Raw genomic sequence first — 56,624 nt, 5'->3', positions numbered from 1 at the left:
CCTCGCGCCCCTCCCCGGAACGTCACGACAGGACTACCCTGCGCAGGGACAACGGCGTCCCGCTCGAGGAGTGTCGTCATGCCCCGCGCCACCGCGACCACCACCGCAGCCACCCTGCTCGCCGGCGCGCTCGCCCTGGCGCCCAGCGCAGCCGCCGCACCCCCGCGCGCCGTCACCGTGCCCTGCGGGGCGGTCCTCACCACCAGCGTGCGCCTGGCCGCCGACGTGGTCTGCCCCGAGGGGGACGGCGTCGTCCTGGCCGCCGACGGGATCGAGCTGAACCTCAACGGCCACGCCCTCACCGGCCCCGGGACCGGCGCGGGGACGGTGGGCGTGCGGGTGCTGGCGCGGGACGTCGTGGTGCGCAACGGCACCGTGGCCGGCTGGTCCGTCGGCGTGCTCGCCGGGACCGACCCGTACGACGACGTGGACGACGAGCCGGAGGACGGCGAGCAGCCCGTCCGCGCGGTCGTCCGGCAGGGCCGGCTGGAGGGCAACGGCGTCGGCGCCGCCGCGCGGCTGGGCGGCGTCCTGGTCGTGCTGGACACCTGGTTCACCGGCAACCGGCTCGCCGGGTCCGCCAGCACCGGCGGCGACCTGTTCGTGGGCGGCTCCACCGCCGACCGCAACGAGAGCGGCTTCCGCTCCGCCGAGGTGGACGGCGACGGGCTGGTGCTGCGCGACACCACCGTGCGCCGCAGCCGGGGCGCCGGCGTGAGCTGCGACCAGGGCGGCCAGGCGTCCCTGAAACGCACCACCCTGCAGCGCAACGGGACCGGCGTGGACGCCTTCCAGTGCAGCGTGCGGATCGCGGACTCCGCGTTCACCTGGAACGGACGGCACGTCACGGCCTCCCTGGTCGAGTGGGACGTCGTCGCGTTCCGGTGCACGACCTTCACCGCGGACGGCGGCCCGCTCGGCGTCCCGCTGCGGCCGTGCCACCGGCCTCCCGGCGGTGACACCTCCCCCGGGACCCGCGTCACGGGGACGTTCGACGCCCTGTAGGCGTCCTGACCCCGGTGTCCGGGCCCACCGCGGCGGGCACCGGACACCTTCCTGGAGAGTCACTCAAGGGCTACTGTGCGTAGGGCAACGGCGTCCGGCCCGAGGAGGCCCCATGTACCGCCGCACCACCCTGACCACGGCCTGCGCCGCGCTCGTCACCGGGCTGCTGGCCGCGCCCGCGGTGGCTGCACCGCCGCGGGCCACCACCGTCGAGTGCGGTGCCGTCCTCACCAGCAGCGTTCGCCTGGCCGCCGACGTCGTCTGCCCCGACGGGGACGGTGTCGTCCTGGCCGCCGACGGGATCGAGCTGAACCTCAACGGCCACGCCCTCGTCGGCCCCGGGGACTCCTCGGGGGTGGGGGTGCTGGTGCGCGCGGAGGACGTCACGATCCGCAACGGGACGATCAGCGGCTGGTCGAGCGGCGTGCGCGCCGGCACCGACCCCACCGACCCCTTCGGAGGGGACTCGGAGGGGCCCGTCAGCGCGGTGGTGCGCCAGGCGCGCGTGGAGGGCAACGGCTTCGGCGTGGAGGTGCGCCAGGACGGCGACGTGCGGGTGCGCGACACCTGGCTCGTCGACAACGGGACCGGCGGCTACGTCGTCAGCTACGGCAGGCTCCTCGTCGAGGACTCCACCGCGTCCGGCAACGGCACCGGTTTCTTCTCCTTCGAGGTGGACCGGGACGGGTTGGTGCTGCGCGGCACGACCGTGCGCGACGGCGGCGCCGGGGTCGTCTGCAGCACCGACGGCAACGCCGTCCTGGAGCGCACCACGCTGCGGCGCAACGAGGTCGGGCTCGCAGCCTTCCTCTGCAGCGCGGAGGTGAGCGGTTCCGCGTTCGTGTGGAGCGGTGAGCACGTCCGGGCGTACCTGGTGGACTGGGACACCGTCGAGGTCACCTGCACCACGTTCACGCACGACGGCGGCCCGCTCGACTTCCCCGTCGAACCGTGCGCCACCGGGGGCGCCGGGGTCTCGGGCACCCTGGGGCCCTGGTGGGTCCCGCTCTCCGAGTGAGCGCGGCCGCGGTGATCCGGTACCCGCCGTCCCGGCCGCCCGCCGCCCCCTGCGCGGGGGTCCCGGGCAGCGCCGCGGGGGCGTAGTGCGCGCCGAGGCCCCCGGCCCGGGGGACGACCTGCTGGAGTTCGCCCGCCACCACCACCTGGTGCCGCCGGGCGCCGACGCGGGGGTGGTGCTGCACGACGCCGCGGGCGAGGTGGTCTCGGCCGACGCGGCGGCCCAGCGGATCCTGGGCCTGGACCTGCGTCAGCTGCGCGAGCGCGGCCCGGCCGACCCGCGGTGGGCGTGCGTGGACGAGGACGGCCGCCCCGTCCAGCCGCGGGAGCTGCCGGCGCTGCGGGGCCTCGCCTCCGGCGAGCCGGTGCGGGTGGTCCTGGGGCAGCACCGGCCCACGCCGGACGGGCTGGGCGAACGCGCCTGGCTGGACGTGCGCTGCGAGCCGTTGTTCGGCCCCGACGGCGGGGCGCCGCACTCGCTGATCTCCACGGTGCAGGAGGTGCGGGGCGAGCGGGCCGTCCGCCTGCGGCTGGCCGACGCCACCCGGCTGTACCGGACCCTGGCCGAACGGGCGGCGGACGTCGTCACGCTGCTGGACCCCGAGGCGGTGGTCAGCTGGACCTCCCCCTCGACGCGCGCGGTGCTGGGCCGGCACCCCCAGGACCTCGTGGGCACCTGCCTGCTGGACCTGCTGCACCCGGACGACCGGCCCCGCGCCGAGCAGGACCTGGTCGACCTGCTGCGGGAGGGCTCCTCCGCCCGGACGCTGCGCCGCTTCACCCACGCGCACGGTCACCCGGTCCACCTGGACACCTCCGCCACCGTCGTCCCCGACGAGCAGGGGCGCCCGGCGCAGCTGGTGGCGATCCTGCGCGACGTGTCCGCGCAGGTGCTCGCGGAGGAGGAGCGGGACCGGGCGGTGCACCGCTTCGAGGTGGCGATGCGCTCGGCGGGCATCGGCATGGCGATCGCGGACGCCAGCGGGCGGTGGCTGGAGGTGAACCGGGCGATGGCGGACCTGCTGGGCCGCAGCGTCGAGGAGGTGCTGGCCGTGGACTTCCGGGCGGTGACCGCCGAGGCGGACCGGGCGGCGGACGAACTGGCGTACCGGCGCGCGCTGAGCGGTGAGATCGACCGCGACGACGCGGAGAAGCGCTACCGGCGCCCCGACGGCACGCTCGTGTGGGCGAAGCGCACCATGGTGCTGGTGCGCGACGCGCAGGGCCGTCCGGAGCACTTCCTCGTCCAGGTGCAGGACATCACCGACCAGAAGCGGGCGCGCGAGCAGCTCGCCACGCTGGCGGTGACGGACAACCTGACGGGGCTGCCGAACCGGTTGCTGCTCACCGACCGCCTCACCCACGCCCTGGCGCGCGCCCGGCGCGAGGGCACCAGCGTGGGGGTGCTGTTCTGCGACCTGGACCTGTTCAAGCAGGTCAACGACACCCTGGGGCACGACGCCGGCGACGAGCTGCTGCGGCAGGTCGCGGACCGCCTGCGGCACACGGTGCGCGGTGAGGACACGGCGGTGCGCCTGGGCGGGGACGAGTTCGTCGTGGTGTGCGAGGACGTCACCGGCGCCGAGCAGGTGCACCGGTTCGCCGACCGCGTCCGCGCGGTGCTGCAGGAGCCGTACCTCATCGAGGACCACGAGCTGCAGATCTCCGTCAGCATCGGCCTGGCCGTGGGCAGCGGGCCCAGCGCGGAGGTGCTGCTGCAGCGGGCGGACGCCGCGATGTACCGGGCGAAGCACTCGGGACGCCCCGGCGAGGAGGTCACCGACGACGAGGGCGCGGTGCGGGACCACGTCGCCCTGGAGCGGGAGCTGCGGCACGCCCTGGAGACGGACGAGCTGCTGCTGCACTACCAGCCGGTGGTCTCGCTGACGTCGGGCGTCCTGCACAAGCGGGAGGCGCTGCTGCGCTGGACGCACCCGCAGCACGGGTTGCTGCTGCCGGACGTGTTCCTGCCCCTGGCCGAGCGCGGCCGCCTCGTCACGGCGCTGGGCACGTGGGTGCTGCACCGCGCCTGCCGGGACGCGGTGCGGTGGCCGGAGGACGTCACCGTGGCCGTGAACGTCTCCGCGCGGCAGATGGCGCGCGCCGACTTCCCCGACGAGGTGGGTCGGGCGCTGGACGGGTCGGGGTTGCCCGCCGACCGCCTCTGCCTGGAGATCACGGAGTCGTCGGTGCTGCAGGCGTCGGAGACGACCCTGGCCTCGGCGCGCCGGCTGATGGACCTGGGGGTGGCGCTGTCCCTGGACGACTTCGGCACCGGGCAGTCGAGCATCTCCTCCCTGCACAAGCTGACCCTGCAGGGGCTGAAGATCGACCGGTCCTTCATCGCGGACCTGCCGGCCTGCCCGCGGGTGGAGGCGCTGGTGGACGGGCTGATCCAGCTGGGGCGGGGCATGGGGCTGGAGGTGGTGGCCGAGGGCGTGGAGACGTCGGAGCAGGCGGCGTGGCTGACCGCGCACGGCTGCCCGCTGGGTCAGGGGTTCCTCTTCGGGCGGCCCGCGACCACCCCGGGCTGAGCGGGGCCCCGTCCGTTCGGGCGGCGTCGCGCTCCCGCCCGGTCGGTTTCCGCCCAGTGAACAGTTGCCATGACGGAAAGCACCCGCTATGGTTTCCGTCATGGAAAGCACTGGAGGTACCCCCAGCCCCGCCGAGGCCCGCGAGGCGCTGGCCGGCATCGAGGACGCGCAGCGGGCGGTGCGGGACACGCCCTGGCCCACGTGGATCTACCCCGTGAACGCCCTCCTGCTGGGCGCCATGGCGCTCACGTTCCTGGTCGAGGAGGACCGCACGACCCTCTTCCTCGCCACCGCCTTCACGATCGTCGGGGTGAACATGACGGCCGGGTACCGGATGGGAGCCCCGTGGACCGTCCCCACGAGCCGCGGGTTCCTCGCGGCCGTCGCCGCCGCGGGCGCGTGCGTCCTCGCCGCCCTGTTCGTCTCGGACGCCACCGAGCGGGCGTGGCCGGTCGTCGCCCTCGCGGCCGCCGCCACCACCTGCTACCTCGTCGCCGGCGTGGTGCACCGCCGCTCCACCGGGCGCCCGCAGTGAGCGCGGAACTGGACCCCGTCATCCACCCCGCGCACCGCCTGCGCATCTGCGCGATGCTCGTCGCCGGCACCACCCTGGAGCTGTCGGTGGTCAAGGACCACCTCGACCTCAGCCCCTCCGCCCTCAGCAAGCAGGTCGCCGCCCTCGTCGACGCCGGGTACGTGAAGCAGGAACGCCTCGGCAGCGACTCCCGCCGCGTGTGGTTGTCGATGACCCGCCAGGGGGCGAAGGCGTACCGGAACCACGTCGCCGCGCTGCAGGAGATCGTCGCCGCGACGGCGGCGGACCCGGTGGACGCGCACGGCTGACGCCGCACCGGGCCGGTGCTCAGCTCGTCACGCCAGCGACCGCTCCGCCACGAGGGGCCTGATCCCCGCCCTGCCCAGCGGACGACAGAAGCCCACCTGACAGCGGGGTGAGGTGGCGGGCCCGCAGGCGCAGGGGGACCGTGGGCGGGTGAGCTCCCCGACGCCTCCCGACGTCCCGTCCTCCCCGTCCCCGGTCCGCAGCGGCACGGTCGACTCCTACGACGTGGTGGTCGTCGGCGGTGGCCCGGCCGGGGTCTCGGCCGCGGTCCGCGCCGCCGAGCTCGGCGCCCGGACGGCCCTGCTGGAGGGGTCCCGCACCGGGGGGACCTGCGTGAACACCGGTTGCGTGCCCACGCGGGTGCTGGCCAAGACGGCCCGGCTCGTCCGCGAGGTGCGCACGGCCGCGGAGTACGGCATCGCGGTGCCGCAGCAGAGCGTGGACTGGCCCGCGACGGTCGCCCGCGTGCGCGCCACGGTCGAGCGGGTGCAGGCCGCGAAGGGCGACGTTCAGCGGCTGGCTGACCTGGGCGTGGACCTGGTCCTCGAGGGGTTCGCCCGCTTCGTCGACCCGCACACGCTCGAACTCGCCGGCACCGGGCGGCGGGTGCGCGGCGAGAGCGTCGTGCTGTGCGTCGGCGGGCGCTCCCGGCGGCTGCCGCTGCCCGGGGCGGAACTCGCGACGTACCCCGAGACCGTGCTGGACCTGCCCGCCCTGCCCCGGCGCCTCGCCGTCGTGGGCGCGGGCAACACCGGCTCGCAGCTGGTGACCGTCTTCCGCGCCCTGGGCAGCGAGGTGCAGCTGCTGGACCTCGCCCCGCGGATCCTGCCGACGGCCGACGCCGACGTCTCGCGCGCCGTGCACCGGGCGTTCGAGGAGCAGGGCGTCCGGGTGGCGACGGGCATCGACACGGTGCACTCCCTGTCCCGGCGCGCCGACGGGGCGATCGACCTGGCGTGGTCGCAGGGTGGTACGCGGTGCGAGGAGGCGTTCGACGCGGTCGTGATGAGCGTCGGCTGGCCCGCGGCGCTGGACGGGTTGGGGTTGGAGGCCGCCGGGATCGAGGTCCACCGCTCCGCCGTCGCGGTCGACGAGCACCTGCGCACGTCCGCTCCCCACGTGTTCGCCGCGGGCGACGCCAACGGGCGGTCGATGCTCGTGCAGGCCGCCCACGCCGAGGCGGAGGCCGCCGCCACCAACGCCGTCCTGGGCGCGACCCGCCGCACCCCCCACCTGCTGCTGCCGTCGGGGGGTTTCACGGACCCGGACTACGCGGGCGTGGGGCTCACCGAGGACGAGGCGCGGGCGCGGGACCCGCAGTGCCTCGTGGCGACCGTGCCGTTCGCGGAGATGGAGCGCGCCGTCATCGACGACCGCACGCGAGGTTTCCTCAAGCTGATCGCCGACCGGCGTCGCGACGTCCTGCTGGGCGCCCACGCCGTGGGAGAGGAAGCCGTCGAGATCGTGCAGGCCGTCACGACGGCGATGGCCGCGGGCGTCGACGTCGCGACCCTGGCGAGCGTCGAGTTCGCCTACCCCACCTACAGCGCCGTCATCGGTGAGGCCGCCCGCCGGCTGATGCGGACGGCCGTCGCCTGACGCGCGGGCCGCGCAGTCGACCGCGGCCGGTGGGGCGAGGGTGGTGAGCAGCAGGGGGTGGCGAGGACGCCAGGGGCCCATCAGACGGCTGCGAGGATCCTGCAGACTGCGCACGGAGGGGACCGGCGGCAGCGCATTGCGGCGAATGTGATCCAGATCACTACCCCGTCGTGGCCGGGGTTGTCGATCCTGGCTGCCCACCGCGTCGTGGATGCAGCGGGCCCGGGAGGGGCCCCCGACGAGAGGAACGACGATGCCGCAGTACCTGCTCCTCATCCACGAGGAGGAGTCCACCTACGCCGCCATGGGCCCCGACGAGATGGCACAGGTCATGGCCGCCCACGAGGAGTTCACCGTCCGCAACGCCGCGGCGATCCTGGGCGGCGAGGCCCTGGAGTCCACCGCCACCGCGACGACCGTGCGCGGTGACGGCGACGGCGGGTACACCGTCACCGACGGCCCCTTCGCGGAGACGAAGGAGGCCCTGGGCGGGTACTACGTCGTCGAGGCCGCCGACCTCGACGAGGCCGTCTCCCTGGCGCGGCAGGTCCCGGTGGCCCCCGGCGCCGGCTGCGTGGAGGTCCGCCCCGTCATGACGTTCGGCTGAGCCGGCGGTGGGCACGGTGGTGAGCGGCGGGGTGACCGGCGGGGCCGCCGTGCCCGTGGCGGTCGCCGCCGCCGTCGCCGAGGCGCACCGCCGCGAGTGGGCCCGCGTGCTCGCCGCGGCGGTGCGCGTCACCCGCGACCTCGACCTCGCCGAGGAGTGCGTGCAGGACTCGTACACCGCCGCCCTCACCGCGTGGACGGCCACCGGGATCCCCACCCGCCCCGGCGCCTGGCTCACCACCGCCGCGACCCGCCGCGGCCTCGACCTGCAGCGCCGTGCCGCCACGGCCCGGCGGGCGCTGCCGATGCTGCTGCCCGAGCAGGTGGAGCCAGTGCCCGGACAGCGCGACGGCGAGGAGTTCCCCGACGACCGGCTCCGGCTGGTGTTCACCTGCTGCCACCCCGCGCTCGCCCCCGACACCCGGGTGGCGCTCACCCTGCGGCTGGTGTGCGGGCTGAGCACCGCGGAGGTGGCGCGGGCGTTCCTCGTGGCCGAGCCCACGATGGCCGCGCGCATCACCCGCGGCAAGAAGAAGATCGCCGCCGCGGGCATCCCGTACCGGGTCCCGTCGGCCGCGGAACTGCCCGAGCGGGTGGGTGCGGTCCTCACCGTCGTGCACCTGCTGTTCACCACCGGGCACGCCGCCCCCGCCGGCGACGACCTCGTGCGCCGCGACCTCGTCGAACGCGCCCTGGACCTCGCGCGGGTGCTGCGGGAACTGCTGCCCGGCGACCCCGGTGTGGCGGGGCTGCTCGCGCTGGTCCTGCTCACCGACGCCCGCCGCGAGACCCGCACCGGCGACGACGGCAGGCTGCTGCTGCTGTCCGAGCAGGACCGCTCCCGGTGGGACCGCTCCGCCGTCACCGAGGGCGTCGCGCTGGTCCGGGAGGCGTTGCGGCACAGGCCACCGGGACGGTTCGCACTGATGGCCGCCATCGCCGCCGTGCACGCCGAGTCGCCGTCGTGGGCGGACACCGACTGGCGCGAGGTCGTGGGCCTGTACGACCTGCTCGTGCGGGTGTGGCCCTCACCCGTGGTGGCGCTCAACCGGGCCGTTGCGGTGGGTTTCGCCGACGGCCCGGAGGCGGGGCTCGCGGCGCTGGAACCTCTCGCCGCCGAACCTCGGCTCGCCGGGTACGGCTACCTCGCCGCCGCCCGGGCCGACCTGCTGCGGCGCCTGGGCCGCACCCGTGAGGCCCGCGACGCCTACACCGAGGCGCTGCTGCTGACGGGGAACTCCGTAGAGCGGGAGTTCCTCACCGGCAGGCTGGCCGACCTCGGCGGCTGACGGGATCCCGCAGCCCAGGCAGGGCGGACGCGACGCGAGCTCGACGAGACCTTCCCGCAACTGCGGGACGGCGCCCACGCGCATCCACCCGTGGTCCACCCGCTGGAACACGTCGAGCAACGCCGGCCACGCCGCCTCCAGGGCTCCGCCGGCCGCCCCGGCCTACCCGCCGTTCCCGTGCTGCTTCGACGACGACCGCGTGCTCCGCGGTGGGCTCGAGGACGGTGGCGAGACGGACCGGCTGGTCACCGCCGACCTGCTCGATGCAGCGCACCGGGGCGAGCACGGGCTTCCGCAGCGGTGACGGCCATGCCCCCTCCCCCATGGCAGTCACCCCGGTCGGTCCCGCACACGACGAAGGCCCGACACCGCTTCTCGCGGTGCCGGGCCTCTCGTACTGGTCGGGGTGACAGGATTTGAACCTGCGGCCTCTTCGTCCCGAAGCTTTGTGGAGGTCCGCAACACTCCGCCATCCCCTTGCTCCCCGCTCCGGGAAGGGGCGTAGTCGTTCCAGCTTGTCTGGACCCGTTGTCACGCAGATTGACACTCACTGCCGCTACGACAAAGGCTTCGCCTGGGCTCCGACGTACTCCGCTGACATAGCGTGTCGGCTGCGTAGACGGACGGGTTTGCATGTCCCGCGCACCCTGCGCCCGCGCCGACCCACCCGCCATGGCGCCACTCGTATACCTTCGACAGGGGCTTCGAACACCTGTACGATCCCTAGTCAAGGTAGTGCCATCGGACGTGGCGCAGCTTCCTCAAACGAGACCTCATATGTGGTAGCGTTTGAGGAAGTCGATGATGGGAGCCTCCTCGTGAGCACAGCCAACGCCGAATTGAACCTGCCGCGCACGCGCGTGTTCTCCGGCGAGGACGCAGATCGCGAGCTTGCTAGCAGAGACTTGCGAGCCGGCCTCTTCCTGTCGGCCCTGCAAGAAGGAAACGACCGTCGCGCCGCATGCACGGCCATGCACCCAAAGACCTACCCCGGCCAGAAGATGTGGGCTGAAACCCTGGCAGCCCTTCGCGCTCTTTGCATCGGCGAATCCCGAGGCTGGGAGATCGGCAGCACTGGAAACTACGAGACTGTCTTCAGTCCCAAACAGCGGATTGCCATTGCTGTCGTAGGGAGCGACCCCTTTACTGGAGTAAAAGGGTTCCGCGACCCTTGCGTCACAAGAGCCCGTGGACCGAAGACAACCAAGCGAGTCATCCAGAACCGTCAGGGCCAGTTGCTGTTCGACTTGCCCAGCATCGCGGATACGGAGGACATCACTGACGAGAACTGCGACACTTGGTTTTTTCTTTCCAATGCTCGGGAGGGAAAGTTGTACTCAGAACTGTCCCTCCCGGTGGGCGGCGAGACCGCTCGCATCAATCAATGGGCTATGCGTATTCTCTTCACGCCCCTGACGCTTGATCATGCAGTGACCCCGGTAGCCCCCGACTTCCAGGAGTCTGAGGTTCCCGAAATCAAGGTGGGACGACGCGGTAACAGTGACTGACTTCAACCCAGACTCGCTCACTCTGGCACGCGAACGCCGCGGGATGACGAAAGAAGGATTGGCGAGTGCTTGCGGGGTTTCGCGTCGCGCTGTGACCGATTGGGAAGCGGGTCGCGTTGACAACCCCCCTCTCGAAAGAATTTCGCAGGTCCTTGACTTCCCGATCGACTTCTTTCTTGGCGAGGGATTGCCCGAGCTTTCCGAGCGGTCAGTTAGCTTTCGTGCACTTTCCAGCCTTGGAGCCCGCCAGACACGGCGCGTCTTGTCGAGCGCAAGACTGGCACAAACCTTTTCATCTTGGATGGACAGAGAATACGACACACCCCACCCTGACCTACCCGCCATCAGCGATCTTGTACCTCATTTCTCCGTAGATGACCCAGACCCAACCGCGTCGGCGACCGCACTTCGTCGTCTTTGGAATCTGAGTGATCGTCCAATTGCAGACATGCTGGCTCTAGTAGAGAGCCACGGAGCACGGGTCTTCTCTCTACAGCCAGGTGATCACGAGGTCGACGCCTTCTCTTTCTGGGGGGAAGGACGTCCGTATATCTTCCTGAATCCAGATAAGAGCGCGGAGCGGCTGCGCTTCGACTTGGCACATGAGCTTGGTCATCTGTGCATGCACCAAGATATAAGCACTGCCGGTCAGAAGATTTTCGAGGTGCAGGCCAATCAGTTCGCTAGCGACCTATTAATGCCCGCAACAGGAGTGCAGGCGAGTATTCGCGGTCAACTCTCCCTTGCGGATGTGATGACCCTCAAGAAACTATGGAAGGTTTCGGCTGCCGCAATGGTCAAGCGCCTGCATCAGCTGCGTTACATCTCCGACTGGCAGTACCGGTCATGGTTCATAGAACTGACCAAGCGTGGGTATCGAACCAGTGAGCCTCATGGGATTGCGCATGAGCAGTCGAGCCTATTGAAGCAGGTGCTGGCTATGGCAAGAGAGGATGGCTGGCGATTGAATAAGATCTGCAATGTTCTTCGACTTCCCGAGGATGAACTTACATACGCTCTTGCTGGACTGGTGGTTCTACCCATGCAAGGTGGCGGAGCACAGAGGCCGCGCCTAGAAGGGCACCTACGGGCCGTTTGAGATTCTGCGAAACTGCGGAAACCATCTTGACGGTGGGCATGCAGCGCAAATCCGTGTCGTTAGGCAACGGCTTTAGCTGCGTAGCCGATCCGCCAGTCTCGAAGCGGTGTGCAGATGCGCGGTGACCAACCCAGCGCTGCGTCGAACTACTCCGCGCATCTGTACAGCGCCGCCGGGGTCCAGGGGCGGGAGCCCCTGGTACCACTCACCACGCACAGCCGTCTCCATCCACTGTGGTGATGGCAGCACATAGCCTCGCTGGCCCCGGGGGTGAGCCGCGCGAGCACGGCCGCTAGGCCGCGCGCAGGGTGGTGAGACGCCCGGCGGCCAGCGGCGGGCTTCGCCCGCCGCCTTGACGGAGTAGAGAAAGTTCTCACAGCATCGCCCTGACCCCAGTTAGGGCTACTCGAGCGTCGTCAGTAGTGGTAGCGCGCCTGGTGGACGACCACGGCACCGTCGACGACCTCGTAGACGAGGCGGTGCTCGTCAGTGATGCGCCTCGACCACAGACCGGCCAGGTCACCGGAAAGTCGTTCGGGCTTGCCGATGCCCTGGCCGGCATCGCGCCACGACTCCTCGATCATGCGGTTGATCTTCTGCAGCGTCTTTCGGTCAGCGCTCCAACTGCAGTAGTCCTCCCAACCGTGGGAGGTGAACGCGACCTTCACGCCTCAGCAGGTGGGGTGGCCCCGGGCTGGACGAGGTCTCGTGGCTGCGCTCCCCCGCTGCGGGCCTCAGCGAGGCTCTCCCGCAACCGCTCGGCGTTGCGCGGAGACCGCAGGAGGTAGACCGTCTCACGCAGCGACAGGTACTCGTCCTCGGAAACCAGGTAGGCCGTCCCCTTCTTGGAGGTGATCTCCACGGCGGCCTGGTCGTCGTTGACCTGCTCGATGAGCGGGAAGAGGCGCGCTCGGGCTTCGGTGACGGTGATGGCCATGACCCCTCCATCGGCTAGTGGTACAGGAAAGTGTACGACTTGGATGGGTCATCGGGTAGCCGCCGCCCCTAAGCGACGCACTCAGGAGACAGTCACGCAGTTGGTCACGCGCATGACGAAGGCCCGGCCCCGCTGACGCGGTGCCGGGCCTCTGACCTGCGGTCTTGCTGGTCGGGGTGACAGGATTTGAACCTGCGGCCTCTTCGTCCCGAACGAAGCGCGCTACCAAGCTGCGCCACACCCCGTGGGCAACGGGTACGAGTCTAGCCGACCCGCAGGGGTGCTCCGCACCACCCTTCCCGCGCCCGGGTGCGGGGCGCCTCAGCGCACCGGCACCAGCTCCAGCAGCGTCGCCTCCGGCCGGCACGCGAAGCGAAACGGCGAGTACGGGGAGGTGCCCAGGCCCGCCGAGACGTGCAACCAGGCGTCGTGCCCGCCCGCCGACCAGCGGGACAGGCCCTTCGCCTGCTCGCGCGGCAGGTCGCAGTTCGTCACCAGCGCCCCGTAGCCCGGCAGGCACACCTGCCCGCCGTGGGTGTGCCCGGCGATCAGCAGGGACGCCCCGTCCGACGTCATCGCGTCCAGGGTCCGCCGGTACGGGGCGTGCGTGACACCCACCGTCAGGTCCGTGTCCGCGGCGGCCGGGCCCGCGACGTCCTCGTAGCGGTCGTAGCGCAGGTGCGGGTCGTCCACGCCGACGAACTCGAAGTCCACGTCCCGCACCGTCAGGCGGGCGCGGGCGTTGTCCAGGTCCAGCCAGCCGGCGTCCGTGAAGCCGCGCACCAGGTCGTCCGTGGGCAGGCGGGTGCCCTGCACGTCCTCGGGCGCCGACTTCCGCCACAGGTACGCCGCCCAGTTGCGCGGCTCCGGCGCCCAGTAGTCGTTCGACCCCAGCACGAACACGCCCGGGCGCTCCAGCAGCCCCGCGTACGTGTCCAGCACCGCCGGCACGGCCTCCATGTCGGCCAGGTTGTCGCCCGTCGTCACCACCAGGTCCGGCTCCAGCTCCGCCAGGGAACGCACCCACTCCCGCTTCACCCGCTGGCTCGGCACCAGGTGCAGGTCCGACAGGTGCAGCACCCGCAGCGGTGCCCGCCCCAGCGGCAGCACCGGCACCACCGCGTGGCGCAACGTGAACGCCCGCACCTCGTACCCGGCGGCGTACGCCACCCCGGCAGCCCCCGTGAGGGCGGCGGCCCCCGCGGTGACGGCGAGCGGCTTCAGGACGCTGTGCTGCGGCATCGCCCCATCCTGGCACCGCCCGCCACCGGGAACCCGCTGGACGCCGGTGGGAGGATCGTCCCCGTGAGCCTCAAGGACACCCTGCAGACCGACCTGACCACCGCCATGAAGGCGCGCGACGAGCTGCGCTCCGCGACCCTGCGCATGGTCCTCACCGCGGTCCGCGGCGAGGAGGTCGCCGGCAAGTCCGCCCGCACCCTCGGTGACGACGAGGTGGTCACCGTGCTGCAGCGGGAGGCGAAGAAGCGCCGCGAGGCCGCCGACGCGTACGAGGCCGCCGGCCGCACCGAGCAGGCCGAGCGCGAGCGCGCCGAGCTCGGCGTCGTCGAGACGTACCTGCCCACCCCCCTCACCGACGAGGAGCTGGGCGAGCTCGTCGACGAGGCCGTCCTCATCGCCTCCGGCGAGGGACTGACCGGGATGGGCGCCATGGGCGCCGTCATGTCCCGCCTCAAGCCGCAGGTCGCCGGCCGCGCCGACGGCAAGCGCGTCTCCACCGCCGTGCGGGCGCGCCTGAACGCCTGACGCCCCCAGGGCACGACGAAGGGGTGGGCCCGTCCGGGCCCACCCCTTCGTCGTGCGCGGATCAGCGGGAGATCAGCCGCGGTCGGCCTGCGGCGTCGGCAGCATCCCCCGCAGGTCCTCCAGCCCCCGCTCCAGTTCCTCGGCGACCCCCTCGGGCAGCTCCACGCCCGACGCGGCCGGCGTCGTGCTCTCCGACGGCTCCGGCGCCTGCGAGGTGGGCTCCGGCGCCTCGGTCGTCTCCTCCGGCTCCGGTTCCGGCGCCGGCCGGCCCGCGCTGCGGGTCAGGGTGATGGTCGTACCCGGCCGGGCGGACGAGGCGCTCTGCCGCGCCACCAGGCCCTCGCCGATCGACGACGTGATCCGTCGCGAGGACACGCTGACCTTGAACCCGGCGTCCTCCAGCACCCGGGTGGCCGAGGAGACGCTGCGGCCGACGACGTTCGGCACCTTCACGCGGTTGCTGGTGGTCGTGGTGCGCAGACCCTCGTTCGTGCCCGGGGTGAAGTCCTTCACCGGCTGGCCCAGCGCCTCGGCGGCGGGGCCGACGATGTTCGCCCAGATCGGGCCGGGGATCGTCGCGCCGTACACGCGGCGGTAACGCTTGCCGTTGATGCGCTCGCCGTTCAGCGACTTGACGCCCTGGTGGTGCCCGACCCACACCGCCGCCGCCATCTGCGGGGTGTAGGCAGCGAACCAGACGTTCTGGCTGTCGTTCGTGGTACCGGTCTTGCTCGCCACGGGGCGGCCGTCGAGCAGTCCGAGGCGCCGTACCGAAGCGCCGGTGCCCCTCTGCCAACCCCCTTCCAGCGCCTCGGTGACGTTGCGGGCCACGTTCGGGTCCAGCACCTGCTTGCAGTCCGCGGACGGCACCGGCAGCGGGTTGCCCTCGGTGTCGAGAACCTCCATGATCGCGGTGGGCTTGCAGAACGTGCCCTCGGCGGCGAACGCCGCGTAGGCGCCGGCGACGGCCAGGGGTGTCACCTGGTTGGTTCCCAGCGTCATCGACGGCAAGCGGTCCAGTTCCAGCGTGTCGGGACCGGTCGTGTCCTCAGGGCTGGGGGCCCCCTTGTAGATGCCGAGCGACTGGGCGGTCGCAGCGATGTCGCACAGGTCGAGCTGCTTCTCCATCGAGACGTACGCCGTGTTGACGGACCTCGCCGTCGCCTCGCGCACCGTCATCGAGCCGGAACTGCTGGCCTCGGAGTTGCCGTACGGGTACGTGTCACCACGGAGCTTCTCCCCGCAACGCGTGAAGGCGCTGAAGGGGTCGTTGCCTCGGCTGGGCGATGCCACCACCGAGTCCAGGGAGCGGCCCGACTTGAGCCAGGTGGCGAGCGTGAAGGGCTTGAACGTGGAACCCTGCTGGAACCCTTCCGTACCCCCCATGTCTCGGCTGACGTTGTAGTTCAGCGTGGTCTGGCCCACGACGTCCTCGTCGGGCGAGTACGTGGTGTTCTGCGCCATCGCGAGGATCTTGCCGTTGCCCGGCTCCACGACGGAGGCCGCCGCGCGCGCCGGCTGCCCCGGGTTCACGCCCGCGTTCACGGCCTCCTGGGCGATGGCCTGCACCCGCTTGTCCAGGGTGGTCGTGATGCTCAGCCCGCCGCGGCGCAGCAGCTCCTCGCGCTCCTCCACCGTCTCGCCGAACGCCGGGTCCTGGGCGATGACGTGGGTGACGTAGTCGCAGAAGTACGCCGCCGACCCCGCAGCCATGCAGCCCTGCCGGGACGGCTGCACGTTCAGGCCGAGCGGTGCGGCCACGGCCGCGTCGTGGGCGGCCTGGTCGATCTTGCCGAGCTCCAGCATGCGGTCCAGCACGACGCTGCGGCGGCCGATCGCCGCCTCCTCCTTCTCCACCGGGTTGTAGCCGGCGGGGTTCTGCACCAGGCCGGCCAGCAGGGCCGCCTCGTGCAGCGCCAGCTCCGAGGCCGGCTTGGAGAAGTAGTACTGGGCGGCGGCCTCGATGCCGTACACGTTGTTGTAGAAGTAGGCGACGTTCAGGTAGGCGGCGAGGATCTCGTCCTTGCTCATCTCCTTCTCCACGCCCACCGCGAGCTTCATCTCGCGCAGCTTGCGGGCGTAGCCGTCCACGCCGTCGGCGTCGACCGCGGCGGCGGCCGCCTCCGCGTCGCCCTCCTCCACGGCCTGCTCCACCAGGACGTTCTTCACGTACTGCTGCGTCAGCGTGGAGGCGCCCTGCGTGCTGCCGCCGCCGGCGTTGGACACCAGCGCGCGGGCGATGCCCTTGACGTCGACCGCGCCGTGCTCGTAGAAGCGGGAGTCCTCGATGGCGACGATCGCGTCGCGCATCACCGGGGCGATCTGGTCGAAGGAGACCACCGAGCGGTTCTGGTCGTACACGCGCGCCATGACCGAGCCGTCCGACCAGCGGATCGTCGTGGCCTCCGACAGCTTCTGGTCGCCGAGGTCGGAGGGCAGCTCGTTGAAGACCTCGACCCCCGTGCGGGCAGCGGCGCCGGTGGCCGCCACGGCGGGCACGACGAGGCCCGCCGCCAGGACCCCCGCGGCAGCGCTGACCGCCGTGAAGGCACCGAGCAGCCGGAAGACGGGGCGGTGCGTGGAACCAGACGCCATACCAGCAGGGTAAGGGGAGATGACGCCGAGTCCCCGCACTCGCAGGACCTCCACGAGCGCTCCGCACGACGCCACCGCCACGCCCCCCCGAGGGGGGCCACCGGGCACGCTGCGTGAGCGGGACTAGTCCTGACGGACTAGCGGTTCTGGTGCCGAATGGCTCTGACGCGACGCGGCCGGCCGACCTTACGCTGCTGGAACGCCCCCTCGGGGGCCGTCAGGGGGATTCACAGGGTCGCCTCCTCCGGGGGGAACCACCGCGGCGCGGTGGTCCGCGAGGAGGCGTGACGGGGAAGGACCGTCGATGGTGTGGACGTTGGAGTGGGCCGCTCGCGGGGCGTGCAAGTCCGCGGAGGCCGACGAGCTGTTCGTGCAGGGTTCGGCGCAGAACCGCGCGAAGGCGATCTGCGGGGGGTGCCCCGTGCGCACCGAGTGCCTCGCGGACGCCCTCGACAGCAGGGTCGAGTTCGGCGTGTGGGGCGGCATGACCGAGCGGGAGCGGCGCGCGCTGCTCAAGCGCCGCCCGAACGTGCGCTCCTGGCAGCGCCTGCTGGAGGCCGCGCGCGACGCGCACCTGGCCACCGCCGCCGGCACCGTCACCGGCTCGGGCACCAGCGCCCCCGCCGGTGCGGACGGGGACGTGCTGCAGGCCGTCTGAGCCCGCACGAGCGGGACGGGCGCCCCGCGCACCGGGCCGGGCGCCACTACGGTGGCGGACATGACGACCTGGGAGTACGCGACCGTCCCGCTCATCGTCCACGCGACGAAGCAGATCCTGGACCAGTGGGGCTCCGACGGCTGGGAGCTCGTGCAGGTGGTGACCGGCCCGGACGGCAACGGCCTCGTCGCCTACCTCAAGCGCCCCACCGGCGCGTGAGCACCACGCACACCGGGCGCCTCGCCGCCCTCGGCCTGGAGCTGCCGGACGTGCCGGCCCCCGTGGCCGCGTACGTGCCGGCGGTGCGCTCCGGCGACCTCGTGCACACCTCCGGGCAGCTGCCGTTCACCGGCGGCGAGCTGCCCCTGACCGGCAAGGTCGGCCAGGGCGACGGGCTCGTCGACCCCGAGACCGCCCGGCAGCTCACCGGCACCGCCGCCCTCAACGCGCTGGCCGCCGCCGCGGGCGCCGCGGGCGGCCTCGACGCGATCGAGGCCGTCGTGAAGGTCGTCGTGTTCGTCGCCAGCGACCCGGCGTTCACCGGCCAGCCCGCGGTCGCCAACGGGGCCAGCGAACTGCTCGGGCAGGTGCTCGGCGACGCCGGCCGGCACGCCCGCAGCGCCGTGGGCGTGGCCGTGCTGCCCCTCGACTCCCCCGTGGAGGTCGAGATCACCGTGCGGGTGCGCTCCTGACGCCCGGTGCGGCGCCCGGCGCGTGGGCGGGTGGGCCGGTCACCGACCGGGCCACCTGCCTGCTCGCGCCGAACCCGGGGCCGATGACGCTGGAGGGCACGAACACCTGGGTGCTCGCCGCCCCGGGCGCCCGGGACGCGGTCGTCGTCGACCCCGGTCCCGACGACGCCGCGCACCGCGCCGACCTCCTGGAGCACCTCACCGGCCTGGACCTGCGCTGCGCGCTCGTGGTGACCACCCACCACCACGACGACCACGCCGGCGGCGCCGACGCCTTCGCGGCCGCGGCCGGCTCGCCGCCGGTGCTGCGCGCCGCCGACGCCGCCGACGGCGACGAGCTCGACGTGGACGGGCTGGGGCTGCGGCTGCTGCGCACCCCCGGGCACACCGCGGACTCCCTGTCCCTGCTGGTGCCCGACGAGGGGTCCCTGCTCACCGGCGACACCGTCCTGGGACGCGGCAGCACCGCCCTGGCCGACGGCGGCGACCTCGGCGAGCACCTCGCCTCCCTGCGGCGGCTGCTCACCCTGGACGCCGGCGCGCCCCTGGCGGTGCTGCTGCCCGGTCACGGCCCCGCCCGCCGCGACGCCCGCGCCGCGCTGGCCGCCCAGCTCGCGCACCGCCTGGAGCGCCTGGAGCAGGTGCGCACCGCCGTGGAGGCGGGGGCGGCGGACGTCGCCGCCGTCGCCGTCGCGGTGCACGGACCGCTCGAAGGTGCCCTGGAGGAGGCGGCCCGCACCTCCGTGCGCGCCCACCTGGCCCACCTCGGCGTGGACCTGCCCGGCTGAGGTCCCGGTGGGGCTCAGCGGGCCCGGCGGGTCAGCCGCTCGACGTCGTGCAGCACGACCGCCCGCGCCTCCAGGCGCAGCCAGCCGCGGGACGCGAAGTCCGCCAGCGCCTTGTTCACCGTCTCGCGGGAGGCGCCCACCAGCTGGGCCAGCTCCTCCTGCGTCAGGTCGTGCGCCACGAGCAGGCCGTCCGCGATGGGGCGGCCGAAGCGGCGGGAGAGGTCCAGCAGCGCCTTCGCGACCCGGCCGGGCACGTCGGTGAAGACGAGGTCGGCCAGGGTGACGTTGGTGCGGCGCAGTCGCTGCGCCAGCGCCTGCAGCAGGTGCTTGGCGACCTCGGGGCGGCGGGTCAGCCAGGCCATCATGTCGTCGTGCTGCAGGGCGATCAGGTCCGCCTCGGAGACCGCGCGCGCCGAGCTGGTGCGCGGGCCGGGGTCGAACAGCGACAGCTCGCCGAACATCTCCCCCGGGCCCATGACGGCCAGCAGGTTCTCCCGGCCGTCGGGCCAGCTGCGCACCAGCTTGATCTTGCCGGTGCGCACCACGTAGACGCGGTCGCCGGGCTCGCCCTCGGCGAACACCTGCTCGCCGCGCTCCAGGTGGACCGCCTCCATGGACTCCAGGAGCTCGGCGGAGGCGTCGTCGTCCAGGGCGGCGAACAGCGGGGCGCGGCGGACGACGTCCCCCAGGCTCTCGGCGTCCGTGACGCCGCCGCTCTGCGCGTGCTCCACCGAGTGACCTCCCGTGCTGCCGCGCGCCCCGGCTGGGCGCACCGCGCCTCAGTCTGCCGCACGGCGTCCCGGGAGGCTCGGCCGGTCGCGGCGGGTCACGCCCGGGCGGTGCCCGCCGCCGCCCGGGCGGTGCCCGCCGCCGGCGTCAGCACGTGGCGCGGGACGGGGCCACCAGGTGGCGGTAGCGGCGCAGCAGCACCTCGGTGACGAGCTCCAGCTCCTGCTCCAGCGCGTCCTCGTAGGCGCCCAGGCGGCGGGCCGCGGTGGCCAGCGCGCGCAGCTGCCCGGCCAGGTCGCCGCCGGAGTCGCCGGCCAGCACCAGCCCGCGCAGGACGTCGTTGGGGTCGGCGACGGCGGGCAGGGCTCCGGCGGGCGAGGGCGGCGGCAGGTGCGCGGCCAGGTGCGCCTCCAGCGGGCCGCCGTGGGCGCCGGCCTCCACGGGCACCTCCAGCGCGTCCGTGCCGACGGTCGCGGCCACCAGCAGGTCGCGGCGCGCGCGCAGCAGGCGCGACCAGTGCCCGGCGCGGCGCACCTCCTCCAGCAGCAGCTCGCGGCGGCGGCGCAGCGCGAGCAGCGGCAGCTCCTGCAGCTCGTGGTCCACCAGGGACGCGTCGTGCGGTTCGCCGGGGGCGGCGGGCACGGCGGCCAGGCGGGCGAGCAGCTCCGGCAGGCTCGGCAGCTGCGGCAGCTCGTCCGGGACGGGCGCGCCGAGGGTGGCGGTGGCGGTGGGCGGGGTCTGCGGGTCCCCGTCTCGTGCTGGCATGGCCGTCGTGTCGTCCCCGGCGGCGGCGCCCTTGACCGCGCCGCGGTGCGCGTCACCCGCTCGCGCGCCGCCGTCACCCGCTCGCACCCGGCCGGTGTCCGGGGCGGCACGTACCCTCGCCGGTGTGAGCAGCACGTCCCGCCCCGCCCTCGACGCCGACGGCGAGACCTCCCTCGCGCGCACCCGCCGCGCCCGCAGGGTGCACCGGCTGCTGGCGGAGCGGTACCCCGACGCCCACTGCGAGCTGGACTTCAGCACGCCCTTCGAGCTGCTGGTGGCCACCGTGCTGTCCGCGCAGTGCACCGACGCGCGGGTCAACACGGTCACCCCGCAGCTGTTCGCGCGCTGGCCCGAACCGGTGGACCTGGCCGGCGCGGACCGCGCCGAGCTGGAGGCCGTCGTGCAGCCCACCGGCTTCTTCCGCGCCAAGGCCGACTCGCTGCTGCGGTTGTCGGCGGCGCTGGTGGCCGACCACGGCGGGCGGGTGCCCGCCCGGCTGGACGACCTCGTGCGGCTGCCGGGCGTGGGGCGCAAGACCGCCAACGTCGTCCTCGGCGACGCGTTCGGCGTTCCCGGGCTGACGGTCGACACCCACGTGGGCCGCCTCTCGCGCCGGCTCGGCTTCACCCGCCACGAGGACCCGGTGAAGGTGGAGTCCGACCTCGCGCAGCTGCTGCCGCGCAAGGACTGGACCATGTTCAACCACCGGATGATCTTCCACGGGCGCCGCACCTGCCACAGCCGCAAGCCGGCGTGCGGGGCGTGCCCGGTGGCGCGGCTGTGCCCGTCGTACGGCACCGGGGAGACCGACCCGGTGCGCGCGGCGAAGCTCGTGCGCGGCCCGGCCGCCCCCGTGGCCGACGCGGACGCCGCCGGCGCCGCAGCGGTCCCGGTCGCCCCGTGAGCGGGGCGCGGGTGCTGCCCGGGTGGCTGCGCCCGCTGGCCGAACGGCTGCCCACCGTCACCGCCGACGACCTCCGCTGGCGCGACGACCGCCGCGCCCCCACCGGTGGCGCGCGCCCCGCCGCGGTGCTCGTGCTGTTCTCCTCCGGCCCCGCCGGGCCGGAGGTGCTGCTCACCGAGCGCGCCGGCACCCTGCGCCAGCACTCCGGGCAGGTCGCCTTCCCCGGCGGGCGCAGCGACCCCGGCGACCCCTCCCCCGCCGCCACCGCGCTGCGCGAGGCGGCCGAGGAGACCGGCCTGGACCCCGCGGGCGTCGACGTCCTCGGCGAGCTGCCGCGGCTGCTGCTGGCGCACTCGCAGCACGCCGTGACGCCCGTGGTGGCGCACTGGCGCGAGCCCGGGCCCGTCGGGGTGCGCGACGCCGCGGAGGTGGCGCGCGTGGAGCGGGTGCCGCTGCCGGAGCTGCTGGCGCCCGCGGCGCGGCGGCGGCTGCGCGGCCCCGGCGGGTACGCCGGCCCGGCGTTCGCGGTGCGCGGCATGCTGGTGTGGGGGTTCACCGCGGAGGTCCTCGTGCGGGTGCTCGCCCTGGGCGACCTGCTCCCGGCGGAGGACCCGGTGGGCGGCGCGGCGGGCGCCGCCGAGCTCACCCTCGACGAGGCGCTGCGGTGGGCGCGCGGCGCGGGCACCCCGTGAGCGGCTCCACCGTCCTGGACCTGCTGCTCGTGGCGCTGCTGCTGGCGCAGCTGGCCGCCGGGTACCGGGAGGGCCTGGTGGTGGGCCTGGCCGGTCTCGCCGGGCTCGTCGGCGGCGCGGCCGCCGGCGTGGTGCTCCTGCCGCGGGCCGTGGATGACTGGCCCCCCGGGGTGCGTCCCGCGCTCGTCGTGGTGCTGGGCACGCTGGCGCTGGCGGTGGTGGGCCGGCTGCTGCTGAGCGCGGTCGCGCTGCGGCTGCGCCGCGGGGTGCGCTCCCGGCCGGCGCGGCTGCTGGACGCCGGCCTCGGCGCCGTCGCCGCCGGGGTGGCGACGCTGCTGGTGGTGTGGGTGGTGGCCGGTGCGGCACTGACCGCGCCCCTGCCGGCCGTGGTGTCGGCGGTGGACGGCTCCCGGGTCGTGCGGGCCGTGGACGCGACCGTGCCGGGGGACGCCAGCGCGTTCGTCGGGCGCGTGTGGGCCGCGGCGCAGGCCAACGGGTTCCCGCGCGTGTTCGCCGGGCTGGACGCCGAGCCGATCGCACCGGTGGACCCGCCCGCCGCCGCCGTGCCCGACACCCCCGGGCTGCGGGCCGCGCAGGGCGGCGTCGTGAAGGTCACCGGCGTGGCGGACGACTGCTCGCGCGGCCTGGAGGGCAGCGGCTTCGTCGCCGGGCGCGTGGGCGGCTCGGCGCGGGTGGTCACCAACGCCCACGTCGTCGCCGGCGTGGACGACCCCCTGGTGCAGCCGCAGGGCGCCGGGCGCCGCTACCCGGCGACCGTCGTGGCGTACGACCCGGCGCGGGACCTGGCGGTGCTGGACGTGCCGGGCCTGGACGTGCCGGCGCTGCCGCGCTCGCCGGAGCTGGAGCGGGGGGACGCCGCCGTGGTGGCGGGCTTCCCGCTGGACGGGCCGTACACGCTGGCGACCGCGCGGGTGCGGCAGGTGCTCAGCGCGCAGGGCCGCGACGTGTACGACACCGCGGACGTGGTGCGCCGGGTGTACTCGGTGTACTCGCAGGTGCAGCCGGGCAACTCCGGCGGGCCGCTGCTCACCGAGGACGGGGAGGTGGCGGGTGTCGTGTTCGCCAAGAGCCTGGACGACCCGTACACCGGGTACGCGCTGACCCCGGTGGAGCTGGACGCCGTGCTCGCCGAGGCCGGCACCTCGACCGCCGAGGTGCCCACCGGCGCCTGCACCGCGGGCTGACCCCTCCCCCTCCTCTCCCGGGCGGAAACCATTGTTTCCGCCCCTGCGGGGCGCCTTCGGAGGGCGGAAACGATGGTTTCCGCCCTGGAGGGGAGCGGGGTCAGGGGCGGTCGAGCCAGCCGGTGAGGGCGGCGGTGACGCGGTCGGGCGCCTCCTCGGGCGCGTAGTGCCCGGCACCCGGGACCTGCACGACGCGGTGCGGGCCGTGCGCGTACCGCGCGGCGGCGGTCAGGGCACCCTCCCCCACCGTGGGGTCCAGCTCCCCGCGCAGCTGCAGCACCGGCACGTCCACGCCGCCGCGCAGCGCCGCCGCCAGCCGCCGGCCGTCGGCGCGCACCGCCGAGCGGGCGATCCAGCGGTGGTACTCCAGCGCCGAGTGCGCCACGAACGGCACCCGGATCGCCTCGGTGTAGCGCTCGACGTCCTCCTGCCGCGGCCAGCCCGGCGCCGAGGCGGCCCGCAGCACCCGCTCCACGCCGTCGCCGTGGACGAGGCGGTGCTCGGGCAGGACCGGGAGCTGGCGGGCCAGCGCCACGGCCGTCGTGCGGGCGCCCGCCGGGACCGCCCCGTCACCGCGCAGCCGCTCGCGCAGCACGTGCCGCGACAGCAGCGGGTGGGCGGCGCCGACGACCGCGATGCCCCGCACCTGCTGCGGGTGCAGAGACGGCAGCGCCCACGCGGTGCGGCCCGAGACGCCGTGGCCGACGACGAAGGCGTCGTGCTCGCCGAGGGCCCGCACCAGGGCCGCGACGTCGGCCGCGGACGTCACGGTGTCGTAGCCGCGCGGCGGCTTGTCGCTGGCGCCGTAGCCGCGCAGGTCCATGGCGACGGCGCGGTACCCGGCAGCGGCGAGCGCGACGAGCTGGGCGCGCCAGGCCCACCAGAACTGCGGGAAGTCGTGCAGGAGCAGCACGAGGGGCCCGTCGCCGAGCTCGGCGACGTGGAAGCGGGCGCCGTGGGCCGCGACGAGGCGGTGCCGCCACGGCCCCTCGACGAGGACCGCCGAGACGTCGGTGGCGGGCGCGGCCACGGCAGGCCGCGTCAGTGCCCGATGCTGGTGCGCCCGGCGGCGGTGGAGCCGGGGATCGTCTTGGCGACGGGCTTGCCGGACGCCGACGCCTTGACGGCGGCGACGGTCTCCTTGGTGGAGCGGATGGTGCGCTGCGGCGGGCCGACCTTCTTCACGCGGCCGAAGCCGACGGCGGCCAGGGCACCGGCGACGAGGAGCATCGCGGCGGCCACCACCAGGAACGCCAGCCACACCGGCCAGCCGGCGCCCTCGACGAGGGCGTAGGCGACGGTGACGCCGAGGAAGACGAACGCGACGAAGCCGAGGACGCCGGCCACCGCGAACAGCGCACCGCCCAGGGCGCCGTTCTTCACGTCGGCGGTGATCTCCGCCTTGGCGAGCGCCACCTCGTAGCGCACGAGCTCGGACACGTCCTTGGTGGCGTCGGCCACCAGCTGGCCGACGGTGCGCTCGGGCACCGTGCTCGTCGCGGCCTTCGCCGAGGCCGCCGTGGAGCCGCGGCCGTCCAGGGTTGTCATGGGTCCTCCTCACAGCCACCGCGCGCGGTGCCGGTGTGCCGGGAGAACCCTACGGGGCGGCCGGGGAGGGCGCGCGGGTGCGGGGCGGGGTCGCGTCGCCGCCGGCGGGGGGACCGGCGGCGACGCCGAGGCCGGTTCCGCACAGGGGGACGATCACCGGCCGAAGCCCGACCCTAGGGGGAGGACCCCCCTTCCGGGGGGCTTTCCGGACAAGATCCCGTTCCTGTGCGCCCGGTGTCCGCCGGGCGGCGCACCGCCGTCACGGGAACCCGGGTGCACCCGCACCCGCCGTGACCCCCCTCCCCTTCTCCCCCGCGGTGATCAAGGAAGTTGCCACTTCCTTGATCACCGCGGGGGTCGGCGGGGGATCAGGGGGGAGCGGGGTCAGGAGGCGGGGCGCCAGCGGGCCACCACGGCGCGGTGGTCGGTGCCGGGGACCTCGCGCACGCTCGTGCCGACGGCCTCCCACGCGGAGCCGTCCGCGAGGGCGTGGTCGATCCTGGCGCCCAGCACGGCCGGCACGTCCACCGGCCAGGTGCCGCGCGCGCCGGTGCCGGTGGCCGCCCCGGCGTCCACGCACCCGCCGGGCAGGCCCGGGTGGTCGGCGGTGGCGTTGAAGTCACCCGCGGCCAGCGCCCCGGGGTTCGCGGCGCACCACGCGGCCGCGGCGGGCACCTCCCGGGACCACTGCTCCAGCTGCCCGGGCACGGGTGCGGTGGTGTGCACGGCCGCGAGCGGCGGGCCGTCGCCGTCCACCGGCACGGCCGTGGTGACGGCGGTGGGCGAGCCGGCGAAGTCGTCGGTCTGCCGGTACTCGCCCAGCGCGGCGTCCACCAGCAGCGCGGTGCCCTCCCGGGAGCGCCCGCCGCGGTCGCCGGTGAAGAAGACCTGCAGGCTGCGCCCGGAGGCGGCCTGCACCCGCGCCGCGACGTCCCGCGCGTACGCCTCGGTCGCCTCCGGCAGGGAGACCACCTGCGCGCCGGTGTCCACGACGAGCCCGGCGACCGCGCCCCGGTCGGCGCGCGCGTGCAGCACGTTGGAGGCCAGGACGGTGACGTCGCCGTCGCGGGCGGGCGGCAGCTCACCGGCGGACAGCCCGCGGTGGGCCGTGACGGTCAGGGAGGCCGCGGCGACCACCGCGACCGCGGCGGCCGCCGGCAGCGCACGGCGCCACCGCAGCCCGGCCAGCCCGAGGACGCCGGCGACACCCGCCAGCCCCAGACCCAGCGGCACCCGGAACGGCACCGCCCACACGAACGGGCGCGCGTCCGCCAGCCCGAACCGCTCGGGGGCGGCGACGACGACGGCACCGGCGGTGACGGCGACGGTCACGGCGACGGTGGTCGCCCGGGAGCGGTGGGCGGAGCGGGAGCGGTGCACGCGTCCGAGGGTGCCGCACGCGCACCCGCCCCGGGCCGTGGCCCGGGGCGGGTGCGGTGGAGATGCCGTGACGGCCCCCGCTACTCGGCGGAGGAGGCGCCCATGCCGGTGCGGATGGAGTCCATCACCGTGGAGTCGGTGAGGGTGGTGACGTCGCCGGTGGGGCGGTTCTCGGCGACGTCGCGCAGCAGGCGGCGCATGATCTTGCCGGAGCGGGTCTTCGGCAGCTCCGCCACCACCATGATCGACCTCGGCTTGGCGATGGGGCCGATCTCCTTGCCGACGTGGTCGCGCAGCTGCTTGACCGTGTCGGGGCCCTGCTCGTGGCCGCCGCGCAGGATCACGAACGCGACGACGGCCTGGCCGGTGGTCTCGTCGGTGGCGCCGACGACGGCGGCCTCGGCGACGTCCGGGTGCGAGACGAGCGCGGACTCGATCTCGGCGGTGGACAGCCGGTGCCCGGAGACGTTCATGACGTCGTCGACGCGGCCGAGCAGCCAGATGTCGCCGTCGTCGTCGCGCTTGGCGCCGTCCCCGGCGAAGTAGCGGCCCGGGAAGCGCGCCCAGTAGGTGTCCTTGAAGCGCTGCTCGTCGCCCCAGATGCCGCGCAGCATCGCCGGCCACGGCTCGGTGAGCACCAGGTAGCCGGCCTGGCCGTGCCCGACGGGTTCCCCGGCGTCGTCGACGACCTCGGCGACGATCCCGGGGAACGGGACCTGCGCGGAACCGGGCTTGAGGGTCGTCACGCCCGGCAGCGGGGCGATCATGTGGGCGCCGGTCTCGGTCTGCCACCACGTGTCCGCGATCGGCGTGCGGTCCGAGCCGATGACGCGGCGGTACCAGTTCCACGCCTCGGGGTTGATGTTCTCCCCCACGCTGCCCAGCACCCGCAGGCTGGAGAGGTCGTGGCGGGCGGGGTACTCCTCGCCCCACTTCATGCAGGTGCGGATCGCGGTGGGCGCGGTGTAGAGCACGGTGACGCGGTGCTTCTCGACGATGGACCACCAGCGGTCCTTGTCGGGGGTGTCCGGGGTGCCCTCGTAGACGACCTGGGTGGCGCCGTTGGCGAGCGGGCCGTAGACGACGTAGCTGTGCCCGGTGACCCAGCCGACGTCGGCGGTGCACCAGTACACGTCCCGCTCGGGGCGGATGTCGAAGACGTTGCGGAACGTGGACGCCGTCTGGACGAGGTAGCCGCCGGAGGTGTGCAGGATGCCCTTGGGCTTCCCCGTGGTCCCCGAGGTGTAGAGGATGAACAGCGGCTGCTCGGCGTCGAAGGCCTGCGCCTCGTGCTGCGGGCTCGCGGCGGCCAGGGCCTCGTGCCACCACACGTCGCGGCCCTCGGTCCACTCCACGTCCTCGCCGTTGCGCTTGACGACGAGGACGTTCGTGACGCTGGGGGCGCCCTTGGCGAGCGCCGCGTCCACGGCGGGCTTGAGGGTGGTGGGCTTGCCGCGGCGGTAGCTGCCGTCGCAGGTGATGACGACCTTCGCCTCGGCGTCCACGATGCGCGAGTGCAGCGCGTCGGCGGAGAAACCGCCGAACACCACCGAGTGGGCGGCACCCAGGCGCGCGCAGGCGAGCATCGCGACGACGGACTCCACGAGCATCGGCAGGTAGATCGCGACGCGGTCGCCGGGGCCGACGCCGAGCGCGGCCAGGACGTTGGCGGCGCGGCAGACCCGCTCCTGCAGCTGGGCGTAGGTGACGGCCTCGGTGTCGCCGGGCTCGCCCTCGAAGTGGATGGCGACGCGGTCGCCGTTCCCGGCGCTCACGTGCCGGTCCACGCAGTTCACGGCGACGTTGAGCGTCCCGCCGACGAACCACTTCGCGAACGGGGGGTTCGACCAGTCGAGGACGTCGGTGAAGTCGGTGTCCCAGGTGACGTGCTCGCGGGCCTGCTCGGCCCAGAAGCCCAGGCGGTCGGCGGCGGCCCGCTCGTAGAGGTCGGCCTTCGCGACGGCTGCGGCGGCGAACCCGGGGTCGGGGGCGACCGTCTGCACCGGCGGCGTGCCCTCGGTCGTGGTCATCGTCGTCCTCCTCGACAAACGCTGTGCGGACCGCGGGGCACGGCCGCGGTGCGAGGCTATCCGTCCCGGTGCTGCACGTGCGTGGCGACACCGGGATCGGCCAGCGCCCCGCCGGGGGCGGGTTCGCGGCGGGCGGTGGCGGTGGCGCCCGCGCTGGCGACCACGACGACGGCGATGGCGGCCACGGACGTGGCGGGCAGCCCCTGCGACAGCAGCAGCCACCCGACGAGCGCGGCGATCGCCGGTTCCAGGCTGAGCAGCACCCCGAAGGTGCGCTCCGGCAGGCGGCGCAGCGCCACCAGCTCCAGCGAGTACGGCAGCACGGACGACATGAGGGCGGCGGCCAGGCCGAGGGCCAGGACGTGCGGCTGCAGCAGGTCCGCTCCGGCGGCACCGATCCCCAGGGGCAGCACGAGGGCGCCGGCGACGACGCTGGCGGCGGCCAGGCCGCCCTGCCCGGGCACGGCGGCGCCGACGCGGGCGCTGAGCAGGACGTACCCGGCCCAGAACGCGCCGGCCAGCAGCGCCAGCAGCACCCCGGCCGGTTCCAGCCGCCCACCCTCACCGTCACCGCCGAGGCCGAGGGCGGCCACCCCGGCCAGCGCCAGCACCACCCACACGAGGTCGCGGCGGCGGCGGGTGAGCACCGCGGACAGCACGAGCGGGCCGAGGAACTCGCAGGTGACGGCGACGCCGAGGGGGATGTGCGTGAGGGCGGCGTAGAAGGAGGTGTTCATGGCGGCGAGCACGGCGCCGAAGGCGGCGGCCAGGCCGAGCTGCCGGCGGTTCCAGCGGTGCACGCGGGGCCGGACGGCCACGGCCATGACGACGGCCGCCAGCAGCAGCCGCAGGGCGGCGGCCCCGACGGCGCCCACGGCGGGGAACAGGGCGCTGGCGGCGGTGGCGCCGACCTGCACGCTGACGGCGGCGCCGAGGACCATCCCGACCGCGCCGGCCGGGGAGGTGCGGGGGTCGGCGGGGGCCGCGGTCGTCACGGTCGCCCACGCTAAGCCCCCGCCCCGCCGGGCCCCGCCTCCCCACCCCGCCCCTCCCCCGCGGTGATCAAGGAAGTGGCAACTTCCTTGATCACCGCGGGGGGTGGGGCGGTCAGGCGGTCACTTGCGGCCGGTCTGCCAGCGCATGCCCCAGCCGTAGGCCTCGTCCAGGGCCTGCTGGCCGCCCTGCACGTAGCGCACCTCGCGCTGCACGGACACCTCCCGCCCGTCGGAGACGATCTGCGCGATCGCGCACATCGGCGAGCGGTCGTCGTGCTCGTCGAGGCGGACCTCGATCTCGGGGCCGCCGACCGGCTGGAGGGTCACGACGCCGTCGGCGGCGGCCCAGTTCGGCACGCCCTCGTAGATGAACGCGAACACCAGCACCCGCTTCAGGCGGGCCGGGTCGCGCAGGTCCACGTAGAGGTTCTCGCCGCCGCCGCCGCGGCGGTCGTCGCCGTCCAGCCACACCAGCGGCTCACCGGCGCCGCGGTCCCGGAAGGCGTTGCCCAGGGCCTGCACGACGCCCTTGGAGCCGTCGCTGAACTCGTACAGGGCGCCGAGGTCGAGGTCGATGCCGCCGGAGGCGCCGGAGGCGGCCTGCTTGAGCTTGGACAGGAACCCGCCCCCGCCGGAGGACGCCTGCGCGGGGCGGGCGTTCCAGGCCAGGTGGACCTTCAGGGTGCCGCCGGCGCCGCCGGACTTCGTCAGCGACACCTTCGGCGCCGCCTTCGTCAGCGTCACCTTGCTGAGGGAGACCCCGCCGCCGGACCCACCGGACCCGCCGGAGGGGGTGGGGGCCGGCTCGCCGCGCTTCTTGCTGTAGTCGATGGCCACGGCCCGTCAACGACCTGCGCCCGCGCGGAGTGCCCCGCGCTCAGCGGTTCCTCAGCGCCAGGGCCCGGCGAGCAGCGCGCCCGTCAGCGGCGCCGACGGGTCCGCGGCCAGCGACAGCGGCGAGTCGGGCGCACCGGCCCGCACGAGCAGGTCCCCCACGGCGGCGATCATGGCGCCGTTGTCGGTGCACAGCCGCACCGGCGGCACCCGCAGCTGGATCCCCGCGGCCGCGCACCGCTCCTCGGCCAGGGAGCGCACCCGCGTGTTCGCGGCGACCCCGCCGACGAGCAGCAGCGCGTCCACGCCGTGCTCGCGGCAGGCCGCCACCGCCTTGCGGGTCAGGACGTCGGCGACGGCCTCCTGGAAGGAGGCGGCCACGTCCGCCACCGGCACCTCGCCGCCGGCGTCGGTGCGGGCCTCCACCCAGCGCGCCACCGCGGTCTTCAGCCCGGAGAAGGAGAACCCGTAGGCGGGGTCCTGCGGGCGGGACAGCGCGCGCGGGAAGGCGATGGCGCGCGGGTCGCCGTCGCGGGCGGCGCGGTCGATCGCGGGCCCGCCCGGGTAGCCGAGGCCCAGGACGCGGGCGACCTTGTCGAACGCCTCCCCCGCCGCGTCGTCGGTGGTGTCGCCCAGGTGGACGACCGGGTCGCGGCCCAGGTCGCCGAGCAGCAGCAGGGAGGTGTGCCCGCCGGAGACGACGAGCGCGACGCACTTCCGCGGCAGCGGCCCGTGCTCCAGGACGTCGACGGCGGCGTGCCCGGCGAGGTGGTGCACCCCGTACAGGGGCTTGCCGATGGCGAACGCGAGCGCCTTCGCGGAGGCCAGCCCCACCTGCACGGCCGTGGACAGGCCGGGGCCCGCGGTGACGGCGACGGCGTCCACGTCCGCGAGGTCCAGCGAGGCGGCCTCCAGCGCCTGCCGCACGACCGGGACCATCGCCTCCAGGTGGGCGCGGGCGGCGACCTCGGGCACGACGCCGCCGTAGCGGGCGTGGGCGTCCATGCTGGAGGCGAGGGCGTCGCCGAGCAGGACGCCGTCGCTGACCAGGCCGGCGCCGGTCTCGTCGCAGCTGGACTCGATGCCCAGGACGACGGGGCTGGTGCGGCTCACCGCTGCGCCTGCACGGGCAGCCCGGCGGCGGTGAGGATCTCCTCGCGCTCGCCGGCGGGCAGGCGGTCGACGTAGACGACGCCGTCGAGGTGGTCGCTCTCGTGCTGCAGGCAGCGGGCCAGCAGCCCGGTGCCCACGATGCGCACCGGCTCGCCGTGCACGTCGACGCCGGTGACCTCGGAGCGGTCCGGGCGGCCCAGCTCGGCGTACTGCCCGGGCACCGACAGGCACCCCTCGTCGTCGACGTCGAGGCGGCGCTTGCGGCCGGTGGGCAGGTGCAGGACGGGGTTCACGACGTGGGCGACGACGTGCTCGCCGTCCTCGTCGGGGCAGTCGACGACGAACACGCGCGCGTCCACGCCGATCTGGTTGGCGGCCAGGCCCACGCCGTCGGCGGCGGCCATGGAGGCGAACATGTCGGCGACGAGCTGGGCGAGGTCGTCGTCGAAGGCGGTGACCTCCGCGCAGCGGCGGTGCAGGACGGGCGTGCCGTAGGTGGTGATGGGCCGGGCGAGCCCGGTGCGCCCCTCGAACACGACCGGCTCGTGCTGCTCCTGCTCGCTCACGAGCGTCGATCGTAGGCGGCGACGGCGGTGCCCGCGCTCAGCCCTGCGCGCCGAAGCGGACGGCGAGGACGGCGACGTCGTCGCCGCCGGTGGGCGCGGCCTCGGCCAGCAGCCGGTCGAGGGCCTCGCCCAGGGCCCCGCCGGGGGCCTCGGCGAGCGCGGCGGCCGCGGTGCGCAGCCGCTCCACGCCGGTGTCGAGGTCGGCGTCGCGGCGCTCGACGAGCCCGTCGGTGTACAGCAGCAGGGTGCTGCCGGTGGGCATCTCGGCACGGTGGTCGCTGCGCCGGCCGAGGCTCTCACCGGCGCCGGGCACCCCCAGGAGCACGTCGGCCTCGGCGCGCAGCACGTCCACCCGCCCGTCGGCGTGCACCAGCAGCGGCGGCGGGTGCCCGGCCCACGCCCAGCGCAGGACGCGGCGGCCGGCGGCGCGGTCGGCGGCGGTCTGCTCGACGCGGCCGACGAGGCAGCTGGCGAGGATGGGGTCGCCGCCCAGGGAGGCGACGACGGCCTCGAGCCGTTCCAGCAGCCGGGCGGGGGTCTCGTCGCGGTCCACGGCCAGGGCGCGCAGCGCGATGCGCAGCTGCCCCATCGCGGCGGCGGCGACGACGTCGTGGCCGGCGACGTCGCCGATGACGAGCAGGGTGGCCCCACCGGGCAGCAGGAGCGCGTCGTACCAGTCGCCGCCGACCTGGGCGCCGGCGCGGGCGGGCAGGTAGCGGGCGGCGAGGTGCAGGTCGTCGGGCTGGGGCAGCTCGGCGGTGAGCATGGCGCGCTGCAGGGTGCGGGCCACCTCGGTGCGCTCGGCGAGCAGCAGCGCCCGCTGCAGGGCCTGGGTGGCGTAGGAGGCGGACGCCTCCAGCAGGGTGCGGTGCTCGGGTCGCAGCCGGTGCCCGCCGGACCAGACGAGGGTGACCAGCCCGACGCCGTGGCCGGCGGCCACCAGCGGCACGGTGGCCAGGTAGCTGACGTCGGCGGCCTCCCAGCGCGCGGCCAGCTCCGGGTAGCCCTCGCGCAGCGCGTCGCCGTCCTCGAAGCGGGGCCGCTGCTCGCGCAGGGCGGCGGTGCCGGGGCCGGGCCCGTCCAGCGGAAGGTCCTCCCACTGCTGCACGCCACCGTGCACCAGCTCCTCCAGGAACGGGGTGCGCAGCACGCCGCGCTCGGCATCGACGACCGACAGGGCCGCGTGGGCGGCGCCGAACACGGAGCGGGCGGTGTCCACGACGACGCGGGCGACGTCGGTGACGGTGGTGGTGGCGGTGAGCGCCTCGGACAGGGCGAGCAGGCGGGAGGTGCGCTCGACGGTCTCGTGCAGGGAGCGGGTCAGCTGGTCGCGCTCGCGCTGCAGGGCCTGCTCGCGGCTGACGTCGCGGTAGGCGCACAGCACGTGCCCGTCGAGCCGGCGGGCGCGCACCTGCACGGGCAGGCCGGTGCCGGGCGCGGGGCCGGTCCACTCCACCCGCCCGTCCCCGGCGCGGGCGCGCTCCAGCAGCCGCAGGAACTCCGAGCCGGCCGCCGCGGGGAGCACCTCGGTGAGCGGCCGCCCCAGCACGTCCGCGGGGCGCAGGCCGTGCGCGGCGGCCCCGGCGGCGTCGGCGTGCACGACGCGCCAGTGCTCGGCGTCGAGCACGACGATCCCGTCGGACACCTCCTGCAGCGCCCGCAGCAGGGGCGCTTCCCCGCCCACCGCCGGTTCCACAGCCAGAACCTAGGCCCGCGGGCGCAGGCGGCGCAGTCCTTCCGCGGAACCGCGCAGCGGGCGGGGTGTCGGGCGGGGTGTCAGGCGGGGTGTCAGGCGGGGGTGGCGGTGACGGCGAACTCGACCGTGCCGGTGTCCTCGACGGAGACGAACCCCAGGTCGGGGGCCTGCACGCCGAAGTCGGCCCAGGTGACGGGTGCGGCGCCGGTGACGGTGACCTCCCCGGCGGCGGTGCGCTCGACGGTGGCGGGGACCTCGACGGCCTGCTCCCGCCCGGCGATCGACAGGGTGCCGGGCAGGGTGACGGCGAGCGCGGAGCCGACGTCGAGGCCGCCCAGGGGCACCGGTGCGGTGAGGGTGAACGACGCGGTGGGGTTCGCGTCCACGCCCAGCAGGCGGCGGAACTGGGCGTCGCGGTTGCCGGAGTCGGTGGCGACGCCGGCGAGGTCGACGGTGACGGTGCCGGCGGTCAGCCGCCCGTCCTGGACGGTGAGCTCGCCGCCGACCCGGTCGGTGCGGCCGGTGACGGTGACGTCCTGGCCGTTGAGGACCTCGTCGACGCGGTAGCCGGCGGTGCCGCCGGTCACGGCCCAGGTGCCCTCCAGGGCGGGGTCGGTGGCGGCCGCGGTGGGGGTGGTGGCGGCGCTCGCGGCGCCGGGGGTGGTCAGCGGCGCCGCGGCCTCGCCCTCCTGCAGCCGGGCGTAGACGCGGGGGCCGACGAGCACGGCGAGCAGGCCGAGGACGACCGCGGCGGCGAGCAGGACCCACGGCCACCGGCGGCGCCGCCGGGCGGGCGGGTGACCGGTGCCGGTGGTGCTGGAGGTGGTCGTCACGGCGCTCCCCGTCCGTCGGCGGCTGTCCACCGGCTCGTGCCGGTGCTCGTGCCGGTGACAACGGCGCGCGCCCGGCGGCGGTTCACCGGCGGGACGTGTCGCAGGGCGACCGCTCCTACGATGGCGCGGTGGACGAGCAGGGAGCACCGGCGCCGCCGCGCTGGCTGGACGCGGACGAGCAGCGCGCGTGGCTGAAGCTGGCGGCGGTCATCACCCTGCTGCCCGCGGCGCTGGACTCGCAGCTGCAGCGCGACGCCGAGCTCACCCTCACCGGGTACATGGTCCTGGCGATGCTCTCGGAGTCGGCGTCGGGGCGGTTGCGGATGAGCGAGGTCGCCGCCCGCACGAACTCCTCCGCCCCCCGCGTCTCGCACGTGGTGCGCAAGCTGGAGGAGCGCGGCTGGGTGCGCCGCGAGGCCGACCCCGCCGACGGCCGCGGGCAGTTCGCCGTCCTCACCGCCGAGGGCCGCGACAAGATCGCCGACGCGGCGCCCGGTCACGTGGAGGCGGTGCGGCACCTGGTCCTCGACGTGCTGCGGGACGAGGACGTCGCGGCGCTGGAGGAGCTGGGCGGGCGGCTGCTCACCCGGCTGGACCCGCACTCGCGGTTCACGGCCTCGGCGGGCTGACCCGGCGGGCTGACCCGGCGGGCTGACCCGCGGGGTGGGCGCCGCCCTGCGCCCCGGCCGGGGCGTGCGTAGGGTTCGGCGGGTGCAGACGAGGACGCTGGGCAGGACCGGCCGGCAGGTCGGTGTCGTGGGGCTGGGCTGCTGGCAGCTCGGCGGTGACTGGGGGTCGGTCGGCGAGGACGACGCGCTGGCCACGCTGGCGGCGGCCGTCGACGCGGGGGTGACGTTCCTGGACACCGCCGACGTGTACGGCGACGGCCGCAGCGAGCGCCTGGTGGGGCGGTTCCTGCGCGAGAGCGGCGCGAGCGGGATCACCGTGGCCACGAAGATGGGCCGCCGGGCCGACCCGCACGTCGCGGGCGCGTACACCCTGGAGAACTTCCGCGCCTGGAACGACCGCAGCCGCGAGAACCTGGGCGTCGAGACGCTGGACCTGGTGCAGCTGCACTGCCCGCCGTCGGACGTGTACGCCACCGACGCGGTGTTCGACGCCCTGGACACGCTGGTTGCCGAGGGCCGCACCGCCGCCTACGGGGTTTCGGTGGAGACCGTCGCCGAGGGCCTGGCCGCGGTGGCCCGCCCGAACGTGGCGAGCGTGCAGATCATCCTGAACCCGTTGCGGCTCAAGCCGGTCACCGAGTTCCTGCCGGCCGCTGCGGAGGCCGGCGTCGGCGTGGTGGTGCGAGTGCCGCTGGCGTCAGGGCTGCTGTCGGGCAAGTACGACGAGACCACCACGTTCTCCGCGGACGACCACCGCAACTACAACCGCGACGGTTCCGCGTTCGACGTGGGCGAGACGTTCGCCGGGGTGCCGTTCGAGGTGGGCGTGCAGGCCGCGCGGCGCCTGGCGGACGTGTTCGGCGACGCGCCGCTGGCCGGTGCGACGCTGCGCTGGATCGTCGAGCAGCCCGGGGTGAGCGTCGTCATCCCCGGCGCGCGCAACGAGGAGCAGGCCCGCCGCAACGCCGCCGCCGCGGACCTGCCGGCGCCGACGGACGAGCAGCAGGACGCGGTGCGCGAGGTGTACGACGACCTGGTGCGCGAGCACGTGCACGGCCGCTGGTGACCCACCCGGGCTGAAACCCCCTCAGGACGCGGGGCGGTGCTGCTCTCCGCGCGCCAGGGCGGCGGCGAGCAGCACCCGGGAGGGGTGCCGCGGGACCCGGCCGCGGGCCAGGGTCAGCACGGTGACGGCACCCGCCGCGGCGAGCGCGGCGCCGAGCAGCGCCCCCAGGGGCGTCGCCGCCAGCAGCGGCAGCAGGGCGAGCACGAGCCCCGCCCCGCGCCCGGCCGCGGCGGCGTCCAGCGCGGCGCCCCACACCAGGGCGGCGACGACCGTGGCGGTCAGGCCGCCGCCGAGCCACAGCCCACGCAGCAGCGCGCGCACGAGGAAGGCGCGGCGGCCCACCGGGACCGGGTGGCGTCGGGGTCTCACCTCCCCTGGGTAGCACCGCCGGCCCGCTGATCGCACCCGCTGGGCACCCGTCTCACCCCTCCGGCCCCCCTCTCCCCCACCCCACCCCCTCACCCCGCGGTGATCAAGGAAGTGGCAACTTCCTTGATCACCGGGGAGGTCGGGGAGGGAGGCGGGGACAGGGGGCATGACGGGGTGGGGGCGTCAGACGGCCGGGCCGGCCAGGGCGGGGGCGGCGCGCAGCCAGGTGTCGACGCGGCGCAGGCTGGCGCGGGCGCCCTGCTCGTCGCGGTTGAGGTGGCCGTGGCGGGTGCCGCGCTCCAGCACGCACGTCACCGGCACCCCGGCCGCGACCAGGCGGGCGGTGAACTCCTCCGCCGACCCGCGCAGCCCGTCCGCCTCGCTGACGAGGACGAGCGCGGGCGGGAAGCCCTCCAGCGGCGCGGTGCCCGGTGTCACCGCGGCGGGCGCGCCGTCGAGGGCGCCACCGACGTAGCCCTCGTACATGGCCCGCACCGCGGGCGCCTCCCAGCGCTCCTCCCCCGGCGGCAGGGTGGCCAGCGCCCGCACGGCCGCGGGCGAGGCGGCCGGCGGCACCGCGTGCAGCGTCGGGTACGCCAGCACCACCCCGGCGGGCACCTGCTCACCCGCCTCCAGCAGCCGCAGCACCGCGCCGGCGACGAGGTTGCCGCCGGCGCTGGCGCCGCCGAGGAAGGTGCGCGCGGCGCTCACGCCGGCGGCGGCGGCCAGGTCGCGGCCCCAGCGCCACGCGGCCAGGACGTCGTCGGAGGGCACCGGCCACCGGGTGCCGTCGGCGGCCAGGCGGTACCCGACGGCGACGACGAGGTGCCCGGCGCGCTGCAGGGCGCCGGCGACGGCGTGCGACTCGGGCATGTCGAGGTCGCCGTGCACGAACCCGCCGCCGTGCGCCCACACCAGCGCCGAGACGGGGGCGCCCTCGGGTGCGTACACGCGCACGTCGACCGGCCCGTGCGGACCGGGCGCGGCGCGGTCGGTCACCGACCCCGGTGCGCTGTCCTCGAACTCCTGCGCGGTGTCCTGCACGGTTCCCTCCACACGTCGACGGGCGGTGACCGGACCGTAGCCGGGCGCGGCGGAGCCGTTCCGGCCGGGTTCGGCGAACCGCTTGACCCGCCCCACAGCCATCACCCAACGTGAGCCCGTGGACACGTGGCTGGTGCCGCACCTGGCGGGCACCGTCCTGCTGCTGGTCGCGGGCGTCGCGAAGCTGCGCCGCCCGGACGGCACCTCGCGCGCCCTGCGGGCCCAGCACCTGCCGTCCTCCCGCGCCCTGGTGCGGCTGCTCGGCGCCGGCGAGGTCGCGCTGGCCGCGGCCGCGCTCGCGGGCGCTGCGGGCACGGCGTGGGCGGTGGCCGCCGCCTACGCGGCCTTCACCGGCTTCGTCGTGCTGGCCCTCGTGCGCGGCGCGCCGCTCAGCTCGTGCGGCTGCTTCGGCGAACCCGACCTGCCGCCCACCCGCACCCACGTGGCCGTGACCGCGGCGCTGGCGGCCGCGAGCGCCGCCACCGCCCTCGGCGGCGGCCCCACGGGCCTGGCGGGCGCGGCCGGCGCCGGGGCACCGGCGGCGCTCGCGGCGGCGGGCCTGGTCGCGCTCGTGGCGTGGCTGGCGCTGCTGTCCCTGACCGCGCTCCCCCGCCTGGCGGCCGCGCAGCGTCCCGCCACCGCCCCCGCCCCCGCCGTCACCAGGAGCGCCTCGTGAGCACCGTCCTGACCGCCGTCGTCGTCGCGCTCGCCGTGGCCGTGGCCCTGCTGGGGCTGCTGGTGGCGGGGCTGCTGCGCAGCCACGCGGAGATCCTGCGCTCCCTGCACGCGCTGGGCGCGGGCCGGGAGGACACCGCGCCGCGGGCGGCCGGTCCGGTGGACGTGCCGTTCGGGGTGGGGCCGGGCGTGGTGGGCCCGGCGGGCGTCACCGGCGCCGCGGCGGCGCCCGTCAGCGGCGCGACGCCGGACGGGGACGGCGTGCAGGTGGCGGTGGGCGCGGGCCCCGACACCCTGCTGGCGTTCCTGTCCAGCGGCTGCCTGACCTGCCGGGGCTTCTGGGAGCGCCTGCGCGACCCGGTGGGGGCGGGGCTACCGGCGGGCACCCGGCTCGTGGTGGTCACGCAGGGCGCGGAGCGGGAGAGCGCCACCGCGGTGCGCGCGCTGGCCGCCGACGGGGTGGACGTGGTGATGTCCACGCAGGCGTGGGAGGGCTACGAGGTGCCCGGCTCGCCGTACTTCGTGCTCGTCGACGGCGCCACGGGCCGGGTGTCCGGCGAGGGCAGCGCGACGGCGTGGGAGCAGGTGCAGCGGCTGGTGACGGAGGCCGCCGGCGACCGGGAGCTGGCCGGCCGCGGCGCCCACGCCCGCGGACACGCCCACGCCGGCGAGGACAGCGGCGACGGCGCGCACCGCGAGGCCCGCGCCGACCGCGAACTGCTGGCCGCGGGCATCACGCCCGGCCACCCCAGCCTGGACCTGACCGCCGAGGAGCTCGCCGAGCCCCCGCGGTCGCGGGGCTGAGGGGCGGCAGGCGTGGAGCCGACGGCGTGGGCGCTGCTGCTGGGGCTGCCGACCGCGGCCGTGGCCGCGCTGCGCTCCACGTGGTCGCCTTGAGGCGAGTCGATGCTCTCGAGCATCACCCCGCTGGGCGAGCGGGGACGCGCGAGCCGCTGGCCGGTGACGGTGGCGGCCTACCTCACCGGCTCCGCCGCGGGCGGTCTGGCGCTGGGCGCCCTGCTGGGCCTGCTGGGCGCGCTGCTGCCGCTGGAGCACCGGGCGGCGGCGGTCGCGGCGACGGCGCTGCTGGGGGTGTTCGCGGCGGTGGCGGTGGCGGTGGAGGCGGGCCGGCTGCCGCAGCTGCCGACGTGGCGGCGGCAGGTCGACGAGGACTGGCTGCACCGGTACCGCGGCTGGGTGTACGGGGTGGGGTACGGCGCGCAGCTCGGCGTGGGCGTCGTCACGATCGTCACCTCCCCCCTCCTGTACGCAGCCCTGGCGCTGGCCGTGCTGGGCGGCGGCCCGCTCGCGGGCGCGGCGGTCGGGCTGGTGTTCGGGGCGGTGCGGGCGCTGCCCGTCCTGGCGCTGCGCGGCGTGACGACGCCGCAGCGGCTGGCGCGGGCGCACCGGGGGCTGGAGCGCCGCGCGCCCGCCGCCCGGACGGCGGCGGCGGCCACGTCGGCCGTCGTCTCGCTGGCCGCCGCGGCGCAGGTCGCGGCCCTGGTCACCGGCTGAAGGAGGGGGTCGACGTGCAGGTGCTCGCGCACGGGGTGGGGGTGGACGCCCCGCCCGGGTGGGAGGTGCGGATCACCCGCCGCAGCGGGGAGGAGCACGCGCCGGGGGCGCGGGTGCGGCCGGTGCTGCACGCGGCGACGGTGCCGCTGCCGGCGGTGCGCGGCGACTTCGGCGGCGGGGTGACCGCCTCCCTGGGGGCGGGCGACCTGTTCGTGTCGCTGTTCGAGCACGACCCGGCGGCGTGCTCGACGGCGCTGTTCGCCACCCGCGGGCTGCCGCTGCCGCAGGCGTCGGACTTCGCGCCGGAGCAGCTGCAGCGCACGATCGCGGGGCAGTCGGGGGCGCAGTGGTTCTTCCAGCACGCCGGGCGGGCGTTCTGCCTGTACGTGGTGCTGGGCAGCCACGCGCGGCGGGTGGAGCTGCTGCCGCGGCTGCGCGCGGTGCTGGCCTCGCTCGTGGTGGAGGCGGGGGTGGAGTCGTGACGGTGCTGGACCGGGTGGACGCGGCCGGCGGGCCCGGGGGTTCGCCCGGGCGGCTGGGCGCGCTGGTGGACCGGCTGGCGCTGGCGCTGGCGGCGCGCTCCAGCCGGCGGGGCTTCCTGGCGCGCACGGCGGTGGTGGGCTCGGCGCTGGCGGTGGGGCCGTGGGGGTACCTGACGCGGCCGGGCACGGCGTACGCGGCGGTGTGCGGGCCGGACTCGACCTGCTCGTCGGGGTACACGGTGTTCTGCGCGACGATCAACGGCGGGGTGAACCGGTGCCCGCCGGGCAGCCTGGTGGGCGGCTGGTGGAAGTCGGACGGGGCGGGGTTCTGCTGCGGTGGCGCCCGGTACTACGTGGACTGCCACAGCTACTGCTCGTGCGGGTGCAGCGGGCGCAGCACGTTCTGCGCCGAGGGCTGCACGTCGTGCTCGTGCGGGTGCGGCCCGGACGGGCAGTGCGACCAGCGCAAGGTGTGCTGCAACCGGTTCCGGTACGGGCAGTGCAACCAGGACGTGCGCTGCACCGGGCCGGTGTGGTGCCGGGTGGTCACGTGCACGCCGCCGTGGCGGATCCCGTCGTGGGAGTGCTCCACGACGAGCGCCACCGACCAGCGCACCGGCGCCCACGGCGCGCCGGCCCTTCAGGACTGCACGCCGATCGGCAGCCGGTACACGTCCCTGGGCGGGCAGGGCGGTCTGCTGGGCGAGCCGCTGACGCCGGAGACGCCCGTGCCGGGCGGGGGCGGGCGCTACCAGCACTTCGAGGGCGGTTCGCTGTACTGGTCGCCGGCCACGGGGGCGTTCGAGGTGCACGGCGCGATCCGGGAGGCGTGGGCGCGCAGCGGGTGGGAGGCCGGGCCGCTGGGCTTCCCCGTCACCGACGAGCTGACCACGCCGGACGGGCGCGGGCGGTACAACCACTTCGAGCGCGGCTCGGTGTACTGGTCGCCGGCCACGGGGGCGTTCGAGGTGCACGGCGCGATCCGGGAGGCGTGGGCGCGCAGCGGGTGGGAGGCCGGGCCGCTGGGCTTCCCCGTCACCGACGAGCTCACCACGCCCGACGGGCGCGGGCGGTACAACCACTTCGAGCGCGGCTCGGTGCACTGGTCGCCGGCCACGGGAGCGTTCGAGGTGCACGGCGCGATCCGGGAGGCGTGGGCGCGCAGCGGGTGGGAGGCCAGGCCGCTGGGCTTCCCCGTCACCGACGAGCTCACCACGCCCGACGGGCGAGGGCGGTACAACCACGGCGAGCGCGGCTCGGTGCACTGGTCGCCGGCCACGGGGGCGTTCGAGGTGCACGGGGCCATCCGCACGGCGTGGGAGCGCTCGGGCTGGGAGGCGGGGCCGCTGGGGTACCCGCTGACCGACGAGCTGACCACGCCGGACGGGCGCGGGCGGTACAACCACTTCGAGCGCGGCTCGGTGCACTGGTCGCCGGCCACGGGGGCGTTCGAGGTGCACGGGGCCATCCGCACGGCGTGGGAGCGCTCGGGCTGGGAGGCGGGGCCGCTGGGGTACCCGCTGACCGACGAGCTGACCACGCCGGACGGGCGCGGGCGGTACAACCACTTCGAGCGCGGCTCGGTGTACTGGACGCCGGCCACCGGCGCGCACGCCGTGGTCGGGCCGCTGCGCGAGGCGTGGGAGGAGCTGGGCTGGGAGGCCGGGCCGCTGGGGTACCCGCTCACCGGTGAGCTGACCACGCCCGACGGGCGGGCCCGCTACACGCACTTCCAGGGCGGCTCGGTGTACTCCTCGCCGGCCACCGGGGCGCACGCGGTGCTGGGCGCGGTGCGCGAGGCGTGGGCGGCGCGGGGCTGGGAGGCGGGCCCGCTGGGGCTGCCGGTGTCCGGGGCGCGCGCCGACGGGCCGGACCGGTCGCGGCAGGACTTCGAGGGCGGGTACGCGGTGCTGCGGGTCTCCACGGGGCGGGTGACGGTCACCCTGCGTTGACCCCCACCAGGGATTCTCACGCTCCGTGGTCAACAGTGCGCGCGGTGCGGTCGGGGGCACCCGTCACCAGGTCTTACCCTCGTGTTCGTGTTCGACCGGTTGCGGCTGATGAGCGACTACGAGGCACCGACCCCCGTGTGGGCGCCCGCCTCCGTGGGGGCGTTCGTGCTCTCGCCCACCCACCTGGACCACCTGGGCCTGGACGAGACCCTGCGCACGGGGCTGCTGCGCTGGCAGCAGTACTTCGACGAGCACCACCCCGCCGACCTGTGCGGGTGGGACTCGCCGGGCTCGTGCGAGCGGTACGCCAGCGAGGGCGAGCGCCTGCGCGAGGAGCTGGAGCAGGCCCTGCCCGGCCTGCGCGTCGAGCTGGACCTCTGGCCCGTCCGCGCCGACGACTGACCCCGCCCCTCCCGCACCCCCTACCCTCGGTGATCAAGGAAGTTGCAACTTCCTTGATCACCGAGGGTGGGGGGCAGCGGGTGGATGGGGTGAGCGGGGTGAGCGGGGTGAGCGGGGACGAGGGACGCGCGTGGGTGCACCGGGCGGTGCGCCTGGTGGAGGCGGACGCCAACCGCAGCGCCGACACGCACCTGCGGGTGCTGCCGCTGCCGCCGTCGTGGGGCGTGCAGCTGTACCTGAAGGACGAGTCCACGCACCCCACCGGTTCGCTCAAGCACCGGCTGGCGCGCTCGCTGTTCCTCTTCGGCCTCGCCAACGGCGACATCGGTCCCGGCACCACGCTCGTGGAGGCCTCCAGCGGTTCCACCGCGGTGTCCGAGGCGTACTTCGCGCGGATGCTCGGCCTGGAGTTCGTGGCCGTCGTCCCGCGCAGCACCGCGACCGCCAAGCTGGACCTGATCCGCCACCACGGCGGGCGCCTGCACCTGGTGGACCGGCCCGGCGAGGTGTACGCCGTCGCCGAGGAGTTCGGCGCCCGGGACGGCTGGCACTACCTGGACCAGTTCGCGATGGCCTCCACCGTCACCGACTGGCGCGGCAACAACAACATCGCCTGCTCGATCTTCGGGCAGATGGCCCTGGAGGAGAACCCCGAGCCGGAGTGGATCGTCGTCGGTGCCGGCACCGGCGGCACCAGCGCCACGATCGGCCGCTACTGCCGCTACACGCGCCGGCGCACCCGCCTGGCCGTGGCGGACCCGGAGGGCTCGGCGTTCGAGCAGGCGTGGCGCACCGGTTCCCGCACCGTCACCGCACCGGGTTCGTCGATCGAGGGCATCGGCCGCCCGCGGGTGGAACCCTCGTTCGTGCCGGGCGTCATCGACCTGGTGGCCACCGTGCCGGACGCGCAGTCCGTGGCCGCGGTGCGGCTCCTGCACGAGCGCACCGGCATCCGGGCGGGCGCCTCCACCGGCACGAACCTCGTCCTCGCGCTGCGGCTGGTCCACGAGCTGCGCCGCGAGGGCCGCCCCGGCAGCGTCGTCACCCTCATCTGCGACGACGGTTCCCGCTACGCGGACACGTACTACGACGACGCGTGGGTCGCCGCGCGCGGCTGGGACGTGGCCGCGGCGCGCGAGCGGCTGGAACCGCTGTTCGGCGCGCCGTCCTGAGGTTCCGCACGCACCGCGCGCCGCTGCACCTTGATCTCGTACATCGCCGCGTCGGCCGCGGACAGCAGCGTGTCCAGGCCGATCCCGGAGGACATCGTCACCACCCCGACCGACAACCGGAGCTGGAACGGCTCGTCGCTGTCGGCGACGTGGCTGGCGAGGTTCGCCAGGATCCGCTCGCGCAGGGCGATGCCTGCGGGGGCGTCCACCAGCACGACGAACTCGTCCCCACCGGTGCGGGCGACGACGTCGTGCACGCGGGTGGAGCGGCGCAGGACGTCCGCGGCCCCCAGGACGGCGGCGTCGCCGGCGGCGTGGCCGTGGGTGTCGTTGATGCCCTTCATGTCGTCGATGTCGACACCGACGACGGTGACCTCGCCGGCGTGCTGGGCGCGCTGCAGCAGAGCCGGCGCGAGCACCTCCATGCCGCGGCGGTTGTAGACGCCGGTGAGCGCGTCGACGAGGGCGGCCCGCTGGGCCTCGGCGCGGGCACGCTCCAGGCGGGCGATCGTCCGCCGCCGCGAGACGAGTGAGACCGCGGACAGCACGGTGGAGGCGATCAGCCCGAACCCGAACACGGAGTACCCGTGCGCTCCCGGGGCGAGGGCGGCGGTGAGCCACCCGGCCCACGCCAGCGCCACCGTCAGCGCGTACCAGCGAACGCTCAGCAGGAGCATGCCGGCACCCCCGACGATCAGCAGGAGGTTCACCGACTCGCGCGGGTCCGCGCTGCCCACCAGCAGCAGCACGCTGTTCGCGAGCGGCACCAGCCCCACGAGGCCGGCGATCGCGTGGACCCGCCGGCCCAGCCGCTCACCGCGGCGCGAGACCAGGAGGGCGGAGCCGGCCAGGACCGCGGCGCTGGCGCCGAGGACCACCGGGATCCACGGGGCCGGGTTCTGCCCGCGGGCGGTCGCCACCAGCGACGCGGCCAGGTAGACGAGGTAGAGCACGGTCAGCCCGGCCCCGGCCAGGGGCAGCGCCCGGGTGGTCTCCCGGTCGAAGCTCCCGGGGACGTCGGCTTCCAGCCACACGTGCAGCGGCACGTCGCGCACGTCCCGCCCGGCCCTCCGGAAGCCCGTACCGGGCCCTGCTCCCCGCTCGCTCACGCCGGTCCCCCGTCCGTCCCCGCCAGGGCGGGCACCCGCCCCCGGTGGTGACGTCGGCGCCCGGCGCGCCGAGCGTGATCCGCCGATCGGGTGGCGGGCCGGCGCCGGGGTTCCCGGGCCCGGCGGCTCCTCAGCCCGCGGGTTCGGCGCCAGGGGTGTCCGCGGTGGCGGAGGAGGACGGGGAGGTGGGTGCCGTCGCGGTGGCGGTCGGCGTGGGTCTGGGCCGCACCGTGGCCGGGTCCGGCCCGCACACGACGCGGTTCTGCGCGTTGTACCTCGTCGTCCAGCTCTCGCGCTGCTCGGCGCCTCCGCCGACGGGCGTCATGACGCGGGTGACGGTGACGTCGAAACCGGTGTTCGACGACTGCGGGGAGCAGTTCGAGCTGGTGTCGTAGATCGTGCGGGGCGTGCGGATGTTGCGGCGGGCGCTCTTCAGCGCCTCGACCTCCCACCGCTTCGTGCCGTACATCGACACCGTCAGCTGGTTCCCGCTGATGCCGGCGGTGATGAACACCCCGTGGCCGGAGTCGTTGCGGAACCGGTTGTCGATGCTGCGCCAGTCGATCGTGGCCTCGCGGCCCTCGGGGTAGCGGGAGATGTAGAACGAGTGCGGCTTGTGCTCGATCTCGTCCAGGCCGGCGAAGAACACCGCGTTGAACAGCGTGGTGGACAGCTGCGAGACGCCGCCGCCGTAGTCCTCGACGAGGCGGCCGTTGGAGATGACGCCGGCGCGGTTGTAGCCGCGGGCGGGGGTGCGCTCGCCGACTGTGTCGTTCATGGAGAACTCCTCCCCCGGCCGCAGCAGGGTGCCGTCCACCGCCGCGGCGGCGATGCGGATGTTCTCGGTGCGGTCGCGGTCGGAGGTGAGCTTCGTGGTGAACGTGGAGATCCGCTCGACGATCCCCAGGCCGGCCAGCTCCTCGGTGCTCAGGGCGGGCGGTGCGGTCACGAGGCCCACCTCGGCGCGGCGCTCCGGCTGCGCGGGCGTGGACGCGGTCGCGGACGGCGTGCCCGGGGACGGGGTGCCCGTGGGCGGCGCCGGGGAGAGCGCGGCGACGACGGCGCCGGCCAGCGCGTCGGGCGGCACGTCGGTGCCCTCGACGGCGGGCACCACGCGCGGGACGTCGCCGTCGACCTCGATGCGGGCGTCCTGCGGGGCGGTCTCGAAGGCGGGGTCGGCGGCCAGGACGGCGGCCTCCAGGGCGGCGCCGTCGGCGACGAGCGCGGCGCGGCCGCCGACGGCGCGCACGGCGAGGGCGGGCGCGAAGGCGGGCGGGGCGAGGACGACCTCGCGGCCGCCGCCGGCGACGACGAGGTCGCCGTCGACGGCGGGCCGGGCGATCCGGTCGAGGGCGGCGGCGACGGCGCCGGCGTCCAGCTCGGGACGCACGACGCGCGCGGGGACCTCGACGGGGCCGTCGGCGGGCCAGGCGGCGGCGACGGCGTCGGCGGTGCGGGCGACGTCGAGGGTGCGCCCGGGGGCGGGGTCGGTGGGCACGGGCTCGACGGTCGCGGGGGCGCCGTCCGCGCCGAGGGTCACCTCGAAGGTGACGGCGCCCTGGACGGGGGCCTGCTCGACGGCGCCGGCCAGGGGCTGCAGCCCGGTGCGCAGGGCGTCGCGGTCGACGTCGGTGGCGGGGCGCTCGCTCTCGCCGCCGGTGAGGTGCCGCCACAGCTCGCGGGGGTCCCAGGCGGGGCCGGTGAGGGCGGCGGCGGTGGCGGGCACGTCGACGGCGAGCCCGGCGGCGGCCGGGTCGAGGGTGCCGTCGACGTCGCCGGCGGGGCTGGTGACGCGCACGGCGACGGGTTCGGCCTCGACGGCGGCGGCGGGGCCGGCGAGGGCGGCCTCGACGCCGGCCCGGTCGAGGCCGCCGACGTCGGTGCCGAGGACGGTGGTGCCGCGGGGGGCCTGCCCGCCGAGGGTGAGGGCGGCGGCCGCGTAGCCGCCGGTGAGGACGGCGGCGCCGGCGCCGAGGCCGACGAGGAGACGGGTGCGCCCGCGGTGCCCGCGGCGGCGGCCGCCCGCCGCGTCCTGCTGCGCCGGCCGGTCCTGGCGATCGTGCACGTGCTCGTCCCCCGCTCGCTGCGCGCGGCACCACGCCGCGCAACCCCCCGACCACCCTAAGCACCGCCCGGGGGTGCTCACGCCGGTTCGACCCGACCCGCACCGGTCCCGCGCAGCCGAGACGGAACGAATCGGATACGGAGTGCATCGAGCGCGGGTACCCTCGCCGCGTGACCACCGCCCCCGCGCCGCACCGGGCGCCCGGTGAGGGCCCGCGCCCCACCCGGCGCCGCGAGCAGACCCGCACCCGGCTGCTGGCCGCCGCCCTGGACCTGCTGGCCGAGCAGGGCCTGGCCCGCAGCAGCGTCGAGGGCGTCTGCGAGCGAGCCGGCTTCACCCGCGGCGCCTTCTACTCCAACTTCGCCAGCATGGACGACGTCGTGGCCGCCCTGTTCGCCCAGCAGGCCGCGCGCGTGCTGGAGCACGTGCGCTCCCGGCTGCCGCGCGCGGGCGAGACGACCGGCCTGCCCGACCTCGTCGCCCGCGTGCTGGAGCTGCTGCCCGTGGACCGCCAGTGGCTCGCCGTGCGGGCGGAGTTCTCCGCCCAGGCGCTGCGCAACCCCGCCGCCGCGCAGGTCCTCACCACCGCGCGCGAGGAGCTGCTGGCGCAGTTCGGGCCGCTGCTGGACGAGGGGCTCACCCGCGCCGGCCGCACGGCCACCGCGCCCGCCGCCGAGCTCGCCCGCGCCGTCCTCGCCGCGCACGAGGGCGCCACCTCCCCCGGCGCCTCCCCCGGCGCCGCGACCGGCGGCACCGGCCGCGCCTTCGAGGTGCGCCTGCTCACCGCCGTGCTCGAGGCGTTCTCCGCGCCGGCGAGCGTCCCCGGGGCGGCGCGGTGACCGGCCGCCACGTCGAGCTGGCCGTGCGCGCGCGGGGCCTGAGCCTGCGCAGCGGCGGCCGGGACGTCTTCACCGGCGTGGACGTCGACGTCCCCGTCGGCTCGATGCTCGTGGTGCGCGGGCGCACCGGCGGCGGCAAGACGTCGCTGCTGCTCACCCTGGCCGGGCGGATGCGGCCCACCGGCGGCGAGCTGCGCGTCCTCGGCCACGACCTGCCCGCGCACGCCCGCGCCGTGCGCCGGCGCGCCGCCCTCGGCGAGGTCCGCGGCGTCAACGACCTCGACGACGCCCTCACCGTCGAGCAGCACGTCGCCGAGCGCCTCGCGCTGCACCAGCCGTGGTGGCGCCCGTGGGTCGGCCGGGCGCAGGTGGACGAGCAGCTCGACCGCGTCGAACGGACCCTCGGCGGGGCCACCGGGACCGGCGCCGACGTGCCCGCGCTGCACCGGCGCGAGTTCGTCAGCGACGTCGACCCGCTGGAGCGCATGGCGCTGGGCGTCGTGCTCGCCCTCGCCGGCCGGCCCGACGTGCTCGTCGTCGACGACGTGGACTCCCTGCGGCGCGTGGAGGACCGCCGCCGCGCCTGGGCGGCGCTGACCGCGCTGCGCCGCTCCTCCACCGCACCGCTGACCGTCGTGGCCAGCTGCACCGACGACCCCGACCTGCCCCCCGGCGCCGACGCCGACACCCTCACCCTCGACCTCCAGGACGCCTGATGCCCGCCGCGCGCCGCCCCTCGCCGCCCCGCTTCTCCCTGCCCGGCCTGGAGCTGGCCCGCTTCCGGCGCGCCGTCATCACCCGGCTGGCGCTGCTGACCGTCGTGCTGGTGCCGCTCGTCTACGGCGGGCTGTACCTGTCCGCCAACCACGACCCGGTGGGCGAGCTGCGGGACCTGCGCGCCGCCGTCGTGGACGCCGACGAGCCCGTCACCGTCACCGGCCCCGACGGCACCGAGCGCACCCTCGACGCGGGCGACGACCTGGTCCGCACGCTCACCGGACCGGACGCCGACGCCGGCTTCACGTGGGAGCGCACCGGCGAGGCCGAGGCCGCCGCCGGCCTGGAGGACGGCACCTACGCCGCGGTGCTGCGGGTGCCGGAGGGCTTCTCCGCAGCGCTCGCCTCCGGCGGCGGGGACGACCCGCGGCGGGCGCGCCTGAGCGTGACCACCGACGACGCCCAGAACTACGTCCTGGGCCAGGTCGCGAACACGGTGGCCACCTCGATCCGCACCGAGGTCGCCACCGGGGTCACCGAGGACGTCCTGGAGAACGTCTACGTCGCCTTCACCTCGATCCACGACTCCCTCGGCGAGGCCGCCGACGGGGCCGGGGACCTGGCCGCCGGGGCGCGCAGCGCCGACGAGGGCGCCCAGCAGCTCGTCGTCGGCCTCGGCGACCTCCGCCGCGGCGCCGCCGGGCTCGCCGACGGCACCGGCGCCCTGCGCGCCGGGGCCGGCGACCTCGCCGACGGCACGGCCGTCCTCGCCGACGGGGCGGGCGAGGCCGCCGACGGCGCGGCCTCCCTCAGCGCCGGCCTGGAGCGGCTGCGCACCGGCACCGCGGACCTGCCCGCGCAGACCGACCGGCTCGCCGACGGCGCCGAGGCCGTCGCCGCCGGCGCCGCGCAGGTGGAGGCGGCCACCGGCGAGCTCGCGGCGGCCGCCGACCGGGTCGGCGAGCTGGGCGCCTCCGCCGAGGAGGCGCTGCCCGCCCTCGACGAGCTGGTCGAGCGCGCCCGCGCCCTCGCGGCGGCGAACCCCGACGACGCGGAGCTGGCCGCCGCCGTCGAGCGCCTGGAGCAGCTGCGCGACGCCCTGGCCGGCGCCGACCTGGCGGCCGCCGCCCAGCAGGTCGAGGACCGCGTCGACGGCCTCGCCGCCGGTGCGCGGGAGCTGTCCGCGGGCGCGGCGGGCGTCGCCGGAGGGGCGCGCTCGCTGGCGGACGCCGCCCCGGCCCTGCGCGACGGCGCGGCCGCCGCCGACGACGGCGCCGCCGGGCTGGCCGCCGGGACCGGGCGGGTGGCCGCCGGGGCCCGTTCCGCCGCCGACGGCGCCGCGGAGCTGGCCGCCGGGGCCGCGCGCGTCGACGACGGCGCCGGCGCCCTGGTGGGCGGTGCCTCGCAGGCCCGTTCGGGCGCCGGGGACCTCGCCGAGGGCACGGGTCAGCTCGCGCTGGGCGCCGGCACCCTGGCCGGGCAGCTGCGCGAGGGCCAGGAGGAGGTGCCCTCCCACGGCGAGGAGGACGCCGCGGAGCGCGCCGGGGTCGTCGCCGCCCCCGTCGAGGCCGAGCGGGTGCGCGAGAACGCCGTCCCCCACTACAGCGACGGGCTGGCGCCGCTGTTCGTCCCGGTCGCGCTGTGGGTGGGCGGCATGGTCACGTACATGGTGCTGCGGGCGGTCTCGCCGCGGGCGCTGGCCTCCACCGCCGGCTCGCTGCGCACCGCGCTCGCCGGCCTGCTGCCGGGCGCGGTGCTGGGCGTGCTGCAGGCGGTCGTGCTGATGACGGTGCTGCTGATCGCCGTCGGCATCGAGTCGCCCTCGCCCTTCGCCACGGTGGCGTTCACCGCGCTGGTGGCGGTGGCGTTCACGGCGCTGCACCAGGGCCTGAACGCGCTGCTGGGCGGCGTGGGCCGGCTGGTGGCGCTGGTGCTGCTGGTCCTGCAGCTCACCTCGGCGGGCGGCACCTACCCGGTGGCCACCTCCCCGGCGTTCTTCGGCGCCATCCACCCGTACCTGCCGATGACGTACGCCACCGACGGCCTGCGGCACCTCGTCGCCGGCGGCTCGGCGGGCGCGGTGCGGCTGGACGCGGCGGTGCTGGCGGCCTTCGCGGTGCTGGGGCTGGCGGTGACGGTGCTGGCCTGCCACCGCCGCCGCACCTGGACGGTGGCGGAGCTGCACCCCAGCCTCAGCCTCTGACGGGCTCCACCCCGGGAGCCCAGCGCGGGCGAGGCCGCCCGGGGCCGGTCAGTCCGGCGCGGTGAGCTGCCGGGGGAAGCACGCGTTGGCGCGCTCGCTCTCGGGCACGGCGGCGAACACGCTGTCGCACCAGGCCCGCACGTCGGCGGCGGCGGCGAACGGGCCGTCCGCGAACGTGGTCCAGTACGGGTTGCCGCGGGCGTCGACGGCGCGCTCGCCGAAGTCGGTGCTGGCGAGGACGAACACGTCGCCGCCGGCGATGCCGGAGGCGATGCGCCGGGTCTGGGCGAGGATGTCGGCGGCGTAGAAGGTGCTGCTGCCGTTGGCGGCGCGCTGGCCGGGGTCGGTGGTGCCGATGCTCTTGGCGGCCAGCTGAGCCACCCACTGGCCCTGCGGCGGGTGGTCGGCCAGGCCCCGGGCGCGCAGCCGGCGCAGGGTCGCGAGGGCCTCGGCGTCCGCGGCGGGCGTGGCTCCCACGGCGGGCGCGCCGCCGGTGGGGGTGGTGACGGGCGCGCTGGGCGCGGGTGCCGCGGCGAGGGCCCCGACGGGGGTGTCCGCGGCGCGCACGACGGGCACCAGGCGGCCGGTGCCGCTGAGGTTCTGCAGGGTCAGCAGCGCCAGCAGGACCAGGAGGACCACGCCCAGGGCGGCGCACAGGACCTGCAGCGCGCGGGCACCGCGGGGTGCGGTGGCGCGAACCTGCGACGTCGGTCCCGACACGACGGCGTCCTCCCCGGCTGCTGCGCTCGGTGCGCCTCCGGTCCGACGCACCCCGTCCGCGCCCGGTTCCCCGGGCGCCCACCCGCCCGTGCAGGATGCCCCCAGCCGGCCCGGAGCGCGCGCTGGAGCCTGTCGCGCACCCCGGGCCGGGGTGGTCGGGAGAGGTGACCGGCGAGGTGCCGGAGGGGCGGTGCGGGGGGGTGCGGGGCCGGTCAGAAGCCGGCGAGCACCTGCGTCCAGTACGGCCCGACGGGGCTGGCGGCCTCGGCGATCCCGACGTGGGTGAGGCGGCAGTCGAGGATGTTGGCGCGGTGGCCGGGGCTGGCCAGCCAGGCGTCGACGACCGAGGCGGCGTCGTAGCCGTAGGCGACGTTCTCGGCGGTGCGCCAGGGCCGCACGCCGTGGGCGGCCAGGCGCAGGCGCGGCGTGCTGCCGTCGGCGCCGACGTGGCTCATGCGGCGCCCGGCCGCCATCTCGGCGCTGTGGCCGGCGGCGGTGTCGGTCATGGCCTCAGCGACGGCCAGCGGGGCGCACCCGGCGGCGGTGCGCGCGTCGTTGGTGCGGTCCAGGACGAGCTGGGCGCCCGCGGGCAGCGGGGCGGGGGCGGTGGGGAGCAGCTCCTCGGCGGACGCGGGGGCGGCCGTGGTCAGGCCCAGCGCCAGGGCGGCGAGGGCGGTGGCGGCGAGCGTGGTGGTGCGCTGGCGGCGGGGGGACGTCGTCATGACCTCGACCCAACCAGGTCACAGGATCTCCACGAAACACCTGTGACCCAGGCCACAGAGCCGTGCGGTGGTGTCACGGCCCGTCGGCGCGCTCGCCGGCGGGCACCGGGTCCCCCACCGCACCCCCGTGCACGCGCACCCGCCCCTTGCCCGAGCGCTTCGCCGCGTACATGGCCTCGTCCGCCTCGTGCAGCAGCACCCGCACCGTGGACGTGCCGTCGCCGGTGCTCACGCCGATGCTCGCGCCGACCGCGGCGTCCAGGCTCGCGCCCGTCGTGCGCAGCCGCACCGGGGCGCGCAGCCGGTCCAGGACGCGCTCACCGACGGCCACCAGGTCCGCCTCCCCCACCGGCCCCGGGCACAGGACCGCGAACTCGTCCCCGCCCAGGCGCGCGACCGTGTCGCCCGGGCGCACGCAGCCGCGCAGCAGGCGCGCGACCTCGCGCAGCAGCGCGTCCCCGGCCTCGTGGCCGGCGGCGTCGTTGACGGCCTTGAACCCGTCGAGGTCCAGGTAGAGCACGCCGAGGCGCCCGCCGCCGCGGGCGGCGGACGCGATCGCCAGCTCCACGCGGTCCTGCAGCAGGGTCCGGTTCGCCAGGCCGGTGAGGGCGTCGTGCAGCGCCTGGTGGGCGAGGCGCCGCTCGGCCGCCAGCTGGGCGGTGATGTCCGTGGCCATGCTGGTGTAGCCGGTCAGCCGGCCGTCACCGTCGCGCATGGCCGCGCACGTCAGGCTCACCGCGACGGGGCTGCCGTCACCGCGCAGGTAGCGGCACCGCACGGTCACCGGGCCGGCCGCCTCCGCGTGGCGGAACAGCTCCGCGGCACCGGCGACGCCCAGCTGCCGGGCCACCTCCTCCAGGTCCGCCGGATCGTGCAGGTCGAGGACCTCGCTCCCGAGGACCTCCTCGGCCGTGCGGCCCAGCATCCGCTCGGCCCCCTCGTTGAACAGGGTGATCCGCCCGGTGGTGTCGACGGCGACGATCGCGTGCTCGGTGGCGGCGTCCAGCACCGCGGCGAACAGGTCGTGGGCGCGGGCGACCTCGTCGGCCGCCGCGCGCACCTCGGTGACGTCGTGCAGGGCCGCGACGGCCCCGCCGCTCCAGGGGGCGCCCGGCGCCACCGGCAGCGGGCGGGCGCTGACGCTCACGAGACGGCCGGCCGGGTGGGCCGGGGTCACCAGACGCCCCTCCGCCCCGTCGACGTCGTGCCCGCGCAGGGCCCGCGCGACCGGCAGGTCCTCGCGCGCGACCCGCGTGCCGTCGCCGCCGAAGAAGCCGTTCTCCGAGTCGGGTTCGGCCATGCCGGGGACGTCCAGGTCGCCGAACAGGGCCTCGGCCGCCGGGTTGCGCAGCAGCAGGTTCCCGCGGGCGTCCAGCACGGCCACCGCGTCGCTGATGGAGGCGAACACCGCCGTCAGCAGGTCGGCCTGCTCGCGGGCCCGGCGCGCGTTGCGCTGGTTCTCGGCGCGGAACAGGGCGATGACGAGCGCGGTGAGGGCGACCGTCCCCACGTACGCCGCGGCCGTCAGGACCTGGACGTCGTGCGGGAACGCCGTCCACGGGTGGTGGCCCACCCGGACGGCGACGACCACGGCGCTCGCGGCGACGACCAGGTGCGCGGTCACCGCCCGCAGCGACTCGCGCAGCGCCATCCACACGAGGACGGGCAGCAGGCTGAGCACGGCAGCGGCCTCGGGCAGGACCCAGAACGACAGCGCGTAGACCAGCGCGAGCGCCAGCGCGATGCCGCAGCGCTCCAGCGTCGAGGCGTCCCGGCGCTCGCCGGTCGGCCGGCCCCCCAGCTGCAGGACGACCGCCACCACGAGGAAGGCGCTCACGGAGGCGTGCAGCAGCCACTGCGGGCCGTCGGGGGGCGTCAACCGGCCGGGGAGGAGGGCGAAGGCGAGCAGGGCGAGCGGGGTGGACGCGACCGCCCCGGTCCCGGCGCCGGCGGCGAGGACCAGCAGGTCCCGGGCGGCGCGCAACTCCAGGCCGGACGGCCGCAGCACCCGGTAGGCCCGGGCGCTGGCGCCGCCGAGCACGGCGTGGGCGACGGCGAGCACGCACGCGCCCGCCACCGGCAGGCCGGTGGCGTGCAGGGCGCCCGTCGCGACGGCGACGAGCGCGCCCGCGTCGAGCGCCCGCGCGCGGCGCCCGGGCGATCCCGCCAGCCACAGCACCGCCACAGCCGGCAGCGGCGCCAGCACCGGCAGGGTGTCGGGGAACTTGGCGACGTGCCCGGCGAGGACCGCCAGCACCGCGAGGGCGGCGAAGACGGCGCGGCGCAACCACGGGTGACGGCCCAGGACGGCGGGCTCGCCCACGGGCGCGACCAGGGGTCGCGCGGTGCTCAGGGCGACCACCTCCCGACCGTGCCCGTCGGGGCGCACCGCACGTCGGTGCACCACGCCACGGGATCGGCCGGGAGGCGGCCCGCCTTGAGCGGGTCAGCCCTTGGAGCTGAACGCGGCGTCGAACGCCGCGGCCGGGGGCTGGAACAGCTCGCCGAGGCGGCGCACGAAGGCCAGGGCGTCCGGGGCGCCGCGCAGGCGGTCCACGCCGGCGTCCTCCCACTCCACGCTGGTGGGGCCCTGGTAGCCGATGTTGTTCAGCTCGCGGAAGATCAGCTCCCACGGCACGTCGCCGTGCCCGACGGAGGTGAAGTCCCAGCCGCGGCGGGAGTCCGCCCACGGCAGGTGCGAGCCGAGCCGCCCGGCGCGGCCGTCGAGCTGCTTGCGCGAGTCCTTGCAGTGCACGTGGTAGATCCGGTCGGCGAAGTCGCGCAGGAACCCGACCGTGTCCAGGTCCTGCCACACGAAGTGGCTGGGGTCGAAGTTCAGCCCGAACGCCTCGCGGTGCCCGATGGCCTCCAGCGCCCGCTTCGTCGTCCAGTAGTCGTAGGCGATCTCGGACGGGTGCACCTCGTGGGCGAACTTCACGCCCACCTCGTCGAAGACGTCGAGGATGGGGTTCCAGCGGTCGGCGAAGTCCTGGTAGCCGCGCTCCACCATCGACTCCGGGGTGGGCGGGAACATCGCCACCGTGTGCCAGATCGAGGACCCGGTGAACCCGGTGACGGTCTTCACGCCGAGCTTCGCGGCCGTGCGGGCGGTGTCCTTGACGTACTCCGCGGCGCGCTGCCGCACGCCCTCGGGGTCGCCGTCGCCCCACACGGCCTCGGACACGATGTCCTTGTGGCGCTCGTCGATGAGGTCGCACACGGCCTGCCCGGCCAGGTGGCAGGAGATCGTCCACACCTTCAGGCCGTGCTTGTCCAGCACGGCCTTCTTCTCGGCGATGTAGTCGTCGTCGCGGGCACCGCGGGTGGAGTCCAGGTGGTCGCCCCAGGTGGCGATCTCCAGCCCGTCGAACCCCCACTCGGAGGCGAGCCGGCACACCTCCTCGAAGGGCAGGTCGGCCCACTGGCCGGTGAACAGGGTCACGGGACGAGGCATCGTCGTCTCCTCAGATCTCGGTGTAGGCGGACGCGTTGTCGGCGCTGCGCTGCACGGCTTCGAGCACCTTCTGCACCTGCAGCCCGTCGGCGAAGGACGGCGACGGGTCGCGCTCGTCGGCGATCGCGCCGAGGAACTCCTGCAGCTCGTGCACGAACGGGTGGTCGTAGCCCAGGCCGTGCCCGGCCGGCCACCAGTTCGCCACGCCCGGGTGCTCCGGCTCGGTGGCCAGGATGCGGCGGAAGCCGTTCTCCGCGTCGGGCAGGTCGCCGTCGAAGAACCACAGCTCGTTCATCGACTCGAAGTCGAACGCGAGCGAACCGCGCGAGCCGTTGACCTCGATGCGCATGCCGTTCTTGCGGCCCAGCGCCATGCGGGTCGCCTCGAACGTCATCAGCGCCCCGCCGTCACCGCGGCCGAAGAAGACCGCCGCGTCGTCCACGGTGACCTCGCCGCGCTCGGTGGAGGCCTCGGCACCCAGGCCGGTGTTCTGCCCGGTGCGGGCCGCCTCCAGCGGGCGGGTCTTGACGAACGTCTCCAGCGTGCCGTTGACGCCCACCAGCTTCTGGCCGGTGATGAACTGGGCGGCGTCGACGATGTGCGAGCCGATGTCGCCCAGCGCGCCGGCGCCGGAGCGGTCCTTCTGCAGGCGCCACGTCAGCGGGAACTCGGGGTCCACGATCCAGTCCTGCAGGTACAGCGCGCGCACCTGCCGGACCTCGCCGAGGCGCCCCTGGGCGACCAGCTGCTGCGCCAGGCCGATCGCGGGCACCTTGCGGTAGTTGAAGGCCACCATGCTGCGCACGCCGCGGGCGGAGGCGGCCTGCGCAGCCTCGGTCATCCGCTGCGCCTCCTCGACGGTCTTGGCCAGGGGCTTCTCGCAGATGACGTGCTTGCCCGCCTCCAGGGCGGCGATCGCGATCTCGGCGTGGCTGTCGCCGGGGGTGAGCACGTCGATGACGTGCACGTCGTCGCGCTCCAGCAGGGAGCGCCAGTCGTCCACGCCCTCCTCCCAGCCGAACTGGCGGGCCGCGGCGGTGGCGCGGCCGGCGTCGCGGCCGGCCAGGGCGACGCGGCGGGTGCGGAAGCGGGGCTCGCCGACGTGGTCGACGCTGCGCCAGGCGTGGGAGTGGACGGCGCCCATGAAGGAGTGGCCGACGACGGCCACACCCAGCTCGGGCAGTTCGTGCGTTCCGGGATCGGACACTGAAGGACCTCCTCGTCGTCGCGGCGATCGTACTGATCCGGTTCAGCTCCGGGAACA

Annotated in this window: 55 protein-coding genes and 2 tRNA genes; 30 read left to right on the top strand and 27 right to left on the bottom strand. The window is 75.7% G+C overall.

The window, feature by feature from the left end:
* Positions 1–78: 78 nt before the first annotated feature.
* The 8 genes from V9U69_RS12905 (at position 79) to V9U69_RS12870 (ending at position 8,891) form a co-directional block, all read left to right on the top strand.
* Positions 79–1,005, top strand: a complete 927-nt coding sequence (locus V9U69_RS12905) for a hypothetical protein (protein ID WP_337062223.1) — start codon at positions 79–81, stop codon at positions 1,003–1,005.
* A gap of 112 nt (positions 1,006–1,117) precedes the next feature.
* Positions 1,118–2,023, top strand: coding sequence for a right-handed parallel beta-helix repeat-containing protein (locus tag V9U69_RS12900; RefSeq protein ID WP_337062222.1), 906 nt, complete (start codon positions 1,118–1,120; stop codon positions 2,021–2,023).
* Between the two features lie 85 nt (positions 2,024–2,108).
* Positions 2,109–4,556 carry a sensor domain-containing protein gene (locus V9U69_RS12895; RefSeq protein WP_337062221.1) on the top strand — a complete coding sequence of 816 codons (2,448 nt, stop codon included), beginning with the start codon at positions 2,109–2,111 and terminating at the stop codon, positions 4,554–4,556.
* Positions 4,557–4,656: 100 nt separating this feature from the next.
* On the top strand, positions 4,657–5,091 hold the full coding sequence (locus V9U69_RS12890; RefSeq protein ID WP_337062220.1) for a hypothetical protein: 435 nt from the start codon (positions 4,657–4,659) through the stop codon (positions 5,089–5,091).
* Positions 5,088–5,399, top strand: a complete 312-nt coding sequence (locus V9U69_RS12885) for a transcriptional regulator (RefSeq protein ID WP_337062219.1) — start codon at positions 5,088–5,090, stop codon at positions 5,397–5,399. Before V9U69_RS12890 ends, V9U69_RS12885 begins: the two co-directional genes overlap by 4 nt.
* Before the next feature lie 148 nt (positions 5,400–5,547).
* Entirely contained in the window at positions 5,548–6,996 is a 1,449-nt protein-coding gene (locus tag V9U69_RS12880) for a dihydrolipoyl dehydrogenase family protein (protein ID WP_337062218.1), read from the top strand.
* A 253-nt stretch (positions 6,997–7,249) separates the two neighbouring features.
* Positions 7,250–7,603 (top strand): YciI family protein, encoded by a 354-nt coding sequence (locus V9U69_RS12875; protein WP_337062217.1) that lies wholly within the window; start codon positions 7,250–7,252, stop codon positions 7,601–7,603.
* A gap of 19 nt (positions 7,604–7,622) precedes the next feature.
* The gene (locus tag V9U69_RS12870) at positions 7,623–8,891 is read left to right on the top strand and encodes an RNA polymerase sigma factor (RefSeq protein ID WP_337062216.1); all 1,269 of its coding nucleotides are present in this window, start codon (positions 7,623–7,625) and stop codon (positions 8,889–8,891) included.
* A 398-nt stretch (positions 8,892–9,289) separates the two neighbouring features.
* Here the strand turns inward: V9U69_RS12870 and V9U69_RS12865 are convergent.
* Positions 9,290–9,360, bottom strand: a tRNA-Leu gene (locus V9U69_RS12865).
* Between the two features lie 349 nt (positions 9,361–9,709).
* Between V9U69_RS12865 and V9U69_RS12860 the strand changes: the two genes are divergently transcribed.
* Both V9U69_RS12860 and V9U69_RS12855 read left to right on the top strand, forming a co-directional pair.
* Entirely contained in the window at positions 9,710–10,399 is a 690-nt protein-coding gene (locus V9U69_RS12860) for a hypothetical protein (protein ID WP_337062215.1), read from the top strand.
* On the top strand, positions 10,392–11,498 hold the full coding sequence (locus V9U69_RS12855; RefSeq protein WP_337062214.1) for an XRE family transcriptional regulator: 1,107 nt from the start codon (positions 10,392–10,394) through the stop codon (positions 11,496–11,498). Before V9U69_RS12860 ends, V9U69_RS12855 begins: the two co-directional genes overlap by 8 nt.
* Positions 11,499–11,914: 416 nt before the next feature.
* Here the strand turns inward: V9U69_RS12855 and V9U69_RS12850 are convergent, their stop codons facing one another.
* The 4 genes from V9U69_RS12850 to V9U69_RS12835 form a co-directional block, all read right to left on the bottom strand.
* Positions 11,915–12,166: a Txe/YoeB family addiction module toxin gene (locus V9U69_RS12850; protein ID WP_337062213.1), complete on the bottom strand. Its 252-nt coding sequence runs from the start codon at positions 12,164–12,166 to the stop codon at positions 11,915–11,917.
* Positions 12,163–12,435 (bottom strand): type II toxin-antitoxin system Phd/YefM family antitoxin, encoded by a 273-nt coding sequence (locus V9U69_RS12845; protein WP_337062212.1) that lies wholly within the window; start codon positions 12,433–12,435, stop codon positions 12,163–12,165. The genes V9U69_RS12850 and V9U69_RS12845 overlap by 4 nt, the downstream gene beginning before the upstream one ends.
* A 168-nt stretch (positions 12,436–12,603) precedes the next feature.
* Positions 12,604–12,680, bottom strand: a tRNA-Pro gene (locus V9U69_RS12840).
* A 76-nt stretch (positions 12,681–12,756) separates the two neighbouring features.
* Positions 12,757–13,677 (bottom strand): metallophosphoesterase, encoded by a 921-nt coding sequence (locus V9U69_RS12835; RefSeq protein ID WP_337062211.1) that lies wholly within the window; start codon positions 13,675–13,677, stop codon positions 12,757–12,759.
* 63 nt (positions 13,678–13,740) lie between these two features.
* Here V9U69_RS12835 and V9U69_RS12830 point away from each other — a divergent pair, with 63 nt between their 5' ends.
* Positions 13,741–14,202 carry a GatB/YqeY domain-containing protein gene (locus V9U69_RS12830; protein ID WP_337062210.1) on the top strand — a complete coding sequence of 154 codons (462 nt, stop codon included), beginning with the start codon at positions 13,741–13,743 and terminating at the stop codon, positions 14,200–14,202.
* Between the two features lie 72 nt (positions 14,203–14,274).
* Here the strand turns inward: V9U69_RS12830 and V9U69_RS12825 are convergent, their stop codons facing one another.
* A complete protein-coding gene (locus tag V9U69_RS12825) occupies positions 14,275–16,797 on the bottom strand; it encodes a penicillin-binding protein (RefSeq protein ID WP_337062209.1) in 2,523 nt (840 codons plus the stop codon).
* 304 nt (positions 16,798–17,101) lie between these two features.
* Between V9U69_RS12825 and V9U69_RS12820 the strand changes: the two genes are divergently transcribed.
* The 4 genes from V9U69_RS12820 (at position 17,102) to V9U69_RS12805 (ending at position 18,935) form a co-directional block, all read left to right on the top strand.
* The gene (locus V9U69_RS12820; protein ID WP_242128191.1) at positions 17,102–17,455 is read left to right on the top strand and encodes a WhiB family transcriptional regulator; all 354 of its coding nucleotides are present in this window, start codon (positions 17,102–17,104) and stop codon (positions 17,453–17,455) included.
* Between the two features lie 60 nt (positions 17,456–17,515).
* Positions 17,516–17,674, top strand: coding sequence for a DUF4177 domain-containing protein (locus tag V9U69_RS12815; protein ID WP_166611200.1), 159 nt, complete (start codon positions 17,516–17,518; stop codon positions 17,672–17,674).
* Positions 17,671–18,147 carry a RidA family protein gene (locus V9U69_RS12810; protein ID WP_337062208.1) on the top strand — a complete coding sequence of 159 codons (477 nt, stop codon included), beginning with the start codon at positions 17,671–17,673 and terminating at the stop codon, positions 18,145–18,147. The genes V9U69_RS12815 and V9U69_RS12810 overlap by 4 nt, the downstream gene beginning before the upstream one ends.
* A gap of 83 nt (positions 18,148–18,230) precedes the next feature.
* The gene (locus V9U69_RS12805; RefSeq protein WP_337062207.1) at positions 18,231–18,935 is read left to right on the top strand and encodes an MBL fold metallo-hydrolase; all 705 of its coding nucleotides are present in this window, start codon (positions 18,231–18,233) and stop codon (positions 18,933–18,935) included.
* A gap of 14 nt (positions 18,936–18,949) precedes the next feature.
* On the opposite strand, the gene V9U69_RS12800 is transcribed toward V9U69_RS12805, so the two are convergent.
* Both V9U69_RS12800 and V9U69_RS12795 read right to left on the bottom strand, forming a co-directional pair.
* On the bottom strand, positions 18,950–19,624 hold the full coding sequence (locus V9U69_RS12800) for a Crp/Fnr family transcriptional regulator (protein WP_337062241.1): 675 nt from the start codon (positions 19,622–19,624) through the stop codon (positions 18,950–18,952).
* Between the two features lie 187 nt (positions 19,625–19,811).
* A complete protein-coding gene (locus tag V9U69_RS12795; protein WP_337062206.1) occupies positions 19,812–20,429 on the bottom strand; it encodes a hypothetical protein in 618 nt (205 codons plus the stop codon).
* Between V9U69_RS12795 and nth the strand changes: the two genes are divergently transcribed.
* Genes nth through V9U69_RS12780 form a run of 3 tightly spaced genes read left to right on the top strand, consistent with a single transcriptional unit; the run spans position 20,428 to position 23,230 of the window.
* Positions 20,428–21,333, top strand: coding sequence for an endonuclease III (gene nth, locus V9U69_RS12790; protein WP_442907761.1), 906 nt, complete (start codon positions 20,428–20,430; stop codon positions 21,331–21,333). The two genes, V9U69_RS12795 and nth, sit on opposite strands and share 2 nt — an antisense overlap.
* Positions 21,330–22,025 (top strand): NUDIX hydrolase, encoded by a 696-nt coding sequence (locus V9U69_RS12785; RefSeq protein WP_337062204.1) that lies wholly within the window; start codon positions 21,330–21,332, stop codon positions 22,023–22,025. Before nth ends, V9U69_RS12785 begins: the two co-directional genes overlap by 4 nt.
* Positions 22,022–23,230 (top strand): MarP family serine protease, encoded by a 1,209-nt coding sequence (locus V9U69_RS12780; protein ID WP_337062203.1) that lies wholly within the window; start codon positions 22,022–22,024, stop codon positions 23,228–23,230. Before V9U69_RS12785 ends, V9U69_RS12780 begins: the two co-directional genes overlap by 4 nt.
* Positions 23,231–23,330: 100 nt before the next feature.
* Here V9U69_RS12780 and V9U69_RS12775 read toward each other — a convergent pair whose 3' ends face one another.
* The 10 genes from V9U69_RS12775 to V9U69_RS12730 all read right to left on the bottom strand — a co-directional run bounded on the left by V9U69_RS12775 (position 23,331) and on the right by V9U69_RS12730 (position 34,225).
* Positions 23,331–24,260 carry an alpha/beta fold hydrolase gene (locus tag V9U69_RS12775; protein WP_337062202.1) on the bottom strand — a complete coding sequence of 310 codons (930 nt, stop codon included), beginning with the start codon at positions 24,258–24,260 and terminating at the stop codon, positions 23,331–23,333.
* Between the two features lie 11 nt (positions 24,261–24,271).
* Positions 24,272–24,778: a phage holin family protein gene (locus V9U69_RS12770; protein WP_337062201.1), complete on the bottom strand. Its 507-nt coding sequence runs from the start codon at positions 24,776–24,778 to the stop codon at positions 24,272–24,274.
* A 384-nt stretch (positions 24,779–25,162) separates the two neighbouring features.
* A complete protein-coding gene (locus tag V9U69_RS12765; protein ID WP_337062200.1) occupies positions 25,163–26,158 on the bottom strand; it encodes an endonuclease/exonuclease/phosphatase family protein in 996 nt (331 codons plus the stop codon).
* A gap of 80 nt (positions 26,159–26,238) precedes the next feature.
* Positions 26,239–28,188 (bottom strand): acetate--CoA ligase, encoded by a 1,950-nt coding sequence (gene acs, locus V9U69_RS12760; protein ID WP_337062199.1) that lies wholly within the window; start codon positions 28,186–28,188, stop codon positions 26,239–26,241.
* Between the two features lie 56 nt (positions 28,189–28,244).
* Complete coding sequence (locus V9U69_RS12755; protein WP_337062198.1) at positions 28,245–29,183, bottom strand: EamA family transporter; 939 nt, start codon at positions 29,181–29,183, stop codon at positions 28,245–28,247.
* Between the two features lie 120 nt (positions 29,184–29,303).
* Entirely contained in the window at positions 29,304–30,020 is a 717-nt protein-coding gene (locus tag V9U69_RS12750) for a TerD family protein (protein WP_337062197.1), read from the bottom strand.
* Positions 30,021–30,071: 51 nt separating this feature from the next.
* On the bottom strand, positions 30,072–31,130 hold the full coding sequence (tsaD, locus tag V9U69_RS12745) for a tRNA (adenosine(37)-N6)-threonylcarbamoyltransferase complex transferase subunit TsaD (RefSeq protein WP_337062196.1): 1,059 nt from the start codon (positions 31,128–31,130) through the stop codon (positions 30,072–30,074).
* Complete coding sequence (def, locus tag V9U69_RS12740; RefSeq protein WP_337062195.1) at positions 31,127–31,696, bottom strand: peptide deformylase; 570 nt, start codon at positions 31,694–31,696, stop codon at positions 31,127–31,129. The genes tsaD and def overlap by 4 nt, the downstream gene beginning before the upstream one ends.
* A gap of 37 nt (positions 31,697–31,733) precedes the next feature.
* Positions 31,734–33,392, bottom strand: a complete 1,659-nt coding sequence (locus V9U69_RS12735) for a GAF domain-containing SpoIIE family protein phosphatase (RefSeq protein WP_337062194.1) — start codon at positions 33,390–33,392, stop codon at positions 31,734–31,736.
* Positions 33,393–33,484: 92 nt separating this feature from the next.
* Positions 33,485–34,225 carry a YceI family protein gene (locus tag V9U69_RS12730; RefSeq protein WP_337062193.1) on the bottom strand — a complete coding sequence of 247 codons (741 nt, stop codon included), beginning with the start codon at positions 34,223–34,225 and terminating at the stop codon, positions 33,485–33,487.
* A 128-nt stretch (positions 34,226–34,353) separates the two neighbouring features.
* Between V9U69_RS12730 and V9U69_RS12725 the strand changes: the two genes are divergently transcribed.
* Positions 34,354–34,854 carry a MarR family winged helix-turn-helix transcriptional regulator gene (locus V9U69_RS12725; protein WP_337062192.1) on the top strand — a complete coding sequence of 167 codons (501 nt, stop codon included), beginning with the start codon at positions 34,354–34,356 and terminating at the stop codon, positions 34,852–34,854.
* Positions 34,855–34,936: 82 nt separating this feature from the next.
* On the top strand, positions 34,937–35,920 hold the full coding sequence (locus V9U69_RS12720; RefSeq protein ID WP_337062191.1) for an aldo/keto reductase: 984 nt from the start codon (positions 34,937–34,939) through the stop codon (positions 35,918–35,920).
* A gap of 21 nt (positions 35,921–35,941) precedes the next feature.
* Here V9U69_RS12720 and V9U69_RS12715 read toward each other — a convergent pair whose 3' ends face one another.
* Entirely contained in the window at positions 35,942–36,289 is a 348-nt protein-coding gene (locus tag V9U69_RS12715) for a hypothetical protein (protein WP_337062190.1), read from the bottom strand.
* Between the two features lie 183 nt (positions 36,290–36,472).
* On the bottom strand, positions 36,473–37,333 hold the full coding sequence (locus tag V9U69_RS12710) for an alpha/beta hydrolase fold domain-containing protein (protein WP_337062189.1): 861 nt from the start codon (positions 37,331–37,333) through the stop codon (positions 36,473–36,475).
* Positions 37,334–37,451: 118 nt separating this feature from the next.
* Here V9U69_RS12710 and V9U69_RS12705 point away from each other — a divergent pair, with 118 nt between their 5' ends.
* The 7 genes from V9U69_RS12705 to V9U69_RS12675 all read left to right on the top strand — a co-directional run bounded on the left by V9U69_RS12705 (position 37,452) and on the right by V9U69_RS12675 (position 43,531).
* Positions 37,452–38,009: a MauE/DoxX family redox-associated membrane protein gene (locus V9U69_RS12705; protein WP_337062188.1), complete on the top strand. Its 558-nt coding sequence runs from the start codon at positions 37,452–37,454 to the stop codon at positions 38,007–38,009.
* Positions 38,006–38,812, top strand: a complete 807-nt coding sequence (locus tag V9U69_RS12700; RefSeq protein ID WP_337062187.1) for a hypothetical protein — start codon at positions 38,006–38,008, stop codon at positions 38,810–38,812. The genes V9U69_RS12705 and V9U69_RS12700 overlap by 4 nt, the downstream gene beginning before the upstream one ends.
* 102 nt (positions 38,813–38,914) lie before the next feature.
* Complete coding sequence (locus V9U69_RS12695; RefSeq protein WP_337062186.1) at positions 38,915–39,523, top strand: urease accessory protein UreH domain-containing protein; 609 nt, start codon at positions 38,915–38,917, stop codon at positions 39,521–39,523.
* Between the two features lie 14 nt (positions 39,524–39,537).
* On the top strand, positions 39,538–40,005 hold the full coding sequence (locus V9U69_RS12690; protein ID WP_337062185.1) for a hypothetical protein: 468 nt from the start codon (positions 39,538–39,540) through the stop codon (positions 40,003–40,005).
* Positions 40,002–41,957, top strand: coding sequence for an LGFP repeat-containing protein (locus tag V9U69_RS12685; RefSeq protein WP_337062184.1), 1,956 nt, complete (start codon positions 40,002–40,004; stop codon positions 41,955–41,957). The genes V9U69_RS12690 and V9U69_RS12685 overlap by 4 nt, the downstream gene beginning before the upstream one ends.
* A gap of 87 nt (positions 41,958–42,044) precedes the next feature.
* Complete coding sequence (locus V9U69_RS12680) at positions 42,045–42,359, top strand: hypothetical protein (RefSeq protein ID WP_337062183.1); 315 nt, start codon at positions 42,045–42,047, stop codon at positions 42,357–42,359.
* A 107-nt stretch (positions 42,360–42,466) separates the two neighbouring features.
* On the top strand, positions 42,467–43,531 hold the full coding sequence (locus V9U69_RS12675) for a PLP-dependent cysteine synthase family protein (protein WP_337062182.1): 1,065 nt from the start codon (positions 42,467–42,469) through the stop codon (positions 43,529–43,531).
* Here V9U69_RS12675 and V9U69_RS12670 read toward each other — a convergent pair.
* Positions 43,444–44,577, bottom strand: coding sequence for a GGDEF domain-containing protein (locus V9U69_RS12670; RefSeq protein ID WP_337062181.1), 1,134 nt, complete (start codon positions 44,575–44,577; stop codon positions 43,444–43,446). The genes V9U69_RS12675 and V9U69_RS12670 overlap by 88 nt on opposite strands.
* A gap of 193 nt (positions 44,578–44,770) precedes the next feature.
* Positions 44,771–46,705, bottom strand: coding sequence for a VanW family protein (locus tag V9U69_RS12665; protein WP_337062180.1), 1,935 nt, complete (start codon positions 46,703–46,705; stop codon positions 44,771–44,773).
* Between the two features lie 170 nt (positions 46,706–46,875).
* On the opposite strand from V9U69_RS12665, the gene V9U69_RS12660 reads away from it, so the two are divergent.
* From V9U69_RS12660 to V9U69_RS12650, 3 genes are read left to right on the top strand one after another with little or no spacing between them, the layout of a single operon-like run.
* Positions 46,876–47,544, top strand: a complete 669-nt coding sequence (locus tag V9U69_RS12660; RefSeq protein ID WP_337062179.1) for a TetR/AcrR family transcriptional regulator — start codon at positions 46,876–46,878, stop codon at positions 47,542–47,544.
* The gene (locus V9U69_RS12655) at positions 47,541–48,260 is read left to right on the top strand and encodes an ATP-binding cassette domain-containing protein (protein WP_337062178.1); all 720 of its coding nucleotides are present in this window, start codon (positions 47,541–47,543) and stop codon (positions 48,258–48,260) included. Before V9U69_RS12660 ends, V9U69_RS12655 begins: the two co-directional genes overlap by 4 nt.
* The gene (locus V9U69_RS12650) at positions 48,260–50,464 is read left to right on the top strand and encodes a YhgE/Pip domain-containing protein (RefSeq protein ID WP_337062177.1); all 2,205 of its coding nucleotides are present in this window, start codon (positions 48,260–48,262) and stop codon (positions 50,462–50,464) included. The genes V9U69_RS12655 and V9U69_RS12650 overlap by 1 nt, the downstream gene beginning before the upstream one ends.
* 48 nt (positions 50,465–50,512) lie before the next feature.
* Here V9U69_RS12650 and V9U69_RS12645 read toward each other — a convergent pair whose 3' ends face one another.
* The 5 genes from V9U69_RS12645 to V9U69_RS12625 form a co-directional block, all read right to left on the bottom strand.
* Positions 50,513–51,184 (bottom strand): hypothetical protein, encoded by a 672-nt coding sequence (locus V9U69_RS12645; RefSeq protein ID WP_337062176.1) that lies wholly within the window; start codon positions 51,182–51,184, stop codon positions 50,513–50,515.
* Between the two features lie 212 nt (positions 51,185–51,396).
* Complete coding sequence (locus V9U69_RS12640) at positions 51,397–51,906, bottom strand: CAP domain-containing protein (RefSeq protein ID WP_337062175.1); 510 nt, start codon at positions 51,904–51,906, stop codon at positions 51,397–51,399.
* Positions 51,907–51,979: 73 nt separating this feature from the next.
* Positions 51,980–54,268, bottom strand: a complete 2,289-nt coding sequence (locus V9U69_RS12635) for a diguanylate cyclase domain-containing protein (protein WP_337062174.1) — start codon at positions 54,266–54,268, stop codon at positions 51,980–51,982.
* 84 nt (positions 54,269–54,352) lie between these two features.
* Positions 54,353–55,360 carry a sugar phosphate isomerase/epimerase family protein gene (locus tag V9U69_RS12630; RefSeq protein ID WP_337062173.1) on the bottom strand — a complete coding sequence of 336 codons (1,008 nt, stop codon included), beginning with the start codon at positions 55,358–55,360 and terminating at the stop codon, positions 54,353–54,355.
* A 10-nt stretch (positions 55,361–55,370) separates the two neighbouring features.
* On the bottom strand, positions 55,371–56,567 hold the full coding sequence (locus V9U69_RS12625) for a Gfo/Idh/MocA family protein (protein WP_337062172.1): 1,197 nt from the start codon (positions 56,565–56,567) through the stop codon (positions 55,371–55,373).
* Positions 56,568–56,624 lie beyond the last annotated feature (57 nt).

The sequence above is a fragment of the Kineococcus sp. G2 genome, from assembly GCF_037154035.1.
Taxonomy (GTDB): domain Bacteria; phylum Actinomycetota; class Actinomycetes; order Actinomycetales; family Kineococcaceae; genus Kineococcus.
This window is presented reverse-complemented; position numbering and strand designations above follow the sequence as displayed.

Excerpts from the sequence above, each read along its gene's own strand:
- V9U69_RS12905 (WP_337062223.1), top strand. The coding sequence starts at position 79 with ATGCCCCGCGCCACCGCGACCACCACCGCAGCCACCCTGCTCGCCGGC.
- V9U69_RS12900 (WP_337062222.1), top strand. The coding sequence starts at position 1,118 with ATGTACCGCCGCACCACCCTGACCACGGCCTGCGCCGCGCTCGTCACC.
- V9U69_RS12890 (WP_337062220.1), top strand. The coding sequence starts at position 4,657 with ATGGAAAGCACTGGAGGTACCCCCAGCCCCGCCGAGGCCCGCGAGGCG.
- V9U69_RS12875 (WP_337062217.1), top strand. The coding sequence starts at position 7,250 with ATGCCGCAGTACCTGCTCCTCATCCACGAGGAGGAGTCCACCTACGCC.
- V9U69_RS12845 (WP_337062212.1), bottom strand. The coding sequence starts at position 12,435 with ATGGCCATCACCGTCACCGAAGCCCGAGCGCGCCTCTTCCCGCTCATC.
- V9U69_RS12835 (WP_337062211.1), bottom strand. The coding sequence starts at position 13,677 with ATGCCGCAGCACAGCGTCCTGAAGCCGCTCGCCGTCACCGCGGGGGCC.
- V9U69_RS12825 (WP_337062209.1), bottom strand. The coding sequence starts at position 16,797 with ATGGCGTCTGGTTCCACGCACCGCCCCGTCTTCCGGCTGCTCGGTGCC.
- V9U69_RS12820 (WP_242128191.1), top strand. The coding sequence starts at position 17,102 with ATGGTGTGGACGTTGGAGTGGGCCGCTCGCGGGGCGTGCAAGTCCGCG.
- V9U69_RS12815 (WP_166611200.1), top strand. The coding sequence starts at position 17,516 with ATGACGACCTGGGAGTACGCGACCGTCCCGCTCATCGTCCACGCGACG.
- V9U69_RS12805 (WP_337062207.1), top strand. The coding sequence starts at position 18,231 with ATGACGCTGGAGGGCACGAACACCTGGGTGCTCGCCGCCCCGGGCGCC.
- nth (WP_442907761.1), top strand. The coding sequence starts at position 20,428 with ATGGCCGTCGTGTCGTCCCCGGCGGCGGCGCCCTTGACCGCGCCGCGG.
- V9U69_RS12795 (WP_337062206.1), bottom strand. The coding sequence starts at position 20,429 with ATGCCAGCACGAGACGGGGACCCGCAGACCCCGCCCACCGCCACCGCC.
- V9U69_RS12770 (WP_337062201.1), bottom strand. The coding sequence starts at position 24,778 with ATGACAACCCTGGACGGCCGCGGCTCCACGGCGGCCTCGGCGAAGGCC.
- acs (WP_337062199.1), bottom strand. The coding sequence starts at position 28,188 with ATGACCACGACCGAGGGCACGCCGCCGGTGCAGACGGTCGCCCCCGAC.
- V9U69_RS12695 (WP_337062186.1), top strand. The coding sequence starts at position 38,915 with ATGCTCTCGAGCATCACCCCGCTGGGCGAGCGGGGACGCGCGAGCCGC.
- V9U69_RS12650 (WP_337062177.1), top strand. The coding sequence starts at position 48,260 with ATGCCCGCCGCGCGCCGCCCCTCGCCGCCCCGCTTCTCCCTGCCCGGC.
- V9U69_RS12640 (WP_337062175.1), bottom strand. The coding sequence starts at position 51,906 with ATGACGACGTCCCCCCGCCGCCAGCGCACCACCACGCTCGCCGCCACC.
- V9U69_RS12630 (WP_337062173.1), bottom strand. The coding sequence starts at position 55,360 with ATGCCTCGTCCCGTGACCCTGTTCACCGGCCAGTGGGCCGACCTGCCC.